This is a genomic window from Phyllobacterium zundukense, from assembly GCF_025452195.1.
GTDB lineage: Bacteria > Pseudomonadota > Alphaproteobacteria > Rhizobiales > Rhizobiaceae > Phyllobacterium > Phyllobacterium zundukense_A.
The window spans coordinates 3,045,808-3,103,478 of sequence record NZ_CP104973.1; the positions used below are offsets into that span (position 1 = coordinate 3,045,808).

Annotated in this window: 56 protein-coding genes (2 of these 56 only partly in view); 21 read left to right on the forward strand and 35 right to left on the reverse strand. The window is 55.3% G+C overall.

What is annotated here, in order from left to right; genetic code table 11:
* The 6 genes from N8E88_RS27280 to N8E88_RS27305 all read left to right on the forward strand — a co-directional run.
* Positions 1-56, forward strand: the end of a protein-coding gene (locus N8E88_RS27280; RefSeq protein ID WP_262293307.1) for a DNA polymerase III subunit delta'. 1,003 nt of this gene lie to the left of the window's left edge; 56 of the gene's 1,059 nt are visible here — the last part of the coding sequence; its start codon lies off the left edge, out of view; the stop codon is at positions 54-56.
* A gap of 94 nt (positions 57-150) precedes the next feature.
* Positions 151-1,698, forward strand: coding sequence for a methionine--tRNA ligase (gene metG / locus N8E88_RS27285; protein ID WP_262293308.1), 1,548 nt, complete (start codon positions 151-153; stop codon positions 1,696-1,698).
* A gap of 4 nt (positions 1,699-1,702) precedes the next feature.
* Positions 1,703-2,503 (forward strand): TatD family hydrolase, encoded by an 801-nt coding sequence (locus N8E88_RS27290; protein WP_262293309.1) that lies wholly within the window; start codon positions 1,703-1,705, stop codon positions 2,501-2,503.
* The gene (locus N8E88_RS27295) at positions 2,496-3,305 is read left to right on the forward strand and encodes an MBL fold metallo-hydrolase (protein ID WP_410010623.1); all 810 of its coding nucleotides are present in this window, start codon (positions 2,496-2,498) and stop codon (positions 3,303-3,305) included. The genes N8E88_RS27290 and N8E88_RS27295 overlap by 8 nt, the downstream gene beginning before the upstream one ends.
* Positions 3,302-3,772: a YbaK/EbsC family protein gene (locus tag N8E88_RS27300; protein ID WP_262293311.1), complete on the forward strand. Its 471-nt coding sequence runs from the start codon at positions 3,302-3,304 to the stop codon at positions 3,770-3,772. Before N8E88_RS27295 ends, N8E88_RS27300 begins: the two co-directional genes overlap by 4 nt.
* A gap of 150 nt (positions 3,773-3,922) precedes the next feature.
* Positions 3,923-5,356 (forward strand): ISNCY family transposase, encoded by a 1,434-nt coding sequence (locus tag N8E88_RS27305; RefSeq protein ID WP_262290503.1) that lies wholly within the window; start codon positions 3,923-3,925, stop codon positions 5,354-5,356.
* A gap of 106 nt (positions 5,357-5,462) precedes the next feature.
* Here the strand turns inward: N8E88_RS27305 and N8E88_RS27310 are convergent, their stop codons facing one another.
* The gene (locus N8E88_RS27310) at positions 5,463-7,040 is read right to left on the reverse strand and encodes a CYTH and CHAD domain-containing protein (RefSeq protein WP_262293312.1); all 1,578 of its coding nucleotides are present in this window, start codon (positions 7,038-7,040) and stop codon (positions 5,463-5,465) included.
* 142 nt (positions 7,041-7,182) lie between these two features.
* Here N8E88_RS27310 and N8E88_RS27315 point away from each other — a divergent pair, with 142 nt between their 5' ends.
* From N8E88_RS27315 to N8E88_RS27330, 4 genes are all read left to right on the forward strand, one after another.
* Positions 7,183-7,713, forward strand: coding sequence for a SixA phosphatase family protein (locus N8E88_RS27315; protein WP_262295656.1), 531 nt, complete (start codon positions 7,183-7,185; stop codon positions 7,711-7,713).
* A gap of 56 nt (positions 7,714-7,769) precedes the next feature.
* Complete coding sequence (locus N8E88_RS27320; RefSeq protein WP_262293313.1) at positions 7,770-8,081, forward strand: hypothetical protein; 312 nt, start codon at positions 7,770-7,772, stop codon at positions 8,079-8,081.
* A 93-nt stretch (positions 8,082-8,174) separates the two neighbouring features.
* Positions 8,175-8,996 (forward strand): nucleoside triphosphate pyrophosphohydrolase, encoded by an 822-nt coding sequence (mazG, locus tag N8E88_RS27325; RefSeq protein WP_262293314.1) that lies wholly within the window; start codon positions 8,175-8,177, stop codon positions 8,994-8,996.
* Positions 8,997-9,390: 394 nt separating this feature from the next.
* Positions 9,391-11,328, forward strand: coding sequence for a hypothetical protein (locus N8E88_RS27330; RefSeq protein WP_262293315.1), 1,938 nt, complete (start codon positions 9,391-9,393; stop codon positions 11,326-11,328).
* 139 nt (positions 11,329-11,467) lie between these two features.
* Here N8E88_RS27330 and hflX read toward each other — a convergent pair whose 3' ends face one another.
* The 7 genes from hflX to N8E88_RS27365 form a co-directional block, all read right to left on the reverse strand.
* Complete coding sequence (gene hflX, locus N8E88_RS27335) at positions 11,468-12,880, reverse strand: GTPase HflX (RefSeq protein WP_315975267.1); 1,413 nt, start codon at positions 12,878-12,880, stop codon at positions 11,468-11,470.
* 6 nt (positions 12,881-12,886) lie between these two features.
* On the reverse strand, positions 12,887-13,126 hold the full coding sequence (gene hfq / locus N8E88_RS27340) for an RNA chaperone Hfq (RefSeq protein WP_106716647.1): 240 nt from the start codon (positions 13,124-13,126) through the stop codon (positions 12,887-12,889).
* Between the two features lie 122 nt (positions 13,127-13,248).
* A complete protein-coding gene (locus N8E88_RS27345) occupies positions 13,249-14,115 on the reverse strand; it encodes a D-amino-acid transaminase (RefSeq protein ID WP_262293316.1) in 867 nt (288 codons plus the stop codon).
* A gap of 12 nt (positions 14,116-14,127) precedes the next feature.
* Positions 14,128-15,231, reverse strand: coding sequence for a lactonase family protein (locus N8E88_RS27350; protein WP_262293317.1), 1,104 nt, complete (start codon positions 15,229-15,231; stop codon positions 14,128-14,130).
* 8 nt (positions 15,232-15,239) lie between these two features.
* Entirely contained in the window at positions 15,240-16,004 is a 765-nt protein-coding gene (locus N8E88_RS27355) for an MBL fold metallo-hydrolase (protein ID WP_262293318.1), read from the reverse strand.
* Positions 16,005-16,111: 107 nt separating this feature from the next.
* Positions 16,112-17,473 (reverse strand): nitrogen assimilation response regulator NtrX, encoded by a 1,362-nt coding sequence (locus tag N8E88_RS27360; protein ID WP_112529193.1) that lies wholly within the window; start codon positions 17,471-17,473, stop codon positions 16,112-16,114.
* Between the two features lies 1 nt (position 17,474).
* A complete protein-coding gene (locus N8E88_RS27365; protein ID WP_262293319.1) occupies positions 17,475-19,739 on the reverse strand; it encodes a sensor histidine kinase NtrY-like in 2,265 nt (754 codons plus the stop codon).
* Positions 19,740-20,017: 278 nt separating this feature from the next.
* Between N8E88_RS27365 and N8E88_RS27370 the strand changes: the two genes are divergently transcribed.
* The 3 genes from N8E88_RS27370 (at position 20,018) to N8E88_RS27380 (ending at position 22,612) form a co-directional block, all read left to right on the forward strand.
* Entirely contained in the window at positions 20,018-20,992 is a 975-nt protein-coding gene (locus N8E88_RS27370; protein ID WP_262293320.1) for an aldo/keto reductase, read from the forward strand.
* Between the two features lie 189 nt (positions 20,993-21,181).
* On the forward strand, positions 21,182-21,970 hold the full coding sequence (locus N8E88_RS27375; RefSeq protein WP_262293321.1) for a GGDEF domain-containing protein: 789 nt from the start codon (positions 21,182-21,184) through the stop codon (positions 21,968-21,970).
* A 132-nt stretch (positions 21,971-22,102) separates the two neighbouring features.
* Positions 22,103-22,612: a DUF1993 domain-containing protein gene (locus tag N8E88_RS27380; protein ID WP_262293322.1), complete on the forward strand. Its 510-nt coding sequence runs from the start codon at positions 22,103-22,105 to the stop codon at positions 22,610-22,612.
* A 61-nt stretch (positions 22,613-22,673) separates the two neighbouring features.
* Here the strand turns inward: N8E88_RS27380 and N8E88_RS27385 are convergent, their stop codons facing one another.
* The 4 genes from N8E88_RS27385 to dusB all read right to left on the reverse strand — a co-directional run bounded on the left by N8E88_RS27385 (position 22,674) and on the right by dusB (position 26,973).
* Positions 22,674-23,150, reverse strand: a complete 477-nt coding sequence (locus N8E88_RS27385; protein WP_262293323.1) for a YfbU family protein — start codon at positions 23,148-23,150, stop codon at positions 22,674-22,676.
* Positions 23,151-23,366: 216 nt separating this feature from the next.
* Positions 23,367-24,827, reverse strand: coding sequence for a nitrogen regulation protein NR(I) (gene ntrC, locus N8E88_RS27390; protein ID WP_262293324.1), 1,461 nt, complete (start codon positions 24,825-24,827; stop codon positions 23,367-23,369).
* Between the two features lie 2 nt (positions 24,828-24,829).
* A complete protein-coding gene (locus N8E88_RS27395) occupies positions 24,830-25,984 on the reverse strand; it encodes a two-component system sensor histidine kinase NtrB (RefSeq protein WP_262293325.1) in 1,155 nt (384 codons plus the stop codon).
* Complete coding sequence (gene dusB, locus N8E88_RS27400; protein WP_262293326.1) at positions 25,984-26,973, reverse strand: tRNA dihydrouridine synthase DusB; 990 nt, start codon at positions 26,971-26,973, stop codon at positions 25,984-25,986. The genes N8E88_RS27395 and dusB overlap by 1 nt, the downstream gene beginning before the upstream one ends.
* A gap of 203 nt (positions 26,974-27,176) precedes the next feature.
* On the opposite strand from dusB, the gene N8E88_RS27405 reads away from it, so the two are divergent.
* Entirely contained in the window at positions 27,177-28,370 is a 1,194-nt protein-coding gene (locus N8E88_RS27405; RefSeq protein WP_262295657.1) for a bifunctional 2-C-methyl-D-erythritol 4-phosphate cytidylyltransferase/2-C-methyl-D-erythritol 2,4-cyclodiphosphate synthase, read from the forward strand.
* Positions 28,367-28,858 (forward strand): CinA family protein, encoded by a 492-nt coding sequence (locus N8E88_RS27410; protein WP_262293327.1) that lies wholly within the window; start codon positions 28,367-28,369, stop codon positions 28,856-28,858. Before N8E88_RS27405 ends, N8E88_RS27410 begins: the two co-directional genes overlap by 4 nt.
* 5 nt (positions 28,859-28,863) lie before the next feature.
* Here N8E88_RS27410 and N8E88_RS27415 read toward each other — a convergent pair whose 3' ends face one another.
* The 15 genes from N8E88_RS27415 to N8E88_RS27485 all read right to left on the reverse strand — a co-directional run bounded on the left by N8E88_RS27415 (position 28,864) and on the right by N8E88_RS27485 (position 41,547).
* Positions 28,864-29,094 (reverse strand): hypothetical protein, encoded by a 231-nt coding sequence (locus N8E88_RS27415; RefSeq protein WP_262293328.1) that lies wholly within the window; start codon positions 29,092-29,094, stop codon positions 28,864-28,866.
* A 61-nt stretch (positions 29,095-29,155) separates the two neighbouring features.
* Positions 29,156-29,626 carry a type II toxin-antitoxin system RatA family toxin gene (locus N8E88_RS27420; RefSeq protein WP_262293329.1) on the reverse strand — a complete coding sequence of 157 codons (471 nt, stop codon included), beginning with the start codon at positions 29,624-29,626 and terminating at the stop codon, positions 29,156-29,158.
* Positions 29,627-29,629: 3 nt separating this feature from the next.
* Positions 29,630-30,595, reverse strand: a complete 966-nt coding sequence (gene lipA / locus N8E88_RS27425) for a lipoyl synthase (protein WP_262293330.1) — start codon at positions 30,593-30,595, stop codon at positions 29,630-29,632.
* A 9-nt stretch (positions 30,596-30,604) separates the two neighbouring features.
* The gene (locus N8E88_RS27430) at positions 30,605-30,883 is read right to left on the reverse strand and encodes a GlsB/YeaQ/YmgE family stress response membrane protein (protein ID WP_262293331.1); all 279 of its coding nucleotides are present in this window, start codon (positions 30,881-30,883) and stop codon (positions 30,605-30,607) included.
* A 72-nt stretch (positions 30,884-30,955) separates the two neighbouring features.
* The gene (locus N8E88_RS27435; RefSeq protein ID WP_410010624.1) at positions 30,956-31,219 is read right to left on the reverse strand and encodes a hypothetical protein; all 264 of its coding nucleotides are present in this window, start codon (positions 31,217-31,219) and stop codon (positions 30,956-30,958) included.
* 21 nt (positions 31,220-31,240) lie between these two features.
* Positions 31,241-32,686, reverse strand: a complete 1,446-nt coding sequence (lpdA, locus tag N8E88_RS27440; protein ID WP_262293332.1) for a dihydrolipoyl dehydrogenase — start codon at positions 32,684-32,686, stop codon at positions 31,241-31,243.
* Between the two features lie 18 nt (positions 32,687-32,704).
* Positions 32,705-33,343 carry an SGNH/GDSL hydrolase family protein gene (locus tag N8E88_RS27445; RefSeq protein WP_262293333.1) on the reverse strand — a complete coding sequence of 213 codons (639 nt, stop codon included), beginning with the start codon at positions 33,341-33,343 and terminating at the stop codon, positions 32,705-32,707.
* A gap of 7 nt (positions 33,344-33,350) precedes the next feature.
* On the reverse strand, positions 33,351-34,715 hold the full coding sequence (locus tag N8E88_RS27450) for a pyruvate dehydrogenase complex dihydrolipoamide acetyltransferase (protein WP_262293334.1): 1,365 nt from the start codon (positions 34,713-34,715) through the stop codon (positions 33,351-33,353).
* A 15-nt stretch (positions 34,716-34,730) separates the two neighbouring features.
* On the reverse strand, positions 34,731-36,119 hold the full coding sequence (locus N8E88_RS27455; protein WP_262293335.1) for a pyruvate dehydrogenase complex E1 component subunit beta: 1,389 nt from the start codon (positions 36,117-36,119) through the stop codon (positions 34,731-34,733).
* A gap of 13 nt (positions 36,120-36,132) precedes the next feature.
* Positions 36,133-37,164, reverse strand: a complete 1,032-nt coding sequence (gene pdhA / locus N8E88_RS27460) for a pyruvate dehydrogenase (acetyl-transferring) E1 component subunit alpha (RefSeq protein WP_224506686.1) — start codon at positions 37,162-37,164, stop codon at positions 36,133-36,135.
* 128 nt (positions 37,165-37,292) lie between these two features.
* Entirely contained in the window at positions 37,293-37,625 is a 333-nt protein-coding gene (locus N8E88_RS27465; RefSeq protein WP_114430194.1) for an FtsB family cell division protein, read from the reverse strand.
* Between the two features lie 318 nt (positions 37,626-37,943).
* The gene (eno, locus tag N8E88_RS27470; protein WP_262293336.1) at positions 37,944-39,221 is read right to left on the reverse strand and encodes a phosphopyruvate hydratase; all 1,278 of its coding nucleotides are present in this window, start codon (positions 39,219-39,221) and stop codon (positions 37,944-37,946) included.
* Positions 39,222-39,359: 138 nt separating this feature from the next.
* On the reverse strand, positions 39,360-39,719 hold the full coding sequence (locus N8E88_RS27475) for a PRC-barrel domain-containing protein (protein WP_262293337.1): 360 nt from the start codon (positions 39,717-39,719) through the stop codon (positions 39,360-39,362).
* A 104-nt stretch (positions 39,720-39,823) separates the two neighbouring features.
* A complete protein-coding gene (gene kdsA, locus N8E88_RS27480) occupies positions 39,824-40,657 on the reverse strand; it encodes a 3-deoxy-8-phosphooctulonate synthase (protein ID WP_262295659.1) in 834 nt (277 codons plus the stop codon).
* A complete protein-coding gene (locus N8E88_RS27485; RefSeq protein ID WP_262293338.1) occupies positions 40,654-41,547 on the reverse strand; it encodes a VOC family protein in 894 nt (297 codons plus the stop codon). The genes kdsA and N8E88_RS27485 overlap by 4 nt, the downstream gene beginning before the upstream one ends.
* A 303-nt stretch (positions 41,548-41,850) precedes the next feature.
* Between N8E88_RS27485 and N8E88_RS27490 the strand changes: the two genes are divergently transcribed.
* Positions 41,851-44,766, forward strand: coding sequence for a hypothetical protein (locus N8E88_RS27490; protein WP_262293339.1), 2,916 nt, complete (start codon positions 41,851-41,853; stop codon positions 44,764-44,766).
* Between the two features lie 46 nt (positions 44,767-44,812).
* Here the strand turns inward: N8E88_RS27490 and N8E88_RS27495 are convergent, their stop codons facing one another.
* From N8E88_RS27495 to tpiA, 4 genes are all read right to left on the reverse strand, one after another.
* Entirely contained in the window at positions 44,813-46,441 is a 1,629-nt protein-coding gene (locus N8E88_RS27495; protein WP_262293340.1) for a CTP synthase, read from the reverse strand.
* A 146-nt stretch (positions 46,442-46,587) separates the two neighbouring features.
* Positions 46,588-47,262: a L,D-transpeptidase gene (locus N8E88_RS27500; protein ID WP_262293341.1), complete on the reverse strand. Its 675-nt coding sequence runs from the start codon at positions 47,260-47,262 to the stop codon at positions 46,588-46,590.
* Between the two features lie 211 nt (positions 47,263-47,473).
* On the reverse strand, positions 47,474-47,959 hold the full coding sequence (secG, locus tag N8E88_RS27505; protein ID WP_262293342.1) for a preprotein translocase subunit SecG: 486 nt from the start codon (positions 47,957-47,959) through the stop codon (positions 47,474-47,476).
* Positions 47,960-48,072: 113 nt separating this feature from the next.
* On the reverse strand, positions 48,073-48,837 hold the full coding sequence (gene tpiA, locus N8E88_RS27510; protein ID WP_262293343.1) for a triose-phosphate isomerase: 765 nt from the start codon (positions 48,835-48,837) through the stop codon (positions 48,073-48,075).
* A gap of 152 nt (positions 48,838-48,989) precedes the next feature.
* On the opposite strand from tpiA, the gene N8E88_RS27515 reads away from it, so the two are divergent.
* Genes N8E88_RS27515 through glp form a run of 5 tightly spaced genes read left to right on the forward strand, consistent with a single transcriptional unit; the run spans position 48,990 to position 54,430 of the window.
* The gene (locus tag N8E88_RS27515; protein ID WP_262293344.1) at positions 48,990-50,879 is read left to right on the forward strand and encodes a peptidylprolyl isomerase; all 1,890 of its coding nucleotides are present in this window, start codon (positions 48,990-48,992) and stop codon (positions 50,877-50,879) included.
* 12 nt (positions 50,880-50,891) lie between these two features.
* Complete coding sequence (trpD, locus tag N8E88_RS27520) at positions 50,892-51,911, forward strand: anthranilate phosphoribosyltransferase (protein WP_262293345.1); 1,020 nt, start codon at positions 50,892-50,894, stop codon at positions 51,909-51,911.
* A gap of 2 nt (positions 51,912-51,913) precedes the next feature.
* Positions 51,914-52,732 (forward strand): indole-3-glycerol phosphate synthase TrpC, encoded by an 819-nt coding sequence (gene trpC, locus N8E88_RS27525; RefSeq protein ID WP_262293346.1) that lies wholly within the window; start codon positions 51,914-51,916, stop codon positions 52,730-52,732.
* On the forward strand, positions 52,729-53,220 hold the full coding sequence (gene moaC / locus N8E88_RS27530) for a cyclic pyranopterin monophosphate synthase MoaC (RefSeq protein ID WP_262293347.1): 492 nt from the start codon (positions 52,729-52,731) through the stop codon (positions 53,218-53,220). The genes trpC and moaC overlap by 4 nt, the downstream gene beginning before the upstream one ends.
* A 1-nt stretch (position 53,221) precedes the next feature.
* Positions 53,222-54,430: a molybdopterin molybdotransferase MoeA gene (gene glp, locus N8E88_RS27535; RefSeq protein WP_262293348.1), complete on the forward strand. Its 1,209-nt coding sequence runs from the start codon at positions 53,222-53,224 to the stop codon at positions 54,428-54,430.
* A gap of 5 nt (positions 54,431-54,435) precedes the next feature.
* Here the strand turns inward: glp and N8E88_RS27540 are convergent, their stop codons facing one another.
* The 4 genes in view from N8E88_RS27540 to N8E88_RS27555 are tightly spaced (at most 33 nt apart) and all read right to left on the reverse strand, a layout consistent with a single transcriptional unit that may run on beyond the window.
* The gene (locus N8E88_RS27540) at positions 54,436-55,491 is read right to left on the reverse strand and encodes a Gfo/Idh/MocA family protein (protein ID WP_262293349.1); all 1,056 of its coding nucleotides are present in this window, start codon (positions 55,489-55,491) and stop codon (positions 54,436-54,438) included.
* Complete coding sequence (locus tag N8E88_RS27545) at positions 55,491-56,273, reverse strand: ThuA domain-containing protein (RefSeq protein WP_262293350.1); 783 nt, start codon at positions 56,271-56,273, stop codon at positions 55,491-55,493. The genes N8E88_RS27540 and N8E88_RS27545 overlap by 1 nt, the downstream gene beginning before the upstream one ends.
* A gap of 33 nt (positions 56,274-56,306) precedes the next feature.
* Positions 56,307-57,314 (reverse strand): ABC transporter ATP-binding protein, encoded by a 1,008-nt coding sequence (locus tag N8E88_RS27550; RefSeq protein ID WP_262293351.1) that lies wholly within the window; start codon positions 57,312-57,314, stop codon positions 56,307-56,309.
* A gap of 12 nt (positions 57,315-57,326) precedes the next feature.
* Positions 57,327-57,671: the end of a carbohydrate ABC transporter permease gene (locus tag N8E88_RS27555; RefSeq protein ID WP_262293352.1), read on the reverse strand. The gene runs 486 nt beyond the window's last position; only the last 345 of its 831 coding nucleotides appear in the window; its start codon lies off the right edge, out of view — the gene reads right to left on this strand; the stop codon is at positions 57,327-57,329.

The following is a 57,671-nucleotide window of genomic DNA, read 5'->3' on the forward strand; positions in this document are numbered from 1 at the left end:
AGCAGACTGTTCTTATTTTCCTCGATAGAATGCACCGCGCCCTATCGGGCAGATAGAGCCCTGCCGGTATGGCAATCAGGTCCGACTTGCGTTATGTCAGCCAGACGTTTTTCCCAAGATGCCCAAACCAAAGACGAAATCAGGTCACGCATGAGCCGCGAAACATTTTACATCACAACTGCCATTTCCTATCCGAACGGAAGCCCGCACATCGGCCATGCCTATGAGCTTATCGCGACCGATGCGATCGCGCGCTTCAACCGCCATGACGGCAAGGACGTTCTGTTCCTCAGTGGCACGGACGAACACGGCATCAAGATGCTGCAGACTGCGCGCAAAGAGGGCATTACGCCACGCGAACTTGCGGACAGAAATGCCAAGCTTTTCCGTGACATGGGGCATCTTTTGAATGCTTCCTATGATGATTTCATTCGCACAACCGAAGAGCGGCATTACAAATCATCGCAAGCCATCTGGCAGAAGATGGCTGATGCCGGGGATATCTACAAAGGTGGTTACGCCGGTTGGTATTCCGTGCGCGATGAAGCGTATTACCAGGAAGAAGAGACGGAGCTGCGTGCCGACAATGTGCGCTACGCTCCAACGGGCGCGCCGGTTGAATGGATAGAGGAAGAAAGTTATTTCTTCCGCCTGTCGGCCTACCAGGACCGTTTGCTCAAACTCTATAGCGAAAATCCCGAGTTTATCGGCCCGGATGAGCGGCGCAACGAGGTCATCTCCTTCGTCAAGTCGGGATTGAAAGACCTTTCGATCTCCCGCACGACCTTTGATTGGGGTGTTCCGGTTCCGGGCGATGAAAAACACGTCATGTATGTCTGGGTCGATGCGCTGACGAATTACATCACCGCCGCGGGCTATCCCGATGAAAAAGCCGAGCGTTGGCGTTATTGGCCTGCTGATGTTCATATCATCGGCAAGGATATTATCCGCTTCCATTCGGTCTATTGGCCAGCTTTTCTATGGTCGGCTGGTATCGAACTGCCGAAGCGGGTTTTCGGCCATGGCTTCGTGTTCAACCGCGGCGAGAAAATGTCGAAATCGGTTGGCAACGTCATCGATCCGGCTGCATTGGTGGAGCATTACGGCCTTGATCAGTTGCGTTATTTCCTGCTGCGGGAAATCCCGTTCGGTCAGGATGGCAATTACAGCCATGAGGCCATCGTCAACCGGACCAATGCCGACCTCGCCAATGACCTCGGCAATCTGGCACAACGTTCATTGTCGATGATCGCAAAGAACTGCGATGCCAAGGTTCCACAGCCGGGTGCGCTGACCGACGCGGATAAGGCTATTCTCGAGCAGACCGTCGCGGCGCTCGATACCGCTCGCAAGGCGGTCGCCGGCCAAGCACTCCATCAGGCGCTGGCAGCAATCTTCGGTGTCGTGGCTGAAGCCAACCGTTATTTCGCCGCACAGGAGCCATGGGCGCTTAAGAAAACCGATCCGGCACGCATGGAAACGGTGCTCTATGTGACGGCGGAAGTGATCCGTCGTATTGGCATTCTTTGCCAGCCGTTTATACCGGGCTCGTCGGCCAAACTGCTGGATATCCTGGCTGTGCCGGCGGACAAGCGGGGCTTTGTCGATCTGAAAGCCAGCGAATTGATACCCGGCACTGAACTCCCGGCACCGCAACCGATCTTCCCGCGCTACGTCGAAGCAGAAAAAGCAGACTAGTTTCATGCTTGTCGATAGTCATTGCCACCTGGATTTTGCGGATTTTGCCGAGGAACGGGATACCATCGTTCAGCGGGCGCTGGACCATGACATCACGCGGCTGGTAACGATTTGCACACGCGTCCGGCGCTTTGGCGATATCATCAAGATCGCGGAGCAGTATGACAGCGTCTACGCATCGGTTGGAACGCATCCCAACAACGCGCATGAAGAGCTCGATGTGACAGCGGACGACCTGATCCGCTTGTCGGAGCATCCGAAGGTAGTCGCCATCGGCGAAGCGGGCCTTGATTACCACTACGACTATGCGCCTCCGGATGCGCAAGCGCAGGGTTTCCGCACTCACATTGCCGCTTCCCGCGCCACTGGCTTGCCATTGGTCATCCACGCCCGTGCCGCCGACGATGATATGATTTCAATTCTGACGGAAGAAACAGGGAAGGGCGCCTTCCCCTTCATTTTGCACTGCTTTTCGTCCGGTGCGGAACTGGCGCGAGTGGGCGTAGAACTCGGCGGCTATGTGTCGTTCTCGGGTATTCTGACATTCAAGAACTCACCTGAGATACGTGAAATCGCCAAAAACGTGCCGCAAGATCGGCTTCTGGTCGAAACAGATGCGCCATATCTTGCGCCCATGCCGCATCGCGGCCATCGCAACGAGCCAAGCTTTGTCCGGCATACGGCGGCTGTACTGGCCGAGACGATTGGCGTCAGTGAAGACGAGATCGCCAAAATAACAACAGACAATGTGTTCCGCCTGTTCACCAAGATGCCAAGGCCAAGTGCTGGAACCACAAATGCCTGATCGCTTGCGCTTCACCATTCTTGGTTGCGGCTCGTCTCCGGGCACACCACGTATCAATGGCGATTGGGGCAGTTGTGATCCGAGCGAGCCGAAGAACAAGCGACGGCGTGCAGCCATGCTGGTTGAACGCATTGCGCATCATGGCGGTGTGACGACCGTGATCATCGACACGGGACCGGATTTTCGCTCGCAGATGATCGATTTCGGCTCCGGAAAGCTAGACGCGGTTATCTATACCCATGCGCATGCTGACCATATCCACGGTCTCGACGATCTGCGCACATTCGTCATCGATCGCCGCGACTTGGTGGATATCTATGCCGATGCGATGACACAGCGGCGCCTGATGGAAGGTTTTGGCTATTGCTTCAAAACACCGGAAGGTTCGAGTTATCCACCAATCCTGCGACCGCACGAGATTATTCATCACGAAGCCTTCGAGATTGACGGGCCGGGCGGCGCGATACGCTTTCTGCCGCTGCCGCAGATCCATGGCGATATTCTTTCTCTAGCGTTCCGGATCGCCGATGTTGCCTATTGTTCGGATGTCAGCGCATTTCCCGATACGACAGCAGCGCAACTCTTCGATCTTGATACACTGGTCATCGATGCGCTGCAGTACAGGACACATCCAAGCCATTTTTCATTAAATGAATCAATAGAATGGATTGGAAAGCTCAAGCCACGTCGAGCAATTTTGACCCATATGCACATACCACTGGATTATGGAACTGTGCTGCGCGAGACGCCGGACAACGTCGAGCCGGCCTATGATGGCTTGTCGTTCGAGGTCGCGCTATGAGCAAGAGCGTCGAGCGTGTCCGTCAGGCGGCTGATGCGGCCGGACTTGATATCGAAATTCGCCAAATGTCCGATTCGACCCATACGGCTGAAGACGCGGCGATCCAGTGCGGCGTCACCGTCGAGCAGATCGTCAAATCCTTGATTTTTCAAGGCACTGATACGCAAAACCTCTATTTGTTTCTCGTTTCGGGTCCGCGCAAGCTCGATCTTGCCAAAGCTGCCAGGCTGACCGGCGAGACATTGCACAGGGCTGATCCCAAATATATCCGCAAGGAAACAGGCTTTGCCATTGGCGGCGTTTCACCGTTGGGACATCTGATCGACATCAAGACTTATGCCGACGAAACTCTGATGCAGTTCGATGTGGTGTGGGCTGCAGCCGGGGGCACCAACTTCGTTTTTCCAAGCGAACCAAGGGCATTGGCTAAAGCTGCAAAGGCGCAAATCGCCGATATTGCAGGCTGAATTGCCTGTTTGCCCGTATAGGACGGTTCCATAATCTATCTTATGCGATCTTCTCATGTAGCCGCAAAGTTAAAATGTCCTGTTTCTGCAAAGTAGAAATGTCCGTGTGTCACCTTCTCGTTCATCGCAACGAGATATGGGATTCAGATTTTGGGATGGATTTTAATGAGCGAACGCGAACTGCATCGTATCGAGGTTTTATCGGAGGTTGTTGAAGGGCGCCGCGCGCTCGCGTCGGCCGCAATTGTGCTGTCGCTGAGTGTTCGCCAAGTGCAAAGGATCGTGCGGACATTCTGTCTCGAAGGCGCGCCGGCACTGCGTCATCAGAGCCGCGGCCGCCGGTCGAACAACCGGATCAACGATGGTGTGCGGGATCTGGCGCTGCAGCTGATCCGCGAGCGCTACGCTGACTTTGGTCCGACGCTGGCGGCCGAGAAGCTGGCCGAGCACGGCTTTTCGGTTTCGCGCGAGACGTTGCGCAAATGGATGGCTGATGCCGGCATCTGGCTGTCGCGCAAACAGCGCCGGACGTTTCGTCAGCCGCGGTTGAGGCGTGAGTGTTATGGCGAGCTGATCCAGATCGACGGCAGCGATCATCACTGGTTTGAAGATCGTGGCGATCGGTGCACGCTGCTGGTGTTCATCGATGATGCGACCGGCAAGCTGATGCAGCTTTTGTTTGTGCGCTCGGAAAGCGCCTTCACCTATTTCGACGCTTTGGAGCTCTACCTTAAGGTCCATGGCCGTCCAGTTGCGTTCTACTCCGACAAGCATTCGGTGTTCCGTGTGGCGAAGAAGGATGCCATGAACGGCCAGGGCATGACGCAGTTCGGCCGGGCGCTGGCGGAGCTGAGCATCGAGATTCTGTGCGCAAATTCGAGCCAGGCGAAAGGTCGTGTCGAGCGGGTCAACCGCACCTTGCAGGACCGTTTGGTCAAGGAACTGCGGCTGGCCGGGATCGACGATATGGCGGCTGGCAACGCCTTCCTGCCCAGCTTTATGGAGCGGTTCAACGAACAATTCGCTGTTACTGCGATCCGCCCGGAGAATTTGCACCGGCCGCTCAATGTCGTCCCGGACCGTTTGCGGGAGATTCTGTGCAAGCGGGAACAACGCTACGTTGGTGAGCAACTGACGTTTTCCTATGAGCGCAAGCGCATCATGCTGGAGGAGAATGAGATTACCCGTGGTCTGGTTGGCAAATATATCGACACCTATGCCTTTGCGGACGGGCGCCTGGAGATGCGCTGGAAAGGGATCGCCCTTCCCTACAAAATGTTCGATATGGACCAACGTGTGACCCACGCAGCTGTGACCGAGAACAAAAGACTGGGCGATGTGCTGTCGATGATCAAGGCGCAGCAGGATCCGTTGCCTGCGCCGAAGGTGAAGACCAACAGCGAGGTCATCGCCTATCAAAAACGTGAGCGCAAACCCTCACGGAAGAACGACTGGGTCGAGGAACGAAGGACACGCAGACTACTGGACAAGGCCGCTGGGGCCCCGCTGGATGTCACCGGTCCGGGCTGCGATATTGAGGTCTCCGCCCTGCCCGGCGACGCGCCTCGGCGTCTGTCGGGATGACATTTCTACTTTGCAGAATCGGCGACATTTCTAATTGGCTGCCACATTGGATTGTAGCCGGGTGGGTTCTAATCCGAAGCGCGACTTACGATAGATATGTATCGCCCTACCAGAATTGCGCGGTTCGTTTGAACTTGCCCCATCTGTCATTCAGCTGGCTGGCACTCGTCATTTCACGATGTCCCTGCCAGCCGATCACAGCGCCAATGGCGCGATGCAGGTCAGGACTTTCCGCACGATCCTGGATATTCGACAGAACAGTTCGCGAGGTTCGGATATCATTGGCTTCCCCAAGTACATCCTGCAGTCGAGACAGCTGCTTGAGATATTTTCCAGTCGATCCCCGGTTTGCAAAAAGTGGCAAGAAGAACTCTGTAGCATAGCGCAGTTTCTTCAAGGTCAGTCGCAGCTTGTGTCGCGCTTCAGGCCGGAGATGGCGAAAATGCCGCCCGCGCTTGAGTGCCTTTTGCTCGATACGGTCAAGAAGGTTGGACGCAAATTTGGTTAGCGGCTCTGCAAGTCTCCGCAGACCCTCACTGGTAACCTCGGTTCGCCAGCTTTTCCGCTCAATGACGAGCCCCAGTGACAAAAGAAAACGGTTGGTTTGCGCCGCAGCAATACCATCACGCACCATGCCATAACTTTGATCCAGGAAGGGCTCGCATGCGTCGCGCAACCTTGAGAATTCAATGTCCGGCAGATTGGTCTTCTCGATATCGGCGAGCGTTGATTTGATAAAAACATCCCAGTTGCGTGCTGGTCCCAATGTTTGTGCGAAACGCCTCGCCTCGGCATCGAGCGCCTGAAGTGATGGTGTCTCCAACTCGCGCCGTAACAAATACAAAACCGTTCGCAGACGCCGCAACGCCACCCGCAACTGATGGACGCCTTGGGGTTCGCCGCCGTTTTCTGCCGGAGACAGATTTGCCAGTATCTGTTGCTGGCAGCTCGAAAGGAGCTTGGCGATGCCTTCATCTACGGTATCCTTGGAGTCAAGGTTAGACGAGGCCGCCTTCACAGCCCTTGGATCAATGCCAAGCGCGAGTGCATAGCCACGCGCGGATTTGCTCTGCGTTTCAAGGCACAACGGCGAAATATCCATCAAGCCGAGGCCAAGTTGATAGAGTGCCGCTGCCCTGCCCTGTTTTAGTTCAAGTTCAACCTCGCATAACGGTTTCCGTTGCGATCCGGCCTCAATCACGCCATCGTCGAACGCAACCTCGATCTGTCCTTCGGACACATCGACAGTCACACGATGCCGGCGCACCCTTGTGACAAAGATCGGCACGAGCTGATCGACGGCGATTCTGTCGAAGATCCCATCGATTTCCGACACTGGCAGCGCTCCGAGATCCGGGGCCAAGGTCTTGACCGGCGCTTCCCATTCCTGCCGTGTCAGCGGATCATCGACCGACATTCGCTTGATGGTTTGCACCAGGACCTTGCCACTGCGTCGAACCCGCAGGGAAATGCCGGCGCCAAACAACTTATGGTCAGCCGTATCGTAATAGGTTGTTTCCAACCGGCGTATCATCCCCTTGTTTCGGCAATCTTGCTGAAGGACAGGAGATGTTCGAATCCGGTCGAGCGAACCTGGAGGGGCACGCAGCTTCAGTTCGATTTCGACCGGAGCCGGTGGAGAGGGAATATCGACATTCGCATGCTTCTCCCTACCACGATCCAACGCAATCATCCTGTAAACGCCTTTGTTATTTCCTTCCCAACTCAATCCTATATTATCCTCCAGGACTCATATTGGTAGATGCATTCAGCCTTTCCTGTTTGGGTCGATAGTCGCGATGTCAACCAGCATGGTAAGACCGATGATGCGCAGGCTAATGCTTCTTCGCCATGCCAAGTCGGGCAGGCCCGACAACGTTGACGACCATGCGCGCCCGCTTGCGGAACGTGGCCGCCGGGAGTGCCCGTTGATGGGCATCTACATGGTGGAGCAAGGACTTTTACCCGACCTTGCCATCATATCAACAGCCCGTCGCACCATGGAAACATGGGAACTTATCCGAACTGCCTTTCCGAAGGATATTACGCAGATCATCGAGGCGCGGCTCTACGACGCTTCCGCCAAGGCGATCCTTGACGTTATCCACGAAACGCCACCTGACGTTAAGGCGTTGCTGGTCGCCGGACATAATCCCGGGCTCCATGATCTTGCCCTCGGACTGATCAGAACGGGAAGCCAGCACAATCTATCCCGATTGCAACAAAAATACCCGACTGCGGCGCTTGCGGTAATCGATTTCGGTGCCAGCAACTGGAAGGTCATATCCGAAGGCACCGGCCAACTCGAACGATTCGTGACGCCGAAGTCGATCAGCGGTTTATCCGGATTGGTGTAGTATGTGTCATTGCTGCAGGCGACGGCGTGAAATCCGTCAAGCCCAAGAGCGGGAGGATGTCAGCCATACGCCACAAGGTCCTTGTCATTGCCCTGCTCTTCGCAGCTCCGGCGTTCGCTCACGACGCCCCGCTCGGCTGGGCCTATGGTGCTGAATGTTGCAGCATGACCGATTGTTGGCAGGAGAAGGATGGCGCCATCCTGGAAACGCCAAATGGCTACCGTGTTGTCGTTACCGGGGAACTGATCGGCTACGGCGATAGCCGCATAAAACCATCGAAGGATCAGTTTTTCCATCGCTGTACGGTCAGCGCCGATCCCAAGGCACGGCGATCGATCTGCCTCTATGTTCCGCCAAGATCATTATAGAAGGCCCTGCCCGCCGGGTGCACGTTGTGGACAAGCAATCAATGGCGGCGCTTCGCCATATTCGCCGCTGCTGACTTGGCCTATCCTGCATCCATGAAACCATCACGCGACATAAGCCGCTTGCTCGACATTATGGCTGCCTTGCGGACGCCGGTCACCGGCTGCCCCTGGGATCTGGAGCAGGATTTCAAATCCATCGCGCCATATACGCTCGAGGAGGCATTTGAAGTCATTGACGCGATCGAGCGCGATGACATCGATGATCTGCGCGAGGAACTCGGCGACCTTCTGTTGCAAGTTGTCTTCCACGCCCGGATGGCCGAAGAGCTCAAGGCGTTCGATTTTGGCGATGTGGTTCAGGCTATAACCCACAAGATGATCCGCCGTCATCCGCACGTTTTCGGCGAAGAAGCGGCCCGCGGCGCCGGCATGGCCAAGGGCATGTGGGACAAGATCAAAGCCGAAGAAAAAGCCGAGCGCCGCGAACGCCGTGCAGCGCTCAATCTGGGTCTCGCCGAAGCCGATGGTTTTCTCGACGATATTCCGCATGGTTTCCCAGCCCTTATGCGGGCTTTGAAACTGCAGCAGAAAGCCGCGAAAGTCGGTTTTGACTGGTCTGAAGCTGCGCCGATACTTGACAAGATCGAGGAGGAAATCGGCGAGCTGAAGGAAGCAATCGCCAGCGGCAATCGGCAGGATACCGAAGAAGAATATGGCGACCTGCTTTTTGCGCTCGTCAATCTCGGCCGCCACCTGAAGTTGGAGCCCGAAAGCGCCCTGCGCGGCACCAACGAGAAATTCCGCAAGCGCTTCCACTACATCGAACGCAAATTGGCCGAACAGCAACACTCTCTCGATGCGGCAACGCTCGAGGAGATGGAAGCGCTGTGGCAGGAAGCCAAGACGGCGAAATAGCGCCCAATCTCATGCATGATTGTTAGGCATTTTCGAAATGCCGAATAAATATTGGGCATTCTCTACACCTCATCACAACTGTTGCTTGGTGATTTGGCTGTCTGGCGTGCATTTAACGCGCCCAAATGGCCCGTCTTGGCTTGAATTTGGCAATCGGCCCCAGCCAAGCAAAATTCTGGCCCAATATATTCACTTGGCACGTTACTTGCTGTGAAAGCGTGTGGTTCGATTAAACCACGAAACGTTACGACCGATATTTCAGCAATTTTTCTCTGGAGTTTAGATGAAAGACATTTTTGAAACGGGCCGCAAGCCGGCTCGCGCTACCGATCAGCCCTCCCCGATGCGACGGACCCTATTGAAGGCCTGCGCCTATCTGCCGACAGCGCCGCTCTTGGCCATGCTGGGCGGGTGTGACGGCGATGGCGGTGGGACTTCTGACGGCACATCCACGTTCACGCCGCCTGTCACACCGCCAGTCAAGACGCCGGAGAAGCCGACTGAAACCATCATAACGGACAAGCTGGACCTCAAAATTCCGCCGTTCATTGACAAGAATCCGATACCTTCGCCCAACCAGGACGCTCCGGGCATTGGCATAGAGCGCGAGAACAATCTTACCGACAAAGAGCCTTCGGTCGACCAGACAATCAGCGCTGTGCCGGATGCAGGTATACGGGAACCAGTCATTACAGGCGACGGCATAGAGCGCGAGAACAATCTTGCCGGCAAAGAGCAGTCGGTCAACCAGACAATCAGCACTGTGCCGGATCCACGTATACAGGAACCGGTCATTATAGGCGACGGCATAGATCCCGTGAACAATCTTGCCGACAAAGAGCCTTCGATCGACCAGACAATCAGCACTGTGCCGGATGCACGTGTACAGGATCAGGTCGTTGGGGGCATTGGCATAGAGCGCGAGAACAATCCTATCGGCAAGGTGCCGCAGATTGATCAAACGAGCCAGCCGCCAGCCCCCTCTAACCCGAAGAAAGTCGGCATCTACAGCCTGCAGTATCACTCGTTCAAGCAGGTTTCCGCACGCGGCGAGGTTGGGGAGGGAACGCCGGGCGCGGTCAGACTGGCTGGCGAGGCGAAGATCTTCGAAGGGATCGAGAGCTATCTGAAACGTTCATTGGACAACCGGTTTGCGCTCCTCTATCGCGCCATGGTGACCGCCTTTGAAAAACGGTCGCCTAAAGAATTCGATGTGAGTTTCGTCACGGCTCCGGAGTTCTACTGGAATGTGCCTTTTGGCGATTTCTGGACTAAGGAAGAACTGGAGCTTGGCGCAGACCTATGTCTGAACACGGTGACGAAGCACGTCAAAACCTTGATCAAAAAATTTCCGGCGCACCAATACGGGCATATTGTGCTCTTGCCGGGAACAATTGCCATGCTGAAGCCAATGACTGATCCCCGCAAACCAAATGGTACACCTGTGGGTGGTTCCACTATCTATGAGGCGTTCAATCAAGTCGTGTGCACGCACAACCTGCCTCTGAACGATGGCAAGAAGCGGCCTGCCTATATGATCTGGCCCAAACGGGTGGTGTCCCACATCGATTATTTTGACGAGTTGGGTGACAAAAGAAAGAGAGACGCTGGATGTGATGGCAGAGAATTGAATTCGTTGATGCCGAATCCGTCGCATCCGGGGCTAAAAAACCCGATACTGAAATGTACCACAAGCATTGCAAGCAATGTCAAAGTAAGGATCGGCTATGTCACCTCGTCAGTTGGTAGCTCGTATGATTCAAATGATAACTTAATCACCGGCAAGTTTCAGAATGATATTATAGAGGGTTTGCCTTTTGGCATCGACATTTGTTTGGATTATTCTGCTGCCAGCGTGCAACTGGACCAGCATCGCATCTCGCAGCTCAATGAGCGCCACTTCAAGCTGGATTTTCTGCTTGCAGCCGGCATGGGCCTGGACATCAACAATTATGCCAAAACGCCCCATATCCAATATGCAATACGCAATGAGGGTATCGGCGGCACGACTGGGGAGGTGGAAGTCTGGAAGCTGAGCTTAGACAAAGAAAAGCCTAAAGCCGGAACAAAATTTGTCAAGATCAGTGATGGATACCGGATAGGAACTCCCATGATTCGAATTGAAACAGATATCAGGGTCAACCAAAACGAAATTTTCGACGCGCCAAAGAATGCCGATACGAAAGATATCCCGAATATCCTTGACAAAATGAATCCCGGTTTGGTGAGTGTCTGGTCACTGGATACAGTCCAGCCGGCCGGCACAGTCATCGCCAGCAATCCCGCGCCAATGACAACGGTGGCTGACAAGACCATCCAGTTCATAAAATAAGCGGGCATGGCGCCCTGAACAGTCAATAAGCCGGGGCATTACTGACTGCCCCAGCTTGGCGGGCCGTAAAATGGCGTGAAATAGCCAGTTTATGGCGACGGAAGCTGTGGAAGAAGCCGAGACGGCGAAGTAACTCGCCTTACCTGTTATTCCTGCTCAGCATCTTCTCATCAAGCATTGCCTGCGAGTTGACTGTCATATCCATCGTTAGTGCGATTGAGCCGTCATCGAGATCCTTGCGCTTCACATTGCTGGAATGCTGATAAATCCAGTCCATGAGCCGCATCTGGTTATGCTGTAGCGTGACCTTGACCTTGGTGAGCTTGCCAGCGATCCGGTCCTCGATTTCCTTGAGCAGGGCGTCTACGCCCTCACCCGTAATTGCCGAGACCGGGATCGGATGCTCATTACCAATCGCCGCGGCGCTCAAGCGCTGCGCCGCCTCGCGGCCGGCTTCATCCAAGAGATCGATCTTGTTCCAGACTTCAATGATGCGTTTCGTGTCGCCGCGCTCGATGCCGAGGCTTTCCATGATCGCGTGAACGTCTTCCGCCTGTGCTGCGGTGTCCGGATCGGAAATATCACGCACATGCAGGATAAGGTCGGCCTCGACCACCTCTTCCAGGGTCGCGCGGAAAGCAGCGACGAGATGGGTCGGCAGGTTGGAAATGAAACCAACAGTATCCGAGAGAATGATCGTTTCGCCATGTTCGAGCTTGATGCGCCGCAGCGTCGGGTCCAGCGTGGCGAAGAGCATGTCTTCGGCGACGACCCCTGCTCCGGTCAGGCGATTGAACAGCGTGGATTTGCCGGCATTGGTATAGCCGACAAGGGCAACAACCGGATGCGGCACCTTCTTGCGTTTGGCCCGGTGCAGCGTACGCGTGCGAACGACAGTCTCAAGCTCGCGCTTGATGCGCAGGATCTTTTCCTGCAGAGCGCGCCGGTCGGCCTCGATCTGCGTTTCACCGGGACCGCCGAGGAAGCCGCCACCACCACGCTGACGCTCAAGGTGAGTCCAGCTGCGGACCAGGCGGCCCTTTTGATAGGTCAGGTGCGCCAGTTCAACCTGCAGCGCGCCCTCTTTTGTCTGGGCGCGGCGGCCGAAGATTTCGAGAATGAGGCCTGTCCTGTCGAGAACCTTGGCATTCCATTCTTTTTCGAGATTGCGCTGCTGAACCGGCGTCAACGAATGGTCGACGATCACCAGTTCCGCATGCGAAGCTTCAATGATCTCGCCAATTGTTTCTACCTTGCCGGTTCCGAGCAATGTAGCCGGGCGCGGCGCAGAAACCTGAACAATATCCGAATGGACGATGTCGAGGTCGATCGCCCGCGCCAACCCTTCCGCTTCTTCAAGCCGCGCATCGTCGCTGCGCTGAAATTCACGTCGGAATTGCGAGCGCCCGCTGCCGTCGGAACTGCCGCCATCGGCAAACCGCTGTGGCAGGACAGGCACAACTACGATAGCACGCGTAGGTTCTCTGGCGGTTTCACCGTTGCCGGTCGACCCACCATTGTTCTGTGCGTTACGCGTCGTTTCTTTTGTCAAAAGTAGTTATTCGCTCTCTTCAACTTCGAACATCTGCACGGGCTGGCTGGGCATAATGGTCGAGATCGCATGTTTATAGACGAGCTGCGAATGACCGTCACGGCGTAAAAGCACACAAAAATTGTCGAAAGACGTGACAATTCCAGTCAGTTTCACACCATTAATGAGGAATATTGTCAGAGAAATCTTCTGTTTTCTGACTGAATTCAGAAAAAGGTCCTGAAGATTCTGCGATCGTTCAGCCATTGTTTTTGTCCTTTTATGCGATCAGCAAACGTGTCTCATACAAAATTCTGCGGCGGAAGCAAACTTTCTTTGCTCCAGCAGGAGGTGAAAAATAGCGCTCTGTTAGTCCCCTCACTCTCCGGTTAACAGGATGGCGTTTTTTCCGCAATGTCAAAAAACGCTTCCCGCAAGGAAAGTGTAGTTGTTCCAGGATGGCCATTTGCTACCGATTCGCCATCAATCGCAACGATTGGCATGACGACTGTTGACGCGGCGGTCATGAAAACTTCCTTGGCCTTCTTTGCTTCATCGACAGAAAAGCCCCTCTCCTCGATCTTCAGCCCCAACCTTTCTGCCACGTCGAAAATGGTGGTGCGAGTGATACCGCGCAGGATTCCGCTCTCGGCGGGACGGGTGACCAGAACGCCGTCCTTGGTAACGATCCAGGCATTCGTCGCGGCGCCCTCCTTTACGATACCATCTCTATCGATGAACCATGCTTCTTGGGCACCTTGTTCCTTCGCCTGCTGGCGGGCCATCACATTTGGCAGCAAACCAATGGATTTGATATCGACCCGCTCCCAGCGGTTTTCTGGCACGGTTATCACCTTGATGCCCTTGGCTGCCCGAGCAGACGATGCTGCAGGGCTGGTGCGCTTGGCGGTGACGACGATGGCTGGTGGCGTATCCGGCGACGGAAACACGTGATCGCGCCTGGCAACACCGCGCGTCACCTGCAAATAGACAAGACCGTCGTGAACCCGGTTCCGCCGGACGACTTCCTTGATAATGATCTGGAGTGCCTTGCGAGCCATCGGCCAGGAAATCTTCAATTCCGACAGCGAACGATTCAACCTGTCGAGATGGCGGGTCATGTCCATGATATTGCCGCGTGCTATCTCGCAGACTTCATAGACACCGTCGGCGAACTGATAGCCGCGGTCCTCGATGTGGATACCAGCTTCCGAATGCTGGACATATTGACCGTTTACATAGGCAATGCGCGACATCGCGGCTCCTTCTTAGCGGAATGTACCGAATACGATGCGCATGGGTGTGTCCAGCGCAACGCGTTTGCCGGTATCCTCAAGTGCACCCGTATGAATATCGCGTCTGAAGATGGCGATGCCGCCGCCTTTCTGATTGGCAACCAGCATGAATTTGCCGGACGGGTCAATTGCGAAATTGCGCGGGCCAATCCCTTGCGACGGTGTCCAGCCGATCAATGCAATTTCACCCGAATCTGCGATGGCATAGCTGACAATACTGTTGTGACCACGGTTGGATCCGTAGAGGAACCGGCCGTCGGGGCTCACGGCGATTTCCGCGCAGGTATTGGTCCCGGTGAAGCCCTCCGGCAGTGCCGGCAATGTCTGGATCACGGTGAGTGCCGCGTTCTCCGGATTATAATTCAAAACTGAAACGGTGCTGTTCAACTCGTTGATGACATAGGCAACTTTGCCATCTGGGTGAAATATCATGTGGCGTGGACCCGCCCCTTGGGGCAGCTGCGTAAACGGTGTCGCGGCGAGGGACAGGCTTTCGCCCTTCTTCGGCAGTCTATAGGCCATAATCCGGTCGAGCCCGAGATCGCAGACAAAGACAGTCCGATTGTCGGGACTTGCAACCGCACAATGGCCGTGCTGGCGTTTGTCGGTCGGCAGAATGGCGTTTGGGCCTTCATGGATTGCAGCGGCAAAGGCAGGCTCCAGCCCGCCGTCTGCTCGTAGCGCAAAGGCAGTAATCGCATTCCCCGGCCGCGCGCCCAATTCGGCGACCGTGTAGTTCGACGCGAAGATCATTTCGCGAGTCTGGTCGAAACCAAGATGGCAGGTAGTGTTCCCCAACGTCGATTGCATATTGATATAGGACAGCGCACCGGTCGAGGGATCGATATCGAAGGCTGCGGCGAGATTCTCGTTCCACGCCGGAACTTCCGCAGCGGCATAGAGGCGCTTGCGCTTCTCATCAATCGCCAGATACCCTGGATTGTCGATCGCCAGATACTCGCTCGTGAGCGTCATATCTCCCGTCTCATCATCGAATTGAAAGACACTGATGCCCTTTCCCTTACCGGGCAAGGCATTGCGATTCAGGTTACCGACAAAAGCAAAGGTTTTTGGCATCGTTGATCTCATGCGTTAGGGGTGGAGAGATGGAGAATCTCGCCGTCGCTGGGAATAAGCAGCTTATGCTTAGCGATGTCGTGGGCGTTCGCATAGGCTTGCAGGTTATCGCGGGAAACAGTTGCGTGATCCAACGCTTCCATATGGGTCGCTATGATTCTCGTATCTTCGGGAGCAATACGGCAGATATCGACAGTTTGTTCGGCATCCATGACAATCAGCACATCGTCCCATTTGGCTCCACAGGAATGGGTGATGATAATGTCCGGAGCAAATGTAGCAATTGTTTCGCGCACGAGCGGATAGAGGATCGTATCGCCGGTCCAATAGATCGATGGTTCGCCGTCTGCCTCGATCGTGAGGCCAATGACGTTTCCCATCTTTTCGAGCACAGGACCAGAGCCGTGATTGCCGTCGCGACGGGTCAAATGAATACCTGCATATGTCAATCTGCCCGTCAGAGGCGTAACGTCGATGAAGCCGAATGACCGGATTTTTTCCTCGTCGCCTGGTTGGCAAATGAGAGGCAAATGCTTGGGAACAAGCTCCTGCGCGACCTTGTCGAAATGGTCCGCATGCAGATGCGAAACAATGACAAGGTCCACTCCGGCAAGGATTTCCTCCGTCGATACCGGCAGTTCGACCATTGGATTGGGTGAGCGGCCCGTGAACGATGGACGGCCGTGCTTCGACCCGAAATCCGGATCGATCAGGATAGTCGTGCCGGCATAGTCAAGTTTCAGCGTTGCGTTGCGAAGGAGTTGCAATTTCATATCGCCGGTCTCTTTCTGTGCTGTTCCACGACATTGCACAAGGCGTTCACGCAAAATCGGGCAAGGATGTGCCGGGGCGTCGAAAGGCTGCCGGACTGGACACTTGATCAGACGCCGAGGGACTTCAGTTTGCGGTGTAGTGCCGACCGTTCCATGCCAACGAACTCGGCCGTGCGTGAGATGTTTCCGCCAAAGCGATTGATCTGGGCAATCAGATATTCCTTCTCAAACCGCTCCCGCGCTTCACGCAATGGCAGCGCCATGATGTGCTGGTCCGATTCCGTTGGTGGTTTTGGCAGCGTATCGCCAATCTCGGCGGGCAGCAGATCAGCGGTGATCACCGATTCAGGATCGTCGCCCCGGGCGAGAATGATCAGGCGCTCGATGTTGTTGCGCAACTGGCGAATATTGCCCGGCCATGAATGCGACTGCAGCACCGCCATTGCATCGGGGCCAATCTTCCGCGGCTTGATACCTGCCTGATCGGCGATCTGCCCCATAAAGAACTCGACAAGTGCTGGGATATCGTCACGCCGGTCAGCCAATGGCGGCACGATAACGGGAACGACCGCGAGCCGATGGAACAGATCTTCGCGGAAACGTCCTTCGGCGATCATTGCCTCGAGGTTTTGGGCGGTCGAAGAAATAATACGAACATCGACCTTGATCCGCTTGGTGCCCCCTACCCGCTCAAACTGCTGATCCACCAAAACACGCAAGATCTTGTTTTGGGTTTCTCGCGGCATGTCAGCTATCTCATTCAGGTAGAGAATGCCGCCATGCGCTTCTTCCAGGGCGCCGACCTTGCGCTCACCACCATCGGATTCGGTGCCGAATAGCTCGACCTCCATTCGTTCTGGAGTGATGGTTGCCGCGTTCAGATTGACGAACGGCCCCTTGGAACGTGTCGACAGGGCATGAATGGCACGCGCGGTCAGTTCCTTGCCTGCACCGGAAGGCCCTGTGATCATGATGCGGCTGTTGGTCGGCGCGACCCGTTCAATAGTCTGGCGAAGGTGGTTCATGGAGAGCGAACTGCCAAGAAGTTCAAAGCTTTCGCTCGAGCGCTTGCGCAGGTCCGAAACCTCGCGGCGCAGCTTCGATGTCTCCAAGGCACGCTCGGCAATCAGGATCAGACGGTCAGCCTTGAAAGGCTTCTCGATAAAATCATAGGCACCGCGGCGAATGGCCGAAACGGCCGTTTCGATATTGCCGTGACCGGAAATCATAACGACCGGGATCTCCGGATGCCGCAGCTTGATCTCGTCCAGGAGCGCCAAGCCATCCAGGCGGCTGCCCTGCATCCAGATATCGAGGAAAATCAGCCGGGGTATGCGGTCATCTATCGAAGCGAGCGCGCTATCGGCGTCGGATGCGACGCGGGCCTCATAGCCTTCATCGCTGAGGATGCCAGCCACAAGTTCACGGATGTCGACCTCATCGTCGACCACAAGAATATCAGATGCCATGTTAATTCACCTGTTTTGCCGATTTATCGGTCTCTGCTTCGACCGGCGTAACGGTCTGCGTGGTTGGAAAAGTCATGCGGATCATAGCGCCCCGGCCCCCGTAAAAATCTTCCGGCGCGTCATGCAATTCGAGATGTCCAGCGTGGTCCTCGACAATCTTTTTGACGATAGCAAGACCAAGTCCGGTACCCTTTTCACGAGTCGTCATGTACGGTTCGAGCAGCCGCTGCCGGTGTTCGCGTGGCAGGCCTTTGCCGTTATCAAGTATCTCCACGACGATCGTCGCGTCGTCCTGTCTGGATCTGACGAGAATGTGTCCGTTGGCATGAGTCTCTTTCACAACGGATTCAACGGATTCAGCGGCATTCTTGATAACATTTCCGAAAGCCTGGCCCATCAAACGACTGTCGAACTGACCGATAAGCGGGGTATTGCCAAAGTCACGTTCGAAACGGATATCGCTACGGCTGACCTCCACGAGGAACGAGGCCTCGCGCAGAGCCTCGCGCAAATCCATTGCCTTGATTTCGGGTTTCGGCATGCGCGCGAAGGAGGAAAATTCATCGACCATTCGGCCGATATCACCGACCTGCCGTATGATCGTTTCGGTACATTGATCGAAAACTTCACGGTCCTCGGTGATCACCTTGCTATAGCGACGGCGCAAACGTTCGGCAGAAAGTTGAATTGGTGTCAGCGGATTCTTGATCTCGTGCGCGATGCGCCTTGCAACGTCAGCCCATGCGGAGGAACGCTGCGCCTCCACCAGATCGGTGATGTCATCCACGGTCACAACGTACGAATGATCAATCGATTCAGCATCTTCTACGGTAATCTGGACGTTAAAGGTCCGCGCGCTGCCGCGACGCGACATGGTCACCTGCTCGCGATAGACAGAGCGGCCCGTTGCATGCGCGACTTCGAAAACCAGTCCGATCTCCGGAACGAGCGCAGTCAGGTTCTTGCCAATAGCGGCTGCCGGGTCGAGCGAGAGCATGGTTTCAGCAGAACGATTGACAATGCCTATGACACCGTCGCCGTTGACACTGATAACGCCAGCGGTCACGCCCGAAAGGACCGCTTCGGAGAACCGTCGCCGCTCATCGATCTGATCCTTGGCAGCAACGAGATCATTGCGCTGTGTCCCCAACTGCTGAACCATTGTGTTGAACGTCTGCGAAAGAGAACCGATATCCCCGTCATTGCGATGTACGGGAACCGAGACATCGAGATTACCGGTTGCCACATCATCAGCTGCACCAATCAACAGCCGAATGGGGCGCACGAGCCTGTCAGCAACAGCTATGCCAGTCCAGATAGCCGATAGGAGCAGCGTGAGGGTCAGGCCGAAATAGAGCAGCGCAAAAAGGATCTGCGTGGTTACCCCGTCGCCGGCGGATGCTTGCTCGTCGGCGGTTCGTTTCTCCATCAATCGGCTCGAACTGAGAATGTCCGCATCGACGGGCCTCACCGTGTAGAGAAACAGACCCGGTATTTCCCGCATCATGATGACCGCACTCAGGAGATTGGTTTGTTCTGGCGGAATAAGCACGGGCTTGCCGTCCGATGCAGTCTCCAATACCGACCTTGCTACTGCAGGTATCGCGATGTCGGTCTTGATGTCGGCGCGCACAGCGGTTTCACCATTTGACCTGACCAGCGATGCGCCAAGAAGCCCCCGTCCCAGCGCCTGCTGGGTGAGCAAACGGGTAAAGCCGCTGCGATCGAGATTATAAAGCGTGCGCTGGCTATCGAGGTCATTGACCATTTCCAGCGTTGTGCCCTGCAAATTGCGCGCACTTTCCTGAATGTAGGAGTTGGCGAGGCTGATCGACGAATTGACGATGGTCGTACTCCGCATCTCGAACCAGCGGTCGAGGCCGAGATCGAGTGTAATGGACGCGACAATAGCGACGATCATTGCCGGCACAGCGGCGACAAGCGAAAACAGTATGATCAGACGCACATGTAGGCGCGATGCTGCTTTTCCGCGTGTCCTTGCCCGCGCGATCCGGTAGGCTTCCCGTCCGATGAGCATCATGAGCGCCGCAATCAGCGCCGCATTGATGCTTGTGAGCAGCAACGTAGTCTGGCTGTCTGGGCGGATTGGCGTCATTCCGGTCAGAATCAGAAAAGTTACGCCTGTCGTAAGAAGTGCGAGGACAACCGTCGCAATTCCAGCCCTTGAATAAAACTTCTGGATGCCGCCGCTCGTCGCGCCAGCCGTCGAATTTCCAGATAGGTTGACCGAATTCGATAAAAGCATCGCTATCGTGATTCCCACACGTGGCACTCATGCAACACATTGTGGCGGAAATGCAACGTTTTGTCGCGAAACAATGCTGATTGTCAGCACTTACCCACAATTGCCGGATCCGGGTCGCGGGCCTAATCTGTCGTCAATTTCTTGTTATACCTTGCTATCGCCATTCCAAAATCGACAAAACGGCTTACGACTATCGGAAACATCGTCAATCTGGCGCGTTGGCACGGGCCGCGTGGTCCGACGTTGACACCTCGACTTTGTAAAAATGGAGAACTGAGATGGAATATGTGCGTTTCGGCAACACCGGTCTCGAGGTCTCGCGTATATGTCTCGGATGCATGAGCTACGGCGAGCCTGATCGGGGCAACCATGCCTGGACGCTTTCAGAAGAAAAAAGCCGGCCATTCATCAAGCAAGCGCTGGAACTTGGTATCAATTTTTTCGACACGGCGAATGTTTATTCAGACGGCTCCAGCGAGGAGATTGTTGGCCGTGCGCTCAACGATTTCAGTACGCGCGAAGAGGTTGTCATCGCCACAAAAGTGAACAGCAGGATGCGCCAGGGGCCGAACGGCGCGGGCCTTTCCCGCAAAGCCATCTTCGCGGAAATCGATGCGAGCTTGCGCCGGCTGGGCACTGACTATGTCGACCTCTACCAGATCCATCGCTTTGACTACCAGACGCCTATCGAAGAGACATTGGAAGCTCTTCATGAAGTCGTGAAATCCGGCAAGGCGAGGTATATCGGGGCATCTTCCATGTATGCCTGGCAGCTCGCCCAAATGCTTGCGACCTCGAGTCAGAAGGGATGGACACGCTTCGTTTCCATGCAAAACTATGTGAATCTGCTCTATCGCGAGGAAGAGCGCGAAATGTTACCGCTCTGCAAGGCCGAGGGCATTGCCGTCATTCCATGGAGCCCCCTCGCCCGCGGCCGGCTCACGCGTGACTGGGACGAAACCAGCGCCCGTTCTGAAACCGACGAATTCGGTAAAACGCTTTATGCCGGTACTGAAGATGCTGACAGGAAGGTTGTAAGTGCAGTTGCAAAAATAGCAGAGCAACGAAAACTGCCACGTGCACAAATAGCACTTGCCTGGGTTCTGACCAAGGTTACTTCTCCTATAGTCGGCGCTACGAAAGCATCACATCTAGATGATGCTGTTGCGTCTCTTCAAATAAAATTATCTGACGATGAAATTGCTGCGCTGGAAGCGCCCTATATTCCGCATCGCGTCATGGGTTTTGTTTGATGGCAAATAGTTTTGCATCCTTTTGCGATAGTTCCAGCTGTGAGCGCGCTTATAAAACATGTGGCTGAAATAATGTGCCTCAGTCAAACGTACGATAAAAACAACAACTGTTAAAATTACACCGTTCGTAAAGAGCTTTCCTTATCGTCCTGTCGATATATGGAGTAAAGACACACTCGGCGGACGGCAATGACGACCTACGATTTATGGATGACGAAATTCGGCGACTTGCCACCTCTAAGACAGGTCGCGATCATGGTCGGCATGGCGATTGCCGCCTCGGATTTGCTCACGGTTCTTTTCTTCCTGGTTGTCAGACTGGATCGTCTCGACGTGGCGCTCATCGTCACCACAATCATTGTTGTTGTCGTGAGTGTTCCGCTCGGTGCTTTTCTCGTCGGGCTCAATTATCGTTTGAAGCAAACCGCCCTGAGACTTGATCTTGCCCTGCGCAAAGATGACCTTACCGGTCTGTCGAACCGCAACGAATTCTACATGCAGTCGCAGAAACAGATCGCCTTATGCGATCCGGACAAAAGTGCCGGTGCAGTCCTTTATATCGACGCCGATCATTTCAAGTCGATCAACGACCGGTACGGCCACGCCGTTGGAGACGGAGTACTCCAGGAAATTGGAATTCTTATCCGGTCCACCATTGGCGAGTGGGATTTTGCCGCGCGGTTCGGCGGCGAGGAGTTCGCCATTTTCCTGACGGGTGCGGACCTTGGAAAGGCCGATTGGATATCGCACCGGATTCTCTCTGGTGTTCGGGATATCTCCAAATACCTCCGGATAGGCGATCTCGACGTGACGGTAAGCGTCGGGATATCAATTCACCGACCTGGACAAGGCCTGGAGGAGGCGTTGGTGGCTGCCGACAAGTGCCTCTATGCAGCGAAGAGCCAGGGGCGAAACCGCATAGTTCATGCCGATGATAGTCCCGCCACAATTTTTGAACCCAAACTTCGCAAGATTTAGCTGCCAGGTGGCCTTGAAAAAGAGGGCCAGCGACGTATTTGCGCTTGGCACTACCAATGTCACAACTCCATTCTAAATTTCATCTCGATTATAGATTCTGCAAGTTCTGAAATGCTTCAAAGGAGCACGCCTATGTCATTATCCATGCACAAGATTTCCGTTCCGGCGTTTGTCCGGGGTTTCGCCGTTCTTTCGTCGTTGATCGACAAGGCCGAGGCATTCGCAGAGGAGAAGAAAATTGCTCCGGCGGTTCTCGTCAATGCACGTCTGGCGCCGGACATGCTGCCGTTCTCTGGCCAAATCCAGCGGGCCAGTGACACATCGAAGGGCGTAATCGCTCGCCTGACGTCGGTCGAAGTTCCGAAATTTCCCGATGAGGAAGCGGATTTTGCCGAGCTGCGCGAACGTATCGCCAAGACAGTAGCATTTTTAGAGAGCGTCGATCCGTCAGCGCTCGATGGCACTGCGGATAAGGAAGTCACGTTGAAATTCGGCAAGTCCGGCGTGGTGTTGAGCGGCGAAGACTACATCCAGAAATTCGTTCTGCCGAACTTCTATTTTCATGTCACGACAGCTCAAAACATTCTGCGCCACAACGGCGTGCCTGTCGGGAAACTCGACTACCTTGGCTCATTGGGTTGAACGTCAAGCCTGAATGATTGTGGCCGGCAATGCCGGCCACAATCATTTATATCTGTGCAGGTCAAGCGACCAGATGTTCGATCTGGTCAGCGGAAAGCTCACGCTTCCTGCCGATTTCGTCCCATCGCTTCAGCATGGTGCGATATTTTTCAAGCTGCAGTTCCGGCCGATTGTCAGGGCTGTTGGAGACTTCCAGCGGGAACTTCAGGATGTTGCTGAGGAAGTCGGCATAGGCGAAACGCTCGTCCGGCTGGCTCGGGCCAAAGCCAACAAACGCCGTCTTGCCTGGCATGTTGCTGGCCGCTCCCCCACTTGAAGCCTTTATTGCGCGGAACAGCGCAAGGATGTCGTCCATTTCCTGGGCCTCTTCCTTGCTCAGGGTCGTCGTTGAGATTCCGAGATCTTCATAAAGACTCTCGAAACCCTTCTCCACGACTTCCTGGTGCCGCGCGTAAAGGCTCGATTTCTGCGGATCAAGCTTCTTCAAGATTTCGTATTGATTGAACAGCATCAATCGTTCTGCAAAACTGAACACCATGCACCTCCGTGTGATCGAATGGCAATTCGGCACGTTACCGGTTGCGTTAATTCACGAGATTTCTGGTGATTACTCTGCACATACTCACCTTAAAAAGGCTCTGTCGCAGTAGTTACAATTTTATCTTCCTTTGATATTGTCAGAACTGGTGAATCATTTGCTAATACCTAGGGTCAGGACCCATTAATGATTTCTTAAAGAGCGAATACCGCCCGTTCAGCGTTCATTCTTGGCACTCTTGTAGATGTTGACACCCAGTTCGCGGATTTTCTTGCGCAATGTGTTGCGATTGAGTCCCAGCAATTCGGCAGCCTTGATCTGGTTCCCATGTGTCGCCGTCAGGCAGGAAAGGATAAGTGGATATTCCATCTCCTCCAGTACACGCTGATAAAGACCGACGGGTGGCAGGTCGTCTCCATAGGAAAGGAAGTAGCGCTGCATGTTCAGTTCGACCGCCTGGCCGATAGTTACATCCTGGTCCGCAATTGAATTCGACGATGGCTCGGCTGGCCGCAGGTCGGCCTTGAGTTCAGCCTCGATGACGTCCGCATTGATCTCTTCTTGCGGGTAAAGCGCAGCAAGACGGCGGACGAGGTTTTCCAATTCCCGCACATTGCCTGCCCAAGGATAACGCCGCATAAGATCAAGGCCATCAGCCATGATACGTTTTTCAGGCAGACCGTCCTTCGCCGCCATTTTGAAAAAGTGCCGCACGAGATCCGGAATATCTTCGCCGCGTTCGCGCAAAGGCGGCAGGCGCAGCGGCACGACATTGAGACGATAGTACAAATCTTCCCGGAAAAGGCCCTGATTGATCAAGGTGCGCAGATCCTTATTGGTGGCAGCAACAATGCGCACGTCGGTCTTGATCGGTGTGCGCCCGCCGACGGTCATGTATTCGCCCTGCTGTAACACGCGCAAAAGCCGGGTTTGGGCTTCCATCGGCATATCGCCGATTTCGTCGAGGAACAAGGTACCGCCGTCGGCCTGTTCGAAGCGTCCGCTCGACCGGTTCTGAGCACCGGTAAAAGCCCCGCGCTCATGGCCGAACAATTCGGACTCGATAAGGTCACGCGGAATCGCTGCCATGTTAATAGCAACGAACGGACCTTTGCGCCGGCGGCCATATTCATGCAGAGCTTTCGCCACCAGCTCCTTGCCAGTACCCGACTCACCGGAGATCATCACCGTCAGGTCGGTCTGCATCATGCGCGCCAATACCCGATAGATATCCTGCATCGCTGGCGAGCGGCCAACCAGCGGCATTGTATCGGGTTGTTCGTCCGCAGCCCATTTTTCCGGCTTTTTCTTCGGTTCCGAAAGTGCCCGACCAACGATGCTGACCAGTTCCGTCAGATCGAACGGTTTTGGTAAATATTCGTAGGCTCCCGCCTCAGAGGCACGAATGGCAGTCATGAAGGTGTTTTGCGCACTCATGACGATGACGGGCAGATCGGGTCGCGATTTTTTGATGCGCGGCAGAAGATCGAAAGCGTTTTCATCGGGCATCACCACATCGGTGATTACGAGATCGCCATCGCCCGCCGATATCCAGCGCCACAAGGTAGCTGCATTGGACGTTATGCGGACGTCATAGCCTGCACGGGAGAGCGCCTGATTGAGGACCGTTCTAATTGCTGCGTCGTCATCTGCGACGAGAATACTGCCCAAACTCATAATCAGGACCCTGCTTTCTTCGTATATGGACTGTCGTCTGCATGGTCGTCGTCAAGCGGACCGCTCTGCCATGCGGGCATGAGAATTCTGAACGTCGTCTTCCGCGGCACGGAATCGCATTCGATAACGCCGCCATGATCACCGACGATCTTGGCGACCAGAGCCAGGCCAAGTCCGGAACCATTGGGCTTCGTGGTTATGAACGGATCGAAGAGATGTGGCATGATATCGGGCGTCACACCCCCACCGGTGTCCGAAACACAAAATTCGAGTGGCAGCGATACCCGGGTACGCATACCTGGAACAGACAGGCGGATACCTGGACGGAACGCGGTTGAGAGCGTGATTTCGCCTGGCTCGTTGGCGCCGATCGATTCGGCTGCATTCTTTACAAGATTGAGGAACACCTGAACGAGCTGATCGCGATTTGCGAATACGTAAGGCAACGACGGATCATAGTCCTCGTGAAACTTGATATGGTTGGCAAAACCATTCTTGGCTATGGCTTTGACGTGATCGAGCACCACGTGAATGTTCACTGCTTCCCGTTCTATCGGGCGTTCGTCGGAGAAAACCTCCATACGATCGACGAGTGACACGATCCGGTCGGTCTCATCGGTTATCAATCGTGTCAGCGCCCGGTCATCGTCGGAAAGACCAGTCTCAAGCAGTTGCGCGGCTCCGCGGATGCCAGAAAGAGGGTTCTTGATCTCGTGCGCCAGCATGGACGCAAGGCCGGTAACCGAACGCGCCGCGCCGCGATGCGTCATCTGCCGATCGAGTTTTTCCGCCATGGAGCGTTCCTTGAAAAGGATGACGATCGAACCGGGCGATTCGCTGACAGGCGTGACATAGAGATCGACAATCCGGTCCTGGCCAAGCCGTGGCGACGAGACGTCGACACGATATTCGTTGACCGGTGACGGGTTTTCGCGCACTTGCTTGACCAGTGCCAGCAGTGGGCTGCCGAACGGTAGCAGCATATCCAGCGTGTTACGGCTCAAAATGTTGGCGCTTGAGCGGAAGAATGCTTCAGCATCGGCGTTGGCATAGGAAATATAACCTGCATCATCGAGCATGATAACCGGGTGCCGGATCGAATTCAGGACGATGCCCGCCAACCGGTCTCCCAGCATAGATTTATCCGATGCTGTCATCAGGCCACCTTCCTCATTTCTTCTGTATTTGAGAGCGCAGCGTGGAGACGTCGTGCAACCTGTTGCGGATTGGTTTCGGTCATGATCGACGCGCGGACAGCGGGCTCTACATCGAATCCGTGTTTATCGAGATACCAGCCAAGGTGTTTGCGCGCATGGCGAATACCCGTGGCTTCGCCATAATGCGAGAGCATCGCGTCGTAATGCGCGACTGCATAATCGGCGATCATGTGGCTGGCATCCTGGCTGCTTCCGCGAACGATCGTCCCTGGCAACCAAGGTTGGCCGTACGATCCGCGCCCCACCATGACAGCGTCCGCACCCGAGGCCTCGAGAATTGCCCTAGCATCGGCGCGGTTCTGGACATCGCCATTGGCCACAAGCGGGATCGCAATAGTGTCCTTGACAGCACGAATGGCGTGCCAATCAGCTTTGCCTTCATAGAACTGGCAGCGCGTACGGCCGTGCACTGTGATCATTTTAACCCCGGCCTGCTCTGCACGCGCAGCTAGCTCCGGCGCATTGATACTATCGTCATCCCAGCCGAGCCGCATTTTCAACGTAACCGGCACGCGCACAGCACCGATCGTTGCGTCTATCAGTGCCAAGGCATGATCGAGATCGCGCATGAGTGCCGAACCCGACAAGCCGCCGGTTACCTTTTTGGCCGGGCAACCCATGTTGATATCGACGATATGAGCACCCTCGCCCTCGGCGATCCGCGCTGCTTCCGCCATCCATCGGGTTTCACGGCCTGCGATCTGCACAACGTGCGTGCCCAATCCATCACCCCTGAGGCGCAACAGGTTGCCGCGTTCGCGCGTGCAAAGCTCTGCACTTGCAACCATTTCCGATACGACCATGCCGGCTCCCGCCTGCCACGCCAACTGGCGGAACGGCAGGTCGGAGACGCCGGACATCGGCGCCAGAAACACGCGGTTTCGCAAATGTACCCCGCCGACATCCAGTGGTTGATCCAGTTCGATCACGCGATTCTGCCTGTTTCGTATGCAATTTCGTAATAGCCTATCCTTTAGACACGTCCGTGCCTCTTCGCAAGGCATTGCGTACAGTGAATGGCCGGATTTCGATCCGTTTCGTTGCTAAAGTACTGGTCTTTCCGTTTGGCAAAGGGTAACGCAGTCTGCATCGAACGGAGAGAAGCGTGCCGGGGAAGTCTGACAATAAGGAAATGCGGGTAGCTGCGGTCATTGTAGCGGCCGGACGCGGTGAACGCGCAGGCCAAAGCGTTGAAGGACCAAAGCAATATCGCAAGATCGGCGGCGAAGCCGTTCTGGCGCACACGATGCGCGCATTTCTTGATTGCCCGTTGATCGAACACGTCGTTGTGGTCATCCACAAAGAAGACAATGCACTGTTCGCCCAGGCTCTCGGCGATCACGCCGCAAGGGTTACGGCGGTAACAGGTGGACCAACCCGCCAGGAGTCGACACGTCTCGGACTTCTTGCACTCAAGGAAAAAACACCGGATCACGTGTTGATACACGACGGTGTTCGCCCCTTTATTTCGGCAGATCTGCTGGAGCGGGTCATTTTCAATCTCACCCCGCATATCGGGGTCCTGCCGGTCCTTGCTGTGTCAGATACGTTGAAAGCCGCCGGATCTGACGCGATGGTCAGCGCAACGGTTCCGCGCGCAGGCCTTTATGCAGCGCAGACTCCGCAAGCGTTTCCCTATTTGCCAATCCTCGATGCGCATAACGCAGCATTTACAGCCGGCCGATCCGATTTCACCGACGATTCAGCGATCGCGGAATGGCATGACCTGCCGGTGCGGATCGTTGAAGGATCAGCCGACAACACGAAATTGACCTGGGCAAAGGATATCGAAATGGCCGATGATCGCCTGTCGCAAAACTATTCGGCATTTCCGGACGTGCGCACCGGGAACGGCTACGATGTTCATGCTTTCGAGCCAGGCAATGGTTTAATGCTCGCCGGCGTGTTCATCGAACATGATCAAAAGCTCTCCGGACATTCGGATGCCGACGTAGCCCTGCACGCGCTGACCGACGCCCTGCTTGCAACACGTGGTGCGGGCGACATCGGCACACATTTTCCGCCGTCCGATCCCCAGTGGAAGGGCGCCGCCTCGCATATCTTCGTGGAACATGCGGTGAAAATCGTCAGGGAAGCCGGCGGTCGGATTGCCAATGCGGATATAACACTCATCTGCGAGGCGCCGAAAGTAGGTCCGCACCGTGAGGCGATGACAGCAGCATTGTCAAAAATGCTGGGAATTTCCGCGGATCGCATTTCTATCAAGGCCACGACCAACGAAAAGCTCGGTTTTATCGGCCGCGAGGAAGGCATTGCAGCCATCGCGACGGCATCTGTCATTTACCCGGGAGGACTGCCGGAATGAGCGGGCTCATCGCGGAAACCAAGGCAATTGCGGTACTTGAAGCCTGCCGTCGCCGCGGCATTCTGCTGGCCACGGCTGAATCCTGCACCGGTGGTTTGATCGCAGCGTCGCTGACAGATATCGGTGGCTCCTCCGATGTCGTAGATCGCGGGTTCGTCACCTATTCCAACGAAGCCAAGCGCGAGATGATTGGCGTCCCGGATGAATTGATCGCCAAATATGGCGCGGTATCTGAGGAAGTCGCTTTGGCTATGGCCTCGGGCTCCCTCGCCCGTTCAAACGCCGGAATTGCGGTTTCGGTAACAGGTATCGCTGGACCGGGGGGCGGTTCGGAAACGAAACCCGTCGGACTGGTCTGGTTTGCGCTAGCGTTGAAAGACAAGCCGACGGTCGCAGCCCGCCACCTGTTTGTTGATCACGGTCGCGCATCAATTCGCCATGCCGCCGTTAATACTGCGCTTGATATGGTCTTGCGGGCGTTGTTGTAAGGTTTCTATGCCGATGGCAATAACAGCATCACCGCGCCCACCGCAGCAACCACAAGGCCCGGCCAATTCGCTTTCAAGCCAAGAAAACGCAAACCGCGATGACGCGGCTCAAGGCCGGCTGATTCATTATTGGACGAATGAGGTTCGCTCATCCTGCCCCGATAGACTGTCGCGCCTGCCATATACAAGAGCCCGCAAACAACAAACAGCGCGCCGATGAATTTGGTTGTCAACATTACAACCTCCTTGCGGATGGTAACGGATGGCACCCGCTTTCGTTCCGGCGCGGCAGCTTGACTAAGCCATGGGGGAAGATCCCCTGCCATAAATGGCATCGGCTCGTTTTTCGAAAGCTTCAGTGAATTTCCTGAAGGCAATGTCGAACATCGACCCCATGAGAAAGCCGAGCGTGCGGCTTTTGAATTCATAATCTATATAGAATTTCACCGCTGAATGTTCCGGATTTTCCTCCGGGATGAATTGCCAGCGGTTATCGAGATAGCGGAATGGCCCATCTATGTATTTCGTTATGATGACTTTCTCTTCCGGCTTCAAAAGAACCTGGCTGGTGAAGGTCTCCCGGATCAGCTTATAGCCGACGGTCATGTCAGCAATCAGCAGGGTCTTGCCATGGCTTTCCTTGCGTGAACGCACTTTCAGGCTTTCGCACATCGGCAGAAATTGCGGATAGGTTTCAATATCTGCGACCAGATCAAACATCTGTTCGGCGCGATGCTTCACATGGCGGGTCGTTTCAAATTTCGGCATTGGTCACGCGCGGTTTGCGTGCAGCGCCTCGCGTGCAGCCTTCAGCTTGGCAAAGTCGTCGCCGGCATGATGCGATGAGCGCGTCAACGGACTTGATGCTACGACCAGGAACCCCTTGGTCTTGGCTATCGTCGCATAGGATTTGAATTCGTCCGGCGTTACATAGTTCAGCACGGCGTGATGCTTGCGTGTTGGCTGCAGATACTGGCCGATCGTCATGAAATCCACATCGGCTGAGCGCAGGTCATCCATCAACTGCAGTACTTCGTTACGCTCTTCGCCAAGACCCACCATAATGCCGGATTTTGTGAAGATCGTCGGATCGAGTTCCTTCACACGCTGCAACAGGCGGATCGAATGGAAGTACCGCGCGCCTGGACGAACTTTGAGATAATTGGACGGAACGGTCTCAAGGTTGTGGTTGAAGACATCCGGACGGGCAGCAACGACGATCTCAAGCGCGCCTTCCTTGCGCAGGAAATCCGGTGTCAAAATCTCGATGGTCGTGCCCGGCGAAATGCGGCGGATAGCATGGATCACATCGGCAAAATGCTGCGCACCGCCATCGGCGAGATCGTCACGATCGACCGAAGTGATGACCACATGCTGCAAGCCCATCTTCAAAACGGCCTTGCCGACGTTCTCGGGCTCGTTCGGATCGAGCGCAGTTGGCAGACCAGTCGCGACGTTGCAGAACGCGCAGGCACGGGTGCAGATCTCGCCCATGATCATGAATGTTGCGTGTTTCTTGTCCCAGCACTCGCCGATATTGGGGCAGCCAGCCTCTTCGCACACTGTGACGAGATTGTGCGAGCGCACGATGTCACGTGTTTCCGAATAGCCTTTCGACACGGGAGCCTTGACTCTGATCCAGTCGGGTTTCTTGAGAATCTCCGAATCCGGGCGATGCGCCTTTTCCGGATGACGAAGACGCCGCTTTTGATCGATCGTGTCGAGTACCGTTACCATTCTAATGTCCTAGCTTGCGGGCCTGGCTTTGCCGAAAACCCACAGGATGAGAATTGCGCCAACTGTCGCAACGATCAGATTTCCAAAAAAGCCGTAGAAGTTGAAATCCAGCAGACCTGCCAGCGTACCACCAACGAAGGAGCCGGCAATGCCGACAAGGATATTGGTCAAAAGGCCATGATTACGGCTCGTTGCCTTTTCTGCGATATAACCGGCGAGGAAGCCGATAAGCAGCATTCCAAAGAAACCGACACCGGGCATGCCCATGATACCGACTGGCTGATCCATATGCTTCTCTCCCCACCCTTGTTTACCGCAATTGCGGTCGCAAAACCGCTTCACACTTTTGCTGCAATTGCTTTAACGCCCTGATGCAATGGCAATGGCGCGTAACACCAAGGCCCATATAGCACCGAAAAGAAAACCACCCAACCCGCAAGCAAGGGTAACAATCCAGACACCAAGCCAACCGCCAATTGCCGTTCCATTGATGGATATGGTGTTACCTGAAACCAGACTCAAGGCGGCCGGCACAAACCCCAGCACAAGGCCGATCAAGGTCGACCATTTGAGGATCAGCCATGAAAGGTTGATCCAGGGTCTGCTATCCTTGATGGTGACCAAGAGCCAAGTTTCCTCTGTTACTTACGCGTTTAACACACGGCCATAGGCATCCAGCACGCTTTCCTTCATCATTTCCGACAAAGTCGGGTGCGGGAAGACCGTGTGCATCAATTCCTCTTCGGTCGTTTCGAGGTTCATGGCGACGACGAAGCCCTGGATAAGTTCCGTGACTTCCGCGCCGACCATGTGGGCACCGATCAGTTGGCCGGTTTTTTTGTCGAAAATGGTCTTCACCAGACCTTGATCTTCGCCAAGCGCAATAGCCTTGCCATTTGCGGCAAACGGGAAACGCCCGACGCGAACCTCGCGTCCATTCTCCTTGGCCTTCGCTTCGGTGAGGCCAACGGACGCAACCTGCGGTTGGCAATAGGTGCAGCCCGGAATTTTGTCCTTCTCGATGGGATGAACGCCCGGGAAGTTTGCAATCTTCTCGATACAGATCACACCTTCATGCTCGGCCTTGTGCGCGAGCATGGGTGGTCCGGCAACATCACCGATGGCGTAAATGCCGGGCACGTTGGTCTTGCCATAACCATCAACGACGACGCAGCCACGATCAGTCTTCACACCCAAAGCCTCGAGCCCGAGATTTTCGATATTACCTTGAACACCAACCGCCGAAATTAGTCGGTCCGCAGTGATCTTCTCTACCTTGCCGTCCCTGGTCTCCACATGCGCAGTAATCGAATTCGCGGCTTTATCGACCTTCGTCACCTTGGCGTCGGTGATGATTTTCATACCCTGCTTTTCGAACTGCTTGCGAGCGATCCCGGAGATTTCCGCATCCTCAACGGGCATCACGTTTGACAGGAGTTCGACGACAGTCACCTCCGCCCCCATGGAACGGTAGAATGACGCGAATTCGATCCCGATCGCACCAGATCCCATGACCACGAGTGATTTCGGCATTTCCGGCGGCACCATGGCTTCGAAATAGGTCCAGATCAACTTGCCATCGGGCTCGATGCCCGGCAGTGCGCGCGGGCGGGCACCAGTGGCGAGAACGATATGCTTAGCCGAATAAGTACCTTCACCCAAAGCGTTTTTCGGTAGCGGCGGCTGCGGCTCCATCGGCTTTTTCGAGGTCTTCGAGACAATGATCTCGCCGGGCTTGGATAGCTTGGCCTCCCCCCAAATCACGTCGACCTTGTTCTTCTTCATCAGGAACCCGACGCCAGCATTGAGCCGACCCGAAACACCGCGCGAACGCTGAACGACTGCTTTGACGTCCGCGGAAATCTTTCCCTCGATGGTCAAACCATAATCCTTGGCATGCTGGCCATAATGAAAAATCTCTGCCGAGCGCAACAGGGCCTTGGTCGGAATACAGCCCCAGTTCAGGCAGATTCCGCCAAGATGTTCCCGCTCGACGATTGCGGTTTTGAAACCAAGCTGCGCGGAGCGGATAGCGGTAACGTAGCCGCCCGGGCCCGAACCAATGATGATCACGTCGTAATTATTGGCCAAAACCTTGGTCCTCCTGAATTAAATCTCGAGTATGTCCCGAACGATGGGTGCAATGGCTTTACCGATTGCCCGTGTATTCTCTGCATCAAGATGTACGCCATCTAATGGCGATGTTTTGGCGACCGATCCCGCATCGAAAAACGCACAATCGGCAAGTTCAGCGGCGTCCTTGTAGCACTCCGCGAGCAGGCGTGACTGTTCAATGCCCTGTTCGAAAGTTCGTTGGAAGTCCAGTTCGTCAATCGCTGTAAGCGCCGGCGGCGACATGATCAGGATCTGCGGCGCCTTTGCGTTCATTTGATACGGCACCGTGCGGACAATTTCGATCAAGCGTTGCATGCCACGTTTGGTGCCTTGAGCATTCCCGCAGATGAACGCCTTCATGTCGTTGCTGCCGAGCATGATGATCACAAGATCAAGCGGAAAATGCGTGCCAAGTACTGTGGTCAGCGTCTTGGCACCGTTGCGCTCGAACCCTGAAAGATGATCATCGAAAGCGGTTGTGCGGCCATTCAAACCATCGGCGAGGACATGAACATCTGTCCCCAGTTCGGTCTGAAGCACCTCCGGCCAGCGATCCTGGAGCGCATGGCGACCCGATCCGTCGGGAACGTATCCCCAGGTCAGCGAGTCGCCATAGCAAAGGACCGTTTTCATGGTGCCCTCAGACCAGCATGCCCATCGGGTTTTCGATATGACGTTTGAAGGCCTGAGCAAGTTCTGCACCCAAGGCACCGTCAACGGCACGATGATCAGTCGACAGCGTCACCGACATAACGGTTGCGACTTTGATCTCGCCCTTCTTGACCACAGCCCGCTCTTCGCCCGCACCGATGGCAAGAATCGTTGCGTGCGGCGGATTGATGATGGCTGCGAAATCCCTGACGCCAAACATGCCGAGATTGGAGACGGCGGTCGTTCCGCCCTGATATTCCTCGGGCTTCAGCTTGCGGTCGCGAGCGCGCTTGGCAAGATCCTTCATCTCGTTTGAAATTGCGGAAAGCGTCTTTTCTTCAGCCTTGCGGATGATCGGCGTGATCAGGCCACCGGGAATGGAGACAGCGACGCCAACATCCGAATGCTTGTGCTTCACCATATTGGCTTCCGTCCAGGAGACATTCGCCTCGGGAACATCGCGTAGCGCCAACGCCATCGCCTTGATGATCATGTCGTTGACGGAGAGCTTGTAGGTCGGAACATCGCCCTTCTCCGTTTTGCGCATTGGCGAAGCGGCGTTGATCTGCGCACGTAGAGCCAAGAGCGCATCGAGCTCACAATCCACCGTCAGATAGAAATGCGGAACGGTCGACTTGGCTTCGAGCAGACGCTTGGCGATGGTCTTGCGCATGCCGTCGTGTGGTACGAGTTCGTACGAGCCTTGCTCGAACAGCTTGAGCACTGCATCGTCAGACATCGGCTTCGGTGCTGCTGGCGTTGCCGCGGATGGCGCGGCTCCCGCAACAGGAGCAGCCTTGGCTCCATCACCGGAAATCGCCGCCTCTACGTCCTTCTTGATCACACGGCCATGCGGGCCCGAGCCTGTCACGGCGCCGAGATCAATGCCTGCATCCTTGGCGATCCGCCGTGCAAGCGGCGACGAAAATGGACGATCACCGGTCTTCGCAGGTGCGGAAGCTACCGCCGGTGCCGGAGCAACGTCCGCTTTCGGCGCTTCAGCCTTCGGAGCTTCAGGCGCAACTTCAGCCTTTTTCTCTTCTTTCGGTGCTTCCGCTGGGGCTGGCGCCGCCGCGTCGCCACCGCCTTTGGCAGCTGCCGCGACGTCCTCGCCTTCGCCCGCCAGAATGGCGATCAGCGCGTTGACCTTGACGCCTTCAGTACCGGCAGGGACAACGATCTTCGCTACAGTGCCTTCGTCAACCGCTTCGACTTCCATCGTCGCCTTGTCGGTCTCGATTTCGGCGATGACATCACCGGACGTGACCTTATCGCCTTCCTTGACCAGCCATTTGGCAAGATTGCCTTCTTCCATGGTAGGAGAAAGCGCCGGCATGGTGATATTTATCGGCATATCGGGTTCCTCCCCTTAGGCGGTGTAGGTCACGGCTTTGACGGCGTCGATGATTTCCTGAACATTTGGCAAAGCCAGCTTTTCAAGGTTTGCCGCGTAAGGCATCGGCACATCTTTGCCAGCAATCGTCAGGATCGGTGCATCGAGATAATCAAAAGCCTGCTGCATGACGCGTGTTGCGATTTCCGTTCCAACCGAAGACTGCGGGTAACCCTCTTCAATCGTGACGCAACGTCCCGTCTTCTTGACCGATTCAATGATTGTTGGAATGTCCATCGGCCGGATCGTCCGCAAATCGATGATTTCCGCGTCGATGCCCATCTTCGCAAGCTCGGCTTCCGCCTTGACCGTGTAATTCATGCCAATGCCGAAAGAAACGAGGGTTACGTCCTTGCCCTTCTTGTGAATACGGGCCTTGCCGATCGGGAGAACAAAATCGTCAAGCTTCGGCACATCGAACGAATGACCGTAAAGTATTTCATTTTCAAGGAAGATCACCGGATTTGGATCGCGGATGGCAGCCTTGAGCAGGCCCTTCGCATCGGCAGCCGAATAAGGCATCACGACCTTCAGACCTGGAATATGGCTGTACCAGGCGGCATAACATTGCGAGTGCTGGGCAGCGACCCGGGCAGCAGCGCCGCTTGGACCACGGAACACCATCGGTGCACCCATCTGGCCGCCAGACATATAAAGTGTCTTGGCCGCGGAATTGATGATCTGGTCGATTGCCTGCATGGCGAAGTTGAAGGTCATAAATTCAACGATGGGACGCAAACCCGTCATCGCGGCACCAACACCAACACCGGCAAAGCCGTGCTCGGTGATCGGTGTATCGACAACGCGGCGCGGACCGAATTCGTCGAGCAGGCCCTGGGTGATCTTGTAGGCGCCCTGATATTCGGCGACTTCCTCGCCCATGATGAAGACATTGGGGTCGCGGCGCATTTCCTCCGCCATGGCGTCGCGCAACGCTTCGCGAACAGTGGTGGACACCATCTCGGTGCCCTCGGGGATATCCGGGTCAGCAGCCACTTCGGCCTTAGGCGCTGCAGGAACGGATGCAGTAGGCTTTTCCGCCACAGCTTCCTGTTTCGGCGCTTCTTCCGCAGGCGCTTCAGCATTAGCGGCCTTGGGCGCGCTGGCGGCATTGGCGCTTTCGCCTTCACCAAGCAAAACGGCAATCACCGCATTCACCTTTACATTGTCGGTGCCTTCCGGAACGAGGATCTTGCCAAGCGTTCCTTCATCGACAGCCTCGACTTCCATCGTCGCCTTGTCGGTTTCGATCTCAGCGAGCACATCACCGGAAGTGACCTTGTCGCCTTCTTTTTTCAGCCATTTTGACAGTTTGCCCTCTTCCATAGTCGGCGAGAGCGCTGGCATCAGAATTTCTACAGGCATGATAGCGCCTCCCTTAGAGCAGAATGTCGGTGTAAAGCTCGGATGGATCCGGCTCCGGATCGGATTGGGCGAAATCGGCGGCATCCGCCACGATATCGCGAACGTCCTTGTCGATCTTCTTCAGGTCGTCCTCAGTGGACCATCCGTTTTCGATCAACCGGTGCTTCACCTGCTCTATGGGATCATGGTCGGAGCGCATTTTCTGCACTTCGTCCTTGGAACGGTATTTGGCCGGATCCGACATGGAATGGCCGCGATACCGGTACGTCTGCATTTCAAGAATCATCGGCCCCTTGCCGGAACGCGCCCAGGCTGCGGCCTCTTCACCTGCAGCATTGACCGCACGTACATCCATGCCGTCGACCTGGATACCGGGAATATTGAATGAGATACCGCGCTTGGAAAAATCCGTCTCGGCGGAAGCGCGCGAAACCGAAGTGCCCATCGCGTAACGATTGTTCTCGATGATATAGATTACCGGCAGCTTCCACAGCGAAGCCATGTTGAAGCTTTCGTAAACCTGGCCCTGATTGGCAGCACCATCGCCAAAGTAAGCCAGCGAAACATTGCCGTTGTCGCGATAGCGATTGGCGAAGGCGAGACCGGTTCCGAGCGAAACCTGCGCACCGACGATGCCGTGACCGCCGTAAAAATGCTTCTCCTTGGAGAACATGTGCATTGAACCGCCCTTCCCCTTGGAAAGGCCGCCGCGCCGTCCTGTCAATTCCGCCATGACGCCGCGCGGGCTCATGCCGCAAGCCAACATGTGGCCGTGGTCGCGATAGCCGGTGATAACCTGATCACCTTCCTTCAGCGACATCTGCATGCCGGTGACGACAGCTTCCTGACCGATGTAGAGATGGCAGAAACCACCGATGAAACCCATGCCGTACAGCTGACCGGCCTTTTCTTCAAAGCGGCGGATCAGCAGCATGTGCCGGTAGGCTTCTAATTCTTGTTCCTTGGTAAACTGGATTGGTTTTGGTGCTTTAATAGCGGAGGTCTGCGCAGAACGCGCAGGGCTTTTTTTCGCCCTCGTGGCCATATCTCACTCCCTGTGAATTGGTCGCACGAGAATAGCAGCAGGGGCGGAACTTACAATATGCAGAATCGAATAAGTGCTATGCAAATAAGATGTTCAAAATACAGAGAAAAACGTCGATTAACCAGCAATCAGTTAATAGCCAAATCACCGGAGCCACGCATTATGGTGACTTCGTCCGGCCGAGATACATTCAACCCCTTGCGGGCCTGTTCGTCTAGCATATCCTTCTCGATCGTACCATCATGCATAAGTTGAACCTGGCGTTCAAGCTCGGATCGCGTTGCCTTGACGGCGTCGAGTTGCGCCTGCAGCAACTGTGTCTGTTCTTGCAGCTTGATAGTCGAATAGAGTCCGTATTCGCCATGGTATGCGTGAAAACCAAAATAGGCGAAAAACAGAGTGGAGAGCAGCGGAACGATCAACCGCCCCCGTTTGGTTTTTTTTCGCTGTTTTGTCCACATTTCCATAGAACCGCAAACCCAAGGAATCAGACGCAATCGCCTGATTTTTCACCAGTCCATAAGACAATGTTTTGCTTAACAGGCGATTACCAACTGATTTAAAACGGGCTCCGGTTATCTCCCCCTTTGTGGGGAGAAAGCGATTTCAGCATCTTAGCCTCTTTGCTAAGTGCTAGAAATCGCCAGAGAGGGGATCGCCTCGCTGAACTACCCCCTCACTTGGATTTTCCAAGGATTTAGCAAAAGGCTAAATCCGGGAAAACCCTTTCTCTCCCACAAGGGGAGAGATAATCAGCGCTCATTCTTCAACCAATATTCTCAAAGAAACCGGAAAATACCGCGCCCTGCATAGCTTGCCTGCGGTCCAAGCTCTTCCTCGATACGAATGAGCTGGTTGTACTTCGCGACCCGATCGGAACGGGCGAGCGAGCCGGTCTTGATCTGTCCGCAATTGGTTGCAACGGCGAGATCGGCAATGGTCGTATCTTCGGTTTCACCCGAGCGATGCGACATGACCGCGGTATAGGCAGCGCGATGTGCAGTATCGACGGCGTCAAATGTTTCGGAAAGCGTGCCGATCTGGTTGACCTTGACGAGGATCGAGTTCGCGACGCCCATCTTGATGCCATCGCGCAGGCGGGCCGAATTGGTGACGAACAAATCATCGCCAACCAGCTGACACTTGTTACCCACGAGCTCTGTCAGATATTTCCAGCCATCCCAATCGTCTTCAGCCATGCCGTCTTCGATGGTGATGATTGGATAATCGCCGACAAGCTTGGCAAGGTATTTCGCCTGGGTCTTCGGATCGCGCGATTTCTTCTCGCCCTCATAGACATAGCTATCGTCCTTGAAGAATTCGGTCGAGGCGCAATCGAGACCAAGTGCGATTTCTTCGCCCGGCTTGAAACCCGCCTTCTCGATCGATTCCATGATGAAATCCAGGGCGTGCTGCGCCGTCTTCAAATTTGGTGCGAAACCACCCTCGTCACCGACATTGGTGTTGTGCCCCGCATCCTTCAGACGCTTCTTCAACGTGTGAAACACTTCCGAGCCATAACGAACCGCCTCGGCAAAGGTAGACGCGCCGACCGGCAAGATCATGAATTCCTGAAAGTCGATCGGATTGTCGGCATGCGCGCCGCCGTTGATGATGTTCATCATCGGCACAGGCAATACATGGGCGCTCGGACCGCCGAGATAGCGATAGAGAGGCAGGCCCGATGCTTCAGCTACAGCCTTGGCTACGGCAAGGGATACGCCAAGAATTGCATTGGCACCGAGGCGGCTCTTGTTCGGCGTGCCATCAAGGTCGATCATCGTCTGATCGATGTGGATCTGGTTTTCCGCTTCCATGCCGCCAATTGCATCGAACAACTCACCATTGACCGCGTCGACAGCCTTTTCAACTCCCTTGCCGAGATAGCGTGTACCACCATCGCGCAGTTCGACTGCTTCGTGCGCACCGGTCGACGCACCGGAGGGTACGGCTGCGCGGCCCATGGAACCGTCTTCGAGAACGACATCGACCTCAACAGTCGGGTTCCCGCGGCTGTCCAGAATCTCGCGGCCAATGATATCGACAATAGCAGTCATGGAGTATTCCCTTTCAGTGAGCATTGAGCCACTGAATAGCGAATGAACATGACAAGGAAAATCCCCACGAAGACGAATTGTGGAACAAAACAGAAAAAAGGCCGTCAAAGACGGCCTTAATCCATGAGGTAACGCCTGTTAAGCGGCTACGTCATTGTAATAGGAGAATGACCTGTCGCGGACCTTGAGGCCGTCATTCTCGGTCAGTTCGGTTATGCCATGAGCTGGTGCTTGTTCCAGCTGTTCTTTGGTGAATGGGACAACATACCCACCCGTCGCTTCATCGAAGTCGAGAAGCTTCCACGGCACGGCATGATATTTCTCGCCAATTCCAAGGAAGCCGCCAAAACCGACGACCGCGAACATGATACCGTCCGTGGTTTTATCGAGCATGACGTCTTCAATTTCACCGATCTTGTCACCGCTGCTATTGTACACATTGGTACCAATAACCCGCGAAGCGCGAATAGCTTTCGTATGTCCTGAGCTAGTTGGCATTTTGCTCTTCTCCTCTTTTGCTTGCCTACGAGGATAATGAGCAAGGCCGCATCACGGTTGCATCAAAACTTAATTTTCTGCGAAGGAACTTTTAGGCCGTAGGTTCAAGCCCTTTTGGCAATCCGGTCGAATTCCAGAAGCTTTTCGAGAAGCCGTGGCATCTGGTCGAGTGGCACCATATTCGGACCGTCTGACGGCGCGTTGTCCGGGTCCTGATGCGTTTCGATGAATACACCTGCTACACCGACAGCAACTGCCGCGCGTGCCAGCGTCTCGACAAATTCGCGTTGACCGCCTGTCGAACCACCCTGCCCGCCGGGCTGCTGCACCGAATGGGTTGCATCGAAAATTACCGGGGCCCCGAAACCTGCCATGATGGGCAGGGAGCGCATGTCGGAGACGAGCGTGTTGTAGCCAAAGGAAGCGCCCCGCTCAGTGACCATCACGTTTGGATTGCCGCTCTCTGTCACCTTGGCAATGACATTCTTCATGTCCCATGGCGCGAGGAACTGACCTTTCTTGATGTTGACGATCTTGCCGGTTTTGGCAGCCGCGATCAAAAGATCAGTCTGTCGGCAAAGGAAAGCCGGGATTTGCAAAACATCGACCACTTGGCCAAGGATAGTACATTGCTCTTCCGTATGGACGTCAGTCAGCGTCGGCAGGCCGAGCTCACTACGGATATCGGCGAATACCGGCAGGGAGTTCTCCAGTCCAAATCCACGTTTCCCTGTCAACGAGGTGCGGTTCGCTTTGTCGAAGCTCGACTTGTAGACAAGGCCGATCCCGAGTTTTCCTGTCAGTTCCTTCAGCGCTCCGGCCATGTCGAATGCGTGCTGACGGCTTTCCATCTGGCAAGGCCCCGCAATGAGAGACAATTGGCCAGTGTTGGAAAATACAACATTGCTGGCGGAAACCGTGGAATTCAGGGACATCAGGAAGCCTCAAATGCGATGGCAGCGCCCTGCCCTGGTGCCTTGTGCACAATCAGGCGGGAGCCGCGCTTTTCGAACGGAATATTGTTGCTGGCCAGCAAAGTTTCAACCGCAGGGAGGTCACGCACTGCCAGCACAATGGCCTGAAGCCGCAACCCACGCTCCGTTTCAGAAGCCTCGATACCGAGGAACGATCGCAAGCCCTGAGGTGTCAACACTGTCACATTGGCGTTCGCGGCACGCAAATCCATACCGAATGAATGCGCATTGACGTCGCGCTGGCTGATGATCTCCTGCAGTGGATACTGGAAATCCGTCGGATTGACTTCCGACAGGATGACTTCGCGTAGTGCAACCGCGCCGTTCTGGTGCGTCTGCAGCGATGCGCGATCAACCTTGGGCGTGTTCACACGCTGGCACGTGAAGAAGAAAGCGTCTGGCGCGCGCAGATCAGCCGCGAATGCCAAACGGAACCCGGCAATGCCCTTCTTCCCGTCCGGAGTGACAAACGGGCGCGAGAAATTGAGTATATCGCCGGCGGAAATGCCCGCTTTGACGAAAGCTTTGTGATCGCCAATCACGTCATGCGTGCCCATGACAAGAGCAGAGAAACCTTCATTTCCATTGCGGAACCGCCAGGCCTGATCGCGGGCGACAAAGACATTACCGTTCCGCGCCTCCTCCTCGCAAGTCTCACGCTGGCCAACTGCCAGAAATTCGAGAAAGCAGTCATCGCCAAAGAAAACGCAGACATTTTCAGTGCCGAATGGATGAACTCCGATAGGCGCAACAGTAAAACCCAGCCGCTCCAGACGCGCTTGCGCAATCGTTAGCTCCGCTGTGGGCAGAACCAGATGATCGACAGGTCGAGGCTCGCGGGGTGTACCGTTCATATTGACAGGGTTTGAACGATAAGACGCGAATTGGCAAGATCAAACGAGTGGCGGTCAACAAGGGCGTTGCGCATGGTTGAGACTACTAAAGTACTATCAACAGTGACAGCCTTGTCACTTGTCATCGGGCAGCGATTAGAATACAGGAATTTAATTCGATTATCGTAATAATGTAATTTTTAAGTATTGATTGCACCCGGGCAAGGGAGAGATGCCCGGTCTGGCTGGAGCTTAAGGCCAGCTTACGCGAATACAACCCATGCATTACTAGACGTTTATATTTTTCTACCTTTTGGAGGAACAATGATTTCGAAAACCGCATTCTTTGCCGGCCTGCTGGGCTGTGCGATGCTGACCGGCTGCGATGGATCCGAGAATAGTCCGCAACCATCCCAATCGACATTTGCCGAACTTGCCGCCAGCAAGGAAACTTTCAAAAGTCTCGAGCAACAAATCGCTGCGTTGCAAGCGCAAAATGCCGAACTGGTTGCAGCAAATGAGCGGAATGTCGCGACGCTCAAGATAACAATTGACGATCTGGGCAAGCGTCTGGCCGATCTGCCGGCTTCCGACGAAATCACGAACTTGCGCAAGGAGGCAAGCAGGCTTCAAGATGAAACAACCAGCTTGAAGGGCCAGATTGCGGCCAAGAAAATTGAGATCGAAGACCTCAACAAGAGTATTGCAGCGATACCCGCTGGCCAAACTGCTGAAGGCCTGGTGAAGGCGCTCACGGATGCGCAAGCATCGTTGAACACGCTGACAATCAAGGCTGAGAGTCTCGAAAGCGAGACCAGGCGCCTTGCGAAATTGGTCCCGCCAGTTGCGGATGGATCGAAACCACCGGCACCGCCTGCAGAAAACCTTGCAAGCTGGAAAATCGTCAACCGGGACTTCCACGAGACCTTCACCCACCAGCCCTTCGTCAGCAACGGCTATATGGGCCTGCGCCTGCCTGCAGCAGGTCAGGGTTATTGGCGCGGTAGCAACAGCCCGGATAATTTGAACGGTTATCCGGATTACGGGCCGGGGCGATTTACGTCAGCCATGGTCGAAAAATTCTATTCCGATAATCAAATCTATCTGGCAACATTGCCGAACTGGTCCAGCCTGACCATTCTTGACGATTTTAACGGTGCCTTCTTCGACCCCAATGCGCTGAGACCCGAGCAAGTATCGGCATATGAGCAGATCGTGGACATGAGAAAAGGTACTGTTACAACTTTATTGGTCTGGTTGTCGCCGAATGGCAAAAAAGCCAAACTGAAATGGACGGCCTTTGCCCACAGAACCGACAAACACCTTGGTGTGATCCGTCTCGAGATAACGCCCCTGACATGGAGCGGCGGGATCAGCGTTCGTTCCTATCTGGATCTCAATGGCATTCAAAAGGCCGACAACATCAATCAGAATTGGAGCGATGCCGCCGGCCTTGGCGCACAGGCTTCAGTTCGAACGCAAGGCACCAGATTCAAGGCAACCACAGCATTCAAAATGGACGCGCCCGAGGGTGCTGGATCAGCCCATAAATGGGACGGAAATTCCAGCGTAAGCGGGCTGTTCTGGGAGTTTTCTCCCGAAGTGAACAAGACCTATGTCTTTACCAAATATGTCGGAATTGCCACCTCTATCGACGACGAACTGATCGAAAAGCTTGGCAAGAACATTCCGCAGACATTCGCCGATGACAACATGGCGGTCAATGAGGCAGCCGACGACGTTGCAAATGCCGCGAAAAAGACTGGCTATACCGAATTACTGAAGACCCACATTGATGCATGGGAGGCGCTCTGGACCAAGAGCAGCGTAACGGTCGAGAACGAGCGACTGCAAAAAGTCATCAATTCTGCCCAGTATCAATTGCTCTCCAGTACTTATGAAGGTGCCAAGGCAAGCATACCAGCTGGCGGGCTCGTGGGCACAGGGTATGGCGGCATGATCTTTTGGGATGCGGAAACATTCATGTATCCTTATTTGCTGCTTACCCATCCGGAACTGGCAAAAACCGTTGTCGATTACAGGTTTGCCACGCTGGAGCAGGCGCGTGGTAATGTGACCCATTCCAGCTTTAGCGTTGACCCTGGAAGCAAGCCCTATCGCGGCACCTACTTTCCCTGGGTATCCGGCACCGGCAATATAGACGGCGAAGGCAGCAGCAGCGATAGGAACCGGCGGCAGATTCATCTGCAAGCAGATATCGCTCTCGCACAGTATCAGTATTACGCGGCAACCGGTGATGCGACATTCTTGAAAAACCAGGCATGGCCCATATTGAAAGGCATTGCCGATTTCTATGTGAAGCGTGGTGAATTCAATGCTGACAGGACGCAATTTCATCTCAACACGGTAACTGCACCGGATGAATATGCGGAAAATGTCAATGACGAAGCCTTCACCAATGGCTCGGCGATCAAGGCACTGGAGCTCGCCATCAAGGTCGCCGAACAGTTGAAGGAACAGGTTCCTGTCGAATGGCGCCCCGTCCTTGGCGCGATGGTCAGGCCGCAGATTGATCCGGCAAAAAATCTGCATATTCAATATAACGGCTTCAACCCTGCCAATCTGAACAATCGCATCAAACAGGCGGACGTTGTGTTGCTGACTTATCCATTGGAATATCCGATGACGGTCGAGCAGTCAGCAAACGATCTGGAATACTATTCGAAGGCTGCCGATCCGGACGGCCCGTCCATGACCGACGCCATCCATGCAGTCATTGCTGCACAGCTCGGCCGTTGCGATTTTGGAGATTTTCTGAAGAAATCCTATGATGTTGCGCTGGGACCTTATGAACAGTTCAACGAGACGCGGGTCTTGGGTGCTTCAGCGGGACAAGCGGCGCCCGCCAATGTCTTCTTGACCGGCGCCGGCGGCTTTCTGCAAGCCACAGGCATGGGTATGACCGGCTACCGTTTCCGTGATGACAGGATCGTGCTGAAGCCGATTCTTCCGGACATTATCGAAGGGCAGCCGGCAAAACGTGCCTATTTCAAGGGCCTCAAATGGCAGGCGCGCGAATTCAATGTCGATATTGGCGAAACTGACACCTGGGTCACCCTGACCAAGGGGGATGCAGCCAAGGTTCAAACGACCGATGACGACAACGTTCTCGTGGATTTGAAATTGGGAGAGCCGCTAAAGATCGCAACGCGCAAAGCCCGGCAAAGCGATGGTAAACCCTGCGCTAGGCCAGCGCCGGAAACGATGCATCTGCAATAGATGGCTACAACGGTGCCCGGCACGTTTTTGTCGGGCACTTATCCAATCAAACCAGTCTGTTCTGCGCCATTGCGGCATTGATGAACGAAGCAAACAGCGGATGCGGTTCGAACGGACGGGACTTCAATTCCGGATGATACTGAACGCCGATAAACCAGGGATGGTCGGGATATTCGATTGTTTCGGGTAATACGCCATCCGGCGACATGCCAGAGAACACGAGGCCACACTCTTCCAGACGCTCCTTGTAATCGATGTTTACTTCGTAGCGATGACGGTGGCGTTCCGAAATATCGGTTGAACCGTAAATATCCGCAATGCGCGTCCCGGATTTAAGCAAGGCTTCGTAGGCACCAAGCCGCATCGTTCCACCGAGATCGCCGGTCTGTGCCCGCTTCTCCAGCATGTTGCCCTTAAGCCATTCGGTCATCAGACCGACAACAGGTTCGCTGGTCGGACCGAACTCACTTGAAGATGCTTTCTCGACCCCTGCCAGAGACCTCGCCGCTTCGATCACCGCCATCTGCATGCCGAAGCAAATACCGAAATACGGCACCTTCTTTTCCCGCGCAAATTTCGCCGCCAAAATCTTGCCTTCCGAACCACGCTCGCCGAAGCCGCCGGGCACCAGAATGCCGTGTACCTTTTGCAGATAAGGAGCTGGGTCTTCCTGCTCGAAAATCTCCGATTCAATCCAGTCGAGATTGACCTTTACCTTGTTGGCCATGCCGCCATGGTGCAGCGCTTCGATCAACGACTTATAAGCATCCTTGAGGCCGGTATATTTGCCGACAATGGCAATCGTCACTTCGCCTTCCGGATTGTGAATACGCTGGCTGACCTCGTCCCAGAGTTCCATGCGCGGCTTTGGCGCTGGATCGATGCCGAACGCGGCAAGAACTTCAGAATCGAGCCCTTCCTTATGGTAAGCCATCGGCACGTCGTAGATCGTATCTACATCGAGCGCCTGGATGACGGCAGATGCACGCACATTGCAAAACAACGACAATTTGCGACGTTCTGATTCCGGAATCTCGCGATCAGCACGAATCAAAAGGATATCCGGCGCGATGCCGATTGACCGCAGTTCCTTGACCGAGTGCTGCGTCGGCTTGGTCTTGAGTTCGCCTGCTGCCGGAATATACGGCATCAAGGTCAGGTGAATATAAACAGCGGTGCCTCGTGGCAAATCATTGCCAAGCTGGCGAATAGCCTCAAGGAACGGCATTGCTTCAATATCGCCAACCGTACCGCCAATCTCGCACAAGACGAAATCATAATCCTCATTGCCTTCGACAATGAAATTCTTGATCTCGTCTGTCACGTGCGGGATCACCTGCACAGTCGCGCCGAGGTAATCTCCGCGGCGTTCCTTCTCGATGATGTTTCGGTAGATCCGCCCAGTGGTGATATTGTCCTGTTTGTTGGCAGGACGCCCGGTGAAGCGCTCGTAGTGACCGAGGTCAAGGTCAGTTTCAGCGCCATCATCGGTCACAAAGACCTCGCCATGCTGATATGGCGACATCGTGCCGGGGTCAACGTTGAGATAAGGGTCGAGCTTGCGAATCCGTACACGGTATCCACGAGCCTGGAGGAGTGCCGCCAAAGCGGCAGCAGCGATGCCTTTTCCGAGGGAAGAAACCACGCCGCCAGTGATGAAAACATATCGGGCCATGGGCTTATCTCGTTAGTCCTTTGCAAGTGATTTGGCCACAAAAAAATTCGGCCCGAAAGCCGTTTTCCCCGTTCCAATCATTTTTCATTTCAAACGAAACGGCCAGACGCGAGGTCTGGCCGTTTCAACAAATTCAACAATAGTTCTTACAGAACAATAACTTCCGTGCCAATGCTGACGCGGTTGTAAAGATCGATTACATGGTCATTGACCATACGGAAGCAACCATTCGATGCGGAGCTTCCAATGCTCGACGGCACGATCGTTCCATGAATGCGGATGTGCGTGTCCTTGTTACCCTGCGACAGGTAAAGTGCGCGCGCACCGAGCGGATTGCCTGGGCCGCCATCCATGCCGTTTTCATATTTGGCGTAGTGGGCAGGCTCACGTTCAATCATCTCTTTGGTCGGAATCCAGCGTGGCCATTCACGTTTCGTCTGGACCACGGCTGTGCCCTTGAATTCCAAGCCCTCCTTGCCGACTGCAATACCATAGCGGCGAGCCGTGTACGAGCTTTCGACGAGGTAGAGGAACTTTGCCTTCGGATCAATCACGATCGTGCCCGGCTTGTAGCCCGTGAACTCGACGTCCTGTGGCATGAATTTCGGGTCGATGCCGTATTTGTTCTTGGCTTTGGCAGGCTGCACCGGCTTACGAACTTCTGCAACCTCGATCGGCTGCGCTGCCGCTTGGGCACCGGTATTGTCATTGCCGCCAAGACCGAATGGATTCAGAATTTTTTTGATAATTGGTTCTGCAGACGCCGGGCCAGACAGGGCCAGGAGCGACATTCCTAAAAGCAGAGAGCGACGTGACAGCATAGTTTAAAGTTCCCGCGTAGATTGCAAAACGCCATCAGCAGCGTTTGCGAGGCCCCCAAGGCCGATCTGATATCGCGATATCCGAAGACCAGTTTCTTCTCAATGCAAATCGCTGTGAAGAATACCACGGATTCATTGTTCGCATCAGAAGGTTGCGGAAGCGCAACACCTTTTACGCACTTCCGTCAATCAAACGATTTAGCGGTCCGAATTACTGCGAATTCGGGACCGGATTTGCCGGCTGCGCGGGCGTAACCGGAGCTGTCGGCGCAGGTAGCGTCGATTCGGGCGCAGCCGGAGCAGTGGTGCCTGGCCCTGCCGAACCTGGGGCTGCCTCATTGGAGGCAGGCGGCGTTGCATTATTGGACGAAGGGCCACCCAACTGGTTGAGAATGCCGCCGCTCGTTGGAGGCTGCTGGCCTGCGGGCTGCGTGCCGGTGGTTGTAGGAATACGGTTGAGAATGTCAGTCGGATTTTCCCCGTAGCGGGCCATGATGCCGAGCGCCAAAGACGTAATGAAGAAACCCGTTGCAAGAATCGCCGTCGCCCGTGTCAGCACGTTTGCGGCGCCTCGGGCCGTCATAAAGCCGGAGCCGCCACCAATTCCAAGACCGCCACCCTCGGAGCGCTGCATGAGCACGACCCCGACAAGGGCAAGTACAATCAGAAGATGAATCACGATGACGACGGTTTGCATGGGGTATTTTCTGCTTTCTAGGGGTCGGACGCGGCTCTTTACACCGTATCGACCAATAAACCAAGCCCATCAGACGACAGTTTTCTTGTCGCTGGAGCAGCTACTCGCAACCTTCACAAGGAATGATATGCCTCACAGATGGCGAGGAAGTCCGCTGCTTTCAAGCTCGCGCCACCGACAAGCGCGCCGTCGACATTTTCAACCCCCAGAAGCTCCACCGCGTTGCCTGGCTTTACCGATCCGCCGTAGAGGATACGCATCGTATCACCCTCATCCCCAAAACGCGTGCTCAACGCCGAACGGATAAGGGCATGCACTTCCTGTACATCCGTCGCAGTCGGTGTCAGACCGGTTCCAATTGCCCATATGGGTTCGTAGGCAATGATGCTGTTGCTGGCGTTGGCACCATCGGGAATCGAACCTGCAAGTTGTGCAGCAACCACGTCGAGCGTAGCGCCGGTCTGGCGCTGAGTTCCTGTCTCGCCAATGCAGATGATGGCCACAAGCCCCGCTTCCCACGCTGCCCTCGCCTTTGCATTGACGATTTCATCCGTTTCGCCATTGTCCGCCCGGCGTTCGGAATGTCCGACAATAACATGGGATGCGCCGGCATCTTTCAGCATGTCCGCCGAGATACAACCGGTATGCGCACCTGACTTTTTTGGGTGGCAATCCTGTCCGCCGATGCTCAAGGCTTCACCCTCGACGGATTGAGCGGCACGGAAGACAAGCGTTGCGGGCACACAGATCAACGCGTCGATCTTCTCGCCAATCGCGGAATTCGGCCGGTTGACGATGATACGCAGTTCCTCGAGCGACTCTCCGGTACCATTCATCTTCCAGTTACCAGCAACGAGCGGACGGACATCTGGGGTCATTGAGCGTTCCTTATGCGATTGTTTTGGCAATTTCTCAGGCATTTGCGTGTCTGACTAGCAAATTCACTCGATAAAGCAATCGACACAAGCCTTCCATGACGCTATTCCCCTATGGATTCAAATAAGCCTCTTGACTGATACGGTGACTTTTAATGCTCGACTCTCTCCGCAATGTTGCACAAACCTGGGTGGCAAAAGTGCTCATGGGCCTTCTCGTGGTCAGCTTTGCCGGATGGGGTGTTTCCAGCACAATCCTCGGCGCAATAAGCGGTACCGCAGCCATTCGCGCTGGACATTCCGAAGTGTCGCCGGTCGATTACCGCTTGGCCTACGACCGCCAACTGGCTGCACTGTCGCAGCGCTTCGGTCAGCGGCTCACGCGCGAGCAGGCGGATGCCATCGGAATTGGTCATCAGGTGCAGGGGCAGCTGGTTGCGGGCGTGGTTCTCGACGAACAGGCGCGTACCATGTCGCTTGGCCTGTCAAAGGATCGTCTGGCACAGCTCGCCGCTGAAGATCCGGCATTCCAGGGCGCCGATGGCCGCTTCAATCCAGCGCAGTTCGATATGGTGCTTCGCAACGCCGGTATGAGCCCGCAAAACTATCTCGACAACCGTGCACAAGTCGCACGCCGTCAGCAGATCGTCGAAGCCGTTGCCGATGGCGTCAAAGCGCCTGACACCCTGCTTAAAGCGGTTGCTCTTTATAAGGGCGAGTCACGCACGGTCGATTACGTCGCCATGCCGAAGAGCTTCGTGAGCGATATCGCCGATCCCAGCGATGCGGATTTGAAGACATATTTCGATGCAAACAAGGAAGTCTACGGCGCGCCGCAATACCGCAAGGTAAGTTATGTCAAGCTTGAACCAAAGGATATCGCCAATCCTGCCTTGGTGACACCCGAAGAGATCAAGACTGAATATGACAAGAACATTGCGCGCTATTCGACGCCGGAAACGCGCACCATCGAACAGTTGACCTTTGCAAATGACGATGCAGCAAAGACTGCACATGACAAGATCGCGGCTGGAAGCAGCTTCGACGATATTGTCAAGTCGGAAGGCAAGACGATGGATGACGTTCGTCTCGGCACATTCCCGAAAACCGGCCTGCCCGATCAATCGATTGCCGATCCGATCTTCGCACTTCAGGCAAACGGTGTCAGCGACGTGCTGAAGGGGGCATTTGGGCCGGTTCTTGTTCGTGTATCGGCTGTCAACCCGGAAGTCACCAAGCCTCTCACCGAAGTCGAGAAGGATATTCGTGAGACCATAGCTTTGACACAGGCAGCGTCCGCGATTGCGGATGTGCATGATGCCTATGAGAATGCGCGCGCTGACGGTGCGAGCATGGCAGAGGCCGCAGCAAAGCAGAACCTCAAGATGGTGACGATTGATGCCGTTGATTCCAGTGGCCATGGTGCCGATGAGAAGGAAATCGCCAATCTGCCCTTCGATGAGAACCAGTTGGCAGCAGTCTTCCAGGCGGATGTCGGTTTCGACAATGAACCTTTCAATCTCGGCACCAACAGCTATCTCTGGTACGACGTCGACAGCGTAACGCCTGCCCGCGAGCGCCCGCTCGATGAGGTAAAGCCGCGCGTTGTCGCAGCATGGAAAGCAGCTGAAGCCGAAAAGCGCCTCAACGAGAAAGCCGAGGAGGTGCGCAAGCGCGTCGCCGGCGGCACATCGCTCGATGATATCGCGGCCGAATTCAAGTTCACCAAGGATACGAAACGCGGCATTACACGCCAAAGCAAGGATGCCGATCTCGGTGAAGGCGGCGTTGCATCGGTCTTCGATGGTCCGGAAGGGCTTGTTGGTGTAACGGAATCGGCGTCCGACGGCTCGAAACTGATCTTCAAGGTCACAGAGTCGATCGAACCGGCGAATGTCGGACCGGAAACCTTGACGACCGTGGAAAGAGATGCGTTCGGTTCTCGAATTGCCGACGACCTGCTCGACCAGCTTGTTGTGCAATTGCAGACTGTCTATCCAGTTTCCATTAACCAGACCGTCATCAATCAGGCACTTGCACGTTAGGTCAGACAGAAAATGGCTGAATTAAAGCGTTTCATCGGCATAGCGGCTACAGGCAAAGCGCTCTCGCAAGAGGAAGCCGTCGAAGCCTTCGACATCATGATGTCGGGACAGGCAACGCCGGCGCAAATCGGTGCCCTGTTGATGGCGCTGCGGGTGCGTGGCGAGAATATCGACGAGATCAGTGGCGCCGTTTCCGCCATGCGTTCAAAGATGCTGAAGGTGAATACGTCTTCGAATGCCATCGATATTGTCGGAACAGGCGGCGATCAGTCGGGCTCGTACAACGTGTCCACCTGCGCTGCATTCGTTGCTGCCGGTGCCGGCGTTCCTGTCGCCAAGCATGGCAATCGTGCCTTGTCATCGCGTTCCGGCGCGGCCGATACACTGGCAGCTCTTGGCATCAACATCGAAATTGGCCCGGAACTGATTGCCACCTGCATTGAACAGGCCGGGATCGGCTTCATGTTCGCGCCCATGCATCACCCCGCGATGAAGCATGTGGGCCCGGCGCGCGTCGAGCTTGGCACACGCACCATCTTCAATCTGCTTGGCCCTTTGACCAATCCGGCAGGCGTCAAACGTCAACTTGTCGGCGTATTCGCACCTGAATGGGTCGAGCCCATAGCGCACGTTCTGAAAAACCTCGGATCCGAAACCGTTTGGGTCGTACACGGCGATGGTCTGGACGAGATCACCACAGCCGGCGTGACCAAGGTGGCGGCGCTGGAAAACGGAAAAGTTCGCACTTTCGAGATCGATCCGGAATCCTTTGGCTTGCGACTGGTGGATCCGCAGGATTTGAAGGGCGGTACAGCGGATGAAAATGCAGTGTCCCTCCTTTCGGTACTTGATGGTGCGCACGGCGCTTATCGCGATATCACCCTGTTCAATGCCGGTGCAGGGCTTGTAATTGCCGGTGTAGCGGCCGATCTCAAGATTGGCATAGAAATGGCGGCCCATTCGATTGACAGCGGTGCTGCCCGAAATGTGCTTAAAAAGCTGGTTCATGTTTCCAACAGCGAGGCGCTTTGACCATGGTTGATATTCTTCGCAAGATCGAGGCCTATAAGCGCGAGGAGATCGCTGTTGCCAAGACAAACGTCACGCTGGATGAGCTGAAGGTACAGATAAAAGGCCAGGACTCGCCGCGCGGTTTTCTCGCTGCCCTGGAGAAGAAACGCGCCGCCGGACAGTTCGCACTGATCGCCGAGATCAAGAAGGCCAGCCCTTCGAAAGGCCTGATCCGTCCGGATTTCGATCCGCCAGCATTGGCGAAAGCCTATGAGGAGGGAGGAGCCGCGTGCCTCTCTGTACTGACCGACGCGCCGTCATTTCAGGGCGCTCCGGAGTTCCTGCAAGCCGCCCGTGCGGCGACCAGGCTACCCGCTCTGCGCAAGGATTTCCTGTTCGACATCTATCAGGTCTATGAAGCGCGCAGCTGGGGTGCTGATTGCATTCTCATCATTATGGCAAGCGTCACCGACGACGTAGCCCGTGCTCTGGAAGAAACGGCCGTTGCGCTCGATATGGATGTGCTTGTCGAAGTGCACGATGAGGCGGAACTCGAGCGCGCGCTGAAATTGAATTCGCCTTTGCTCGGCATTAATAATCGTGACCTGCGCACGTTCAACGTGGACCTGGCAGTATCGGAACGCCTAGCGAAATTGGTGCCCTCGAGCAAGTTTCTGGTCAGCGAGAGCGGTGTCTTCACGCATGCCGACTGCCAGCGGCTGGCAAAATCCAGCATCGGCACATTTCTCGTCGGCGAAAGCCTCATGCGCCAGGATGACGTGGCGGCGGCCACGAGAGCACTATTGCAGGGCACCGCAGACAAGCAGACAGACGCGGCATGACAGCACCCAAGCTTACGCATCTCGACGAGACGGGCGCCGCCCATATGGTCGATGTCGGCGCCAAGGCTGATACGGAACGGGTGGCCGTCGCTGAAGGCTCGGTGAGAATGCGCTCGGAAACACTGGCGCTTATCAAATCCGGCAATGCTGCCAAGGGCGACGTGATTGGAACGGCGCGGATCGCCGGGATCATGGCGGCGAAAAAGACCCATGATCTGATCCCGCTTTGTCATCCGCTGCTCTTGAGCAAGATATCCATCGATATAGAGGCCGATGACACCTTGCCGGGCCTACACGTCGTCGCAACAGTCAAATTGACTGGCAAGACCGGCGTCGAGATGGAGGCGCTGACCGCCGTTTCTGTTGCATGCCTGACGATTTACGACATGGCCAAGGCTGCAGACAAGGCGATGGTCATCCAGGATATCCGCCTTCTGCGGAAGACCGGTGGCAAGTCCGGAGCATGGTCAGCGGCGCACGAGGGATAATATGGCAGGACTTCTTCCGGTCGACGAGGCACTGAGGCGTATTCTCGCCAGCGCAGAGAAACTTGAAGCAGAGCTTGTCCCGCTTGCCGCTGCCGGTGGTCGTGTTCTCGCTACTGATGTTCATGCCAAACGGCAGCAGCCCCCTTTTGCGGCCTCCGCCATGGACGGATACGCGGTTCAAGCCGCCGACGTGGCCGCAGTTCCGGTCACGTTGAAACTTATCGGACAATCGGCAGCAGGGCATGCGTTTTCTGGCACTATGAAAGCTGGCGAAGCGGTTCGCATCTTCACTGGAGCTCCGGTTCCCGAGGGTGCGGACAGTGTCGTGATCCAGGAAAACACAGTTGCGGGAGATCGCCAGGTCGAGATCACAGAAACCGTCACATTCGGCAGGAATATCCGTAAAGCCGGTCTGGACTTCGACGAAGGCGATCGGCTGCTTCAGGCTGGACGCGTTCTTGATCCGGCCGCGCTTGCCCTCGCCGCCGCAGCCAATCATCCGACGCTTGAAGTGGTTCGGCTGCCTCGCGTGGCTATTCTCGCGACCGGCGACGAATTGGTTACCCCGGGTGAGAATTACCGGCCGGACCAGATCATTGCCTCAAACAGTTATGGACTGGCGGAGATCGTGCGCCAGGCTGGCGGGGTGCCGATCGATCTAGGTGTAGCCGAGGACCGGCTTGAAGCCTTGAGCGATGCGCTCGATCAGGCTGTCGCGGCCAAAGCAGATATTCTGGTCACGCTTGGCGGTGCTTCGGTCGGAGATCATGACCTCGTTCAACCGGCACTCGCTGCCAAGGGCATGGAACTCGATTTCTGGAAAATTGCGCTGCGACCAGGCAAGCCGTTGATGTTTGGCCGCCTGCAGAACATGAAAATCCTTGGCCTGCCCGGCAATCCGGTATCGAGCCTGATTTGCGCGCATATATTTCTGATCCCGTTGATACACGCCATGCTCGACTTGCCCCATACGCCTGATCTTCGTTCGGCAGTTCTTGGGACCGATATGGGCACCAATGACCAGCGTCAGGATTATGTTCGCGCGCGCATCACCAAAGACGACAGCGGACAACTGATTGCGACGCCGTTTGTTATGCAGGATTCGTCCATGCTGAAGTTTCTGGCGGATGCCAACGGCCTGATTGTCCGTGAACCGCATGCACCCGCGATCAAGGCGGGATCGACATGCAGTGTGATGATGCTACGCTGATGCTACTACGCTGATCCTTCGAGACGGTGTTCCTTGCGGTCGACTTCGGTGACGGTGGCAAGGTCGATTGCCTTCTGCAATTTGGCCGCGTGACGGAATGATGGTTCGAGCGTCCGCCCCTGTCCCACGGCTTCGACAAAGCGTTGGTAATTGGTCGGTACCGGCTCGACTTCGATTTCCTTCCAGGTCGCCGTCTCGATATCGTCGCCAAGGCAAACGAACAGTTTGGATCCGTCGTGACGATGCTGGATTTCAAATGAACCCTTGTCGCCATAAACACGCAAACGCAGCTCATTCACGTGTCCAGTGGCCCAGCGACTTGAATGTATCACGCCAAGCGCTCCATTGGTGAAGCTCACCGTCATGGTAAAACTGTCGTTCGCGTCGAGTTGATATTCGCCGATCCGATTGCCATCCGCCTTGTCGAAAGCTTTGAGACGGCAAAAAACCTCGTCGATTTCCGTGTCCGTGGCGTGGACGACAAAATCGAGAATGTGGACGCCCACATCACCGAGGGTACCGTTGGATCCATGCTGTTTCGACAGACGCCACAGCCATTGGCTTTCTGTGCGCCAATCGCCCCAGACTTTTGATACGAGCCAGCTTTGCAGGTAGGACGCCTCGACATGTCTGACCTTGCCGATCTGGCCGCTCGTCACCAGCCGTCGGGCGGTTTGTAACTGTGCAACGTTGCGATAGGTAAGATTGACCATGCCGACCAGATTGGCCTTTTCGGCAGTTTCGGCCATCTCCACGGCATCGTGATAGTTCGTTGCAAGAGGCTTCTCGCAAAAGACATGCTTGCCGGCAGCAAGACATTTCATTGTCGTGGGATGATGCGCGCTATCGGGGGTTACGTTGGCGACGGCATCGAATTCGCCCCAGGCAAGCGCGTCCTCAAGTGAAGTGAACGCCCGTTCGAACGAATATTTGTCACGAAACGCTTCCGCCCGACCCTTGTCGACGTCAACCGCACCGGCAAACAAGACGCCCTCGATATCGATAAAATTTCTGGCATGGGCGCTCGCCATGTGGCCAGTCCCCAGGATTAGTAGACGCATCAACGAAAGCCTTCCTCGCCGGGCTCGTGCAAACTTCCGCCGCGTGCCGTGATGGGCTCCAAAGCTTTCTCGACCGGTACATTCGGCGCTGCAGTAATATCCGGAAAACGCAGCGGATTATAGGCCCAGTTCACCGCATTGCGCAGTACGAGCCCGACAGTTTCGTCATGATAAGTCGGATAGGTCTCATGTCCTGGACGGAAGTAGAAAACATTGCCTGCGCCCTTGCGATAGGTAAGCCCAGAACGAAAGACTTCGCCGCCCTGGAACCACGACACGAATACAGTTTCCAATGGTTCCGGCACAGAGAATGGTTCGCCGTACATTTCCTCGTTTTCCAGCTCGAAAAATGCTGGCAATCCCCTGGCGATTGGATGACCGGGGTTAACAACCCAGAGACGTTCCCGCTCTCCCGCCTCGCGCCAGTTCAAAGCGCAGGGTGAACCCATCAATTTCTTGAAAATCTTCGAAAAATGCCCCGAATGCAGAACTATCAGTCCCATCCCTTCCCAGACCCGCTGGGCTACACGCTCGACTACCTCGTCGGCAACGTCGCCATGAGCGCGGTGTCCCCACCAGACAAGGACGTCGGTCTCTTCCAGTACCTTGTCCGTCAGGCCATGCTCCGGCTCCTGCAAGGTCGTGGTTTTGATGCTGAGGTTGGTATCACCCTTCAAAAGCTTGGCGATCTGATTGTGCATGCCTTCCGGATAAATCTCGGCAACTGTTTTATTGATCTGTTCATGGACGTTCTCGCCCCAGATAAGCGTACGAATTGCCATTGGTCTTTCCTCGTCATTGATGCGGAGATTTCGTCAATTTGCCGCCGGGCGGCCGGATTGGTCAAAACGGTGGATGTTGTTGTTAACGGGCGCAACGCAAAGCAGTTCCCCCGGCTGTTGGTGTGCCGAGCCGTCCTGCCGTACCACCAAGGGTTCCTTGGCGCCGATATCGATATAGAGGAAGCTCTCGGATCCTAGATTTTCCGCCAAAAGAAGCTTGCCTTTCCAGAGACCGTCCTTGTCCTTGATTTCCAGATGCTCCGGCCGCACCCCCAAAATGTCGGTCTTGTAGGCATCCGCGAATTCCTCCGTGAGGAAATTCATCTTGGGTGAGCCTATGAAACCGGCAACAAAGATCGATTGCGGCTTTTCATAAAGCTCCAATGGCGTGCCAACTTGCTCGACATTGCCATCCCGCAGAACACAAATCCGGTCTGCCAGCGTCATCGCTTCCACCTGATCGTGCGTTACATAGATCATCGTCGTATCATGCATCTTGGCGTGGAGCTTGGCTATTTCAAGACGGGTCGCGACACGTAGCGCGGCATCGAGGTTGGACAGCGGTTCATCGAAGAGAAAGACCTTCGGATCGCGAACAATTGCCCGGCCGATGGCAACCCGCTGGCGCTGGCCGCCGGAAAGCTGCTTGGGGAGCCGGTCGAGATAGTCCGCAATCTGCAGCATTTCCGCTGCCTTGTGCACCCGCCGTTTGACATCGTCCGCGCTGCCCTTGGCCAGCTTCAGGCCGAACGCCATGTTGTCATAGACGGTCATATGCGGATACAGCGCATAGGATTGAAACACCATGGCGATGCCGCGCTGGGAAGGCGTTAGGCTGTTGACGATCGTCTCATCGAAAGCGAGCGTCCCTGCGGTGATCTCCTCAAGCCCGGCGATAAGCCGCAGCAGCGTCGATTTTCCGCAACCCGACGGGCCTACAAAAACCATGAACTCGCCGGGCTCGATTTCGAGGTCCACACCCTTGATGACATCATATGTACCAAAGGATTTTCGGAGATCTTGCATTCGAATAGTGGTCATTTGAAGCACTCCTTAGCCTTTGACACCGCCAGCCGTGAGGCCGGAAATAATCTTGCGTTGAAAGATGAGGACGAGGACGACCAACGGCACCGTGACGATCACCGAGGCTGCCATGACGATCCCCCACGGTACCTCGTGCGCACTTGAGCCGGTAAAGAGGGCGATGGTGACCGGCACCGTGCGGGTTTCCGTCGAGGATGTGAAGGTCAACGCAAAAAGGAACTCGTTCCAGGCCGCTATGAAGGCAAGCAACCCCGTCGTTACCAGTGCAGGCCACATTAGAGGCAGAAACACCCTTGTTATGATCACCCAGGGCGTAGCGCCGTCGATGATCGCGGCCTCTTCGATCTCGACCGG

Bases quoted from the DNA above. Each gene is read 5' to 3' on its own strand.
- metG (WP_262293308.1), top strand. From the start codon at position 151: ATGAGCCGCGAAACATTTTACATCACAACTGCCATTTCCTATCCGAAC.
- N8E88_RS27290 (WP_262293309.1), top strand. From the start codon at position 1,703: ATGCTTGTCGATAGTCATTGCCACCTGGATTTTGCGGATTTTGCCGAG.
- N8E88_RS27295 (WP_410010623.1), top strand. From the start codon at position 2,496: ATGCCTGATCGCTTGCGCTTCACCATTCTTGGTTGCGGCTCGTCTCCG.
- N8E88_RS27300 (WP_262293311.1), top strand. From the start codon at position 3,302: ATGAGCAAGAGCGTCGAGCGTGTCCGTCAGGCGGCTGATGCGGCCGGA.
- N8E88_RS27315 (WP_262295656.1), top strand. From the start codon at position 7,183: ATGCGCAGGCTAATGCTTCTTCGCCATGCCAAGTCGGGCAGGCCCGAC.
- N8E88_RS27320 (WP_262293313.1), top strand. From the start codon at position 7,770: ATGTCAGCCATACGCCACAAGGTCCTTGTCATTGCCCTGCTCTTCGCA.
- mazG (WP_262293314.1), top strand. From the start codon at position 8,175: ATGAAACCATCACGCGACATAAGCCGCTTGCTCGACATTATGGCTGCC.
- hfq (WP_106716647.1), bottom strand. From the start codon at position 13,126: ATGGCTGAACGATCGCAGAATCTTCAGGACCTTTTTCTGAATTCAGTC.
- N8E88_RS27345 (WP_262293316.1), bottom strand. From the start codon at position 14,115: ATGTCGCGCATTGCCTATGTAAACGGTCAATATGTCCAGCATTCGGAA.
- N8E88_RS27350 (WP_262293317.1), bottom strand. From the start codon at position 15,231: ATGCCAAAAACCTTTGCTTTTGTCGGTAACCTGAATCGCAATGCCTTG.
- N8E88_RS27355 (WP_262293318.1), bottom strand. From the start codon at position 16,004: ATGAAATTGCAACTCCTTCGCAACGCAACGCTGAAACTTGACTATGCC.
- N8E88_RS27360 (WP_112529193.1), bottom strand. From the start codon at position 17,473: ATGGCATCTGATATTCTTGTGGTCGACGATGAGGTCGACATCCGTGAA.
- N8E88_RS27365 (WP_262293319.1), bottom strand. From the start codon at position 19,739: ATGCTTTTATCGAATTCGGTCAACCTATCTGGAAATTCGACGGCTGGC.
- N8E88_RS27370 (WP_262293320.1), top strand. From the start codon at position 20,018: ATGGAATATGTGCGTTTCGGCAACACCGGTCTCGAGGTCTCGCGTATA.
- N8E88_RS27375 (WP_262293321.1), top strand. From the start codon at position 21,182: ATGACGACCTACGATTTATGGATGACGAAATTCGGCGACTTGCCACCT.
- N8E88_RS27380 (WP_262293322.1), top strand. From the start codon at position 22,103: ATGTCATTATCCATGCACAAGATTTCCGTTCCGGCGTTTGTCCGGGGT.
- N8E88_RS27385 (WP_262293323.1), bottom strand. From the start codon at position 23,150: ATGGTGTTCAGTTTTGCAGAACGATTGATGCTGTTCAATCAATACGAA.
- ntrC (WP_262293324.1), bottom strand. From the start codon at position 24,827: ATGAGTTTGGGCAGTATTCTCGTCGCAGATGACGACGCAGCAATTAGA.
- N8E88_RS27395 (WP_262293325.1), bottom strand. From the start codon at position 25,984: ATGACAGCATCGGATAAATCTATGCTGGGAGACCGGTTGGCGGGCATC.
- N8E88_RS27405 (WP_262295657.1), top strand. From the start codon at position 27,177: ATGCGGGTAGCTGCGGTCATTGTAGCGGCCGGACGCGGTGAACGCGCA.
- N8E88_RS27410 (WP_262293327.1), top strand. From the start codon at position 28,367: ATGAGCGGGCTCATCGCGGAAACCAAGGCAATTGCGGTACTTGAAGCC.
- N8E88_RS27415 (WP_262293328.1), bottom strand. From the start codon at position 29,094: ATGTTGACAACCAAATTCATCGGCGCGCTGTTTGTTGTTTGCGGGCTC.
- N8E88_RS27420 (WP_262293329.1), bottom strand. From the start codon at position 29,626: ATGCCGAAATTTGAAACGACCCGCCATGTGAAGCATCGCGCCGAACAG.
- lipA (WP_262293330.1), bottom strand. From the start codon at position 30,595: ATGGTAACGGTACTCGACACGATCGATCAAAAGCGGCGTCTTCGTCAT.
- N8E88_RS27430 (WP_262293331.1), bottom strand. From the start codon at position 30,883: ATGGATCAGCCAGTCGGTATCATGGGCATGCCCGGTGTCGGTTTCTTT.
- N8E88_RS27445 (WP_262293333.1), bottom strand. From the start codon at position 33,343: ATGAAAACGGTCCTTTGCTATGGCGACTCGCTGACCTGGGGATACGTT.
- N8E88_RS27450 (WP_262293334.1), bottom strand. From the start codon at position 34,715: ATGCCGATAAATATCACCATGCCGGCGCTTTCTCCTACCATGGAAGAA.
- N8E88_RS27455 (WP_262293335.1), bottom strand. From the start codon at position 36,119: ATGCCTGTAGAAATTCTGATGCCAGCGCTCTCGCCGACTATGGAAGAG.
- pdhA (WP_224506686.1), bottom strand. From the start codon at position 37,164: ATGGCCACGAGGGCGAAAAAAAGCCCTGCGCGTTCTGCGCAGACCTCC.
- N8E88_RS27465 (WP_114430194.1), bottom strand. From the start codon at position 37,625: ATGTGGACAAAACAGCGAAAAAAAACCAAACGGGGGCGGTTGATCGTT.
- eno (WP_262293336.1), bottom strand. From the start codon at position 39,221: ATGACTGCTATTGTCGATATCATTGGCCGCGAGATTCTGGACAGCCGC.
- N8E88_RS27475 (WP_262293337.1), bottom strand. From the start codon at position 39,719: ATGCCAACTAGCTCAGGACATACGAAAGCTATTCGCGCTTCGCGGGTT.
- N8E88_RS27485 (WP_262293338.1), bottom strand. From the start codon at position 41,547: ATGAACGGTACACCCCGCGAGCCTCGACCTGTCGATCATCTGGTTCTG.
- N8E88_RS27490 (WP_262293339.1), top strand. From the start codon at position 41,851: ATGATTTCGAAAACCGCATTCTTTGCCGGCCTGCTGGGCTGTGCGATG.
- N8E88_RS27495 (WP_262293340.1), bottom strand. From the start codon at position 46,441: ATGGCCCGATATGTTTTCATCACTGGCGGCGTGGTTTCTTCCCTCGGA.
- N8E88_RS27500 (WP_262293341.1), bottom strand. From the start codon at position 47,262: ATGCTGTCACGTCGCTCTCTGCTTTTAGGAATGTCGCTCCTGGCCCTG.
- secG (WP_262293342.1), bottom strand. From the start codon at position 47,959: ATGCAAACCGTCGTCATCGTGATTCATCTTCTGATTGTACTTGCCCTT.
- tpiA (WP_262293343.1), bottom strand. From the start codon at position 48,837: ATGACCCCAGATGTCCGTCCGCTCGTTGCTGGTAACTGGAAGATGAAT.
- N8E88_RS27515 (WP_262293344.1), top strand. From the start codon at position 48,990: ATGCTCGACTCTCTCCGCAATGTTGCACAAACCTGGGTGGCAAAAGTG.
- trpD (WP_262293345.1), top strand. From the start codon at position 50,892: ATGGCTGAATTAAAGCGTTTCATCGGCATAGCGGCTACAGGCAAAGCG.
- trpC (WP_262293346.1), top strand. From the start codon at position 51,914: ATGGTTGATATTCTTCGCAAGATCGAGGCCTATAAGCGCGAGGAGATC.
- moaC (WP_262293347.1), top strand. From the start codon at position 52,729: ATGACAGCACCCAAGCTTACGCATCTCGACGAGACGGGCGCCGCCCAT.
- glp (WP_262293348.1), top strand. From the start codon at position 53,222: ATGGCAGGACTTCTTCCGGTCGACGAGGCACTGAGGCGTATTCTCGCC.
- N8E88_RS27540 (WP_262293349.1), bottom strand. From the start codon at position 55,491: ATGCGTCTACTAATCCTGGGGACTGGCCACATGGCGAGCGCCCATGCC.
- N8E88_RS27545 (WP_262293350.1), bottom strand. From the start codon at position 56,273: ATGGCAATTCGTACGCTTATCTGGGGCGAGAACGTCCATGAACAGATC.
- N8E88_RS27550 (WP_262293351.1), bottom strand. From the start codon at position 57,314: ATGACCACTATTCGAATGCAAGATCTCCGAAAATCCTTTGGTACATAT.